The following is a 56,966-nucleotide window of genomic DNA, read 5'->3' as shown; positions in this document are numbered from 1 at the left end:
TCTCCGCTGCCCGGTCTGCCGCTGCGCGGGCGCCGGCGGCGATGATGGAGGGCATGCCCCGCTCATCAAAGGTGGCGATGGCCCGCTCCGTGGTGCCCTTGGGGCTGGTGACCGCTTTGCGCAGGGCGGACGGGTCTGCGCCCGGCTCGGCGAGCATGAGCCCGGCGCCGGCCACAGTTTCGCGGGCCAGGAGCAGTGACAGTTCACGGTCCAGGCCCAGTTCCTCGCCGGCCGCGGCCATCGCCTCGGCGAGGTAGAACGCGTATGCGGGCCCTGAGCCGCTGATGGCCGAGAGGGCATCCACCTGTTCCTCGGGGACCTCGACGACGGTTCCTGTGCCCTGCAGGATGTCCTTGACCTTTTGCAGCTGTTCCGGGCTGCAGTTGGTTCCCGGCGACACGGACACGACGCCGCGGCCCAGTTTGGCCGGGGTGTTGGGCATGGTCCGGATGACCGGCTGGCCTGCCGGAAGGGCGGCCTCGAGCTGGGCGATGGACACGGCCGCCGCCACGCTCACCACCACGGTGTCCGGTGCCAGGGCTCCGCTGATTTCCCGGGCGAGGTCGGTGATGCCTACCGGTTTGACGCCCAGGATGACCACGCCTGACCCCTTGGTGGCCTGCTTGTTGTTGTCCGGCTCCTCCTCGCCGGCGATGGCCGTGATCCCGTGGTACCGTTCGGCCAGTTCCGCGGCATGCTCAGCGCGCCGGACGGTGGCGACGATGTCCGCCGGATCCGTTCCTGCTTCCAGCAAGCCACTCAGGATGGCTTCGTTCATGGACCCACAGCCAAGGAAGGCGATTCGGTTGCTCATGGCTCCATCATTGCAGTTAGGCATGGCCCGTGCCGATTCCTTACGCCACCATCTCCCGAACAGCGCTGCACGTATTCACAGGTTGCTCCCATGTTCAGTGCAGGTAGCTCACATCTGGCGCCCCTACTGTGGTTATTACCTCATTGAGGGTGCGAGTGATGCGGCAGGCATGGGGATGCCTGCCAGGGCACCGGCGGCCGGCAACAGGTTTTCCCCCATTTTCCTGTTGCCGGCCCCGGTGTTTCCGCTTTTAAGCAGCCTTCCGCCCCTTTAGCAGCCTCCGGCCCTGCTCCCCGAGGGCAGGCAACTACACGGCGGCCCGGACAGCCTGCGGCGGCGCAATGTGCGGCGCGGGCTCGAGCGGCCCGTCGAAGACCAGCTGGTCGAGCCGCCGGAGGATGAGGCCCTCACGCAGGGCCCAGGGACAGATCCGCAGCTTCTTGAACTTGAACAACTCCAGTGCGGCCTCGGCAACCAGCGCCCCGGCCAGCAGCTGGTGGGCACGCGCTTCCGAGACACCCGGCAGGTGCAGCCGGTCCTCGGCCTTCATGGCGGAAATACGCTGGGCCCAGATGCCCAGGTCCGTGGCGTTGAGCTCGCGTTTGACGTAGGGACCGGCATCGCTGGGGGCTGCCCCGGCTATCCGGGCAAGGGACCGGAAGGTCTTCGACGTGCCGGCAACAACGTTCGCCCTGCCCAGGCTGTCGAACTCACGGACAGCCGGCTTCAGGGTGGCCCGGATGTAGCGCCGCAGTTCCTTGACGCTCTTGGCAGTGGGCGGATCATCGGCGAGCCAGTCACGGGTCAGCCTGCTGGCGCCGAGCGGCACCGAGGTGGCCAACTCAGGCAGCTCATCCTGTCCGAAGGCCATTTCGAAGGACCCGCCCCCGATGTCCAGGTTCAGGATGGGCCCGGCGCCCCAGCCGTGCCAGCGCCGGACGGCGAAGAACGTCATGGACGCCTCCTCGCTGCCGCTGAGTTCCTGCAGCGTCACCGTGGTTTCATGCTTGACCCGGGCCAGCACCTCCGGCCCGTTGGTTGCTTCACGGATGGCGGAGGTACAGAAAGCCAGCAGGTCTTCGGCCTTGTGCCGGGCCGCGAACTCCCAGGCTTCCAGGACGAACTCCGTAAGCTCGTGCTGCCCGGCATCACTGATGCTGCCGTCCGGTTCCAGGTACTGGACCAGGGACAGGGGGCGCTTGTGCGAGGCAAACGGAACCGGCCGCGCGCCAGGGTGGGCATCCACCAGCAGAAGATGGACAGTGTTGGACCCGATATCGAGGACGCCTAGCCGCATGGTGACATTATTCACCGGCGCGGGCGCCGTATTCCAACTGGGCACCGCGGTGCGCAGCCCGTTGACGTGCTCAGATGCCGGCAGGGTCCTCCGGGGCGGTGTGCGGAAGCTCGTCCGCGCGCTTGAAGTCGCGCTTGATGTTGGCCACGCCCTCCGGGTTGATTTCGAAGCCGTAGGCAGCGCCTGGGTTGATCACCATGCCCAGCTCCTCACCTATGTTGGCGATGATCGCTGCGCCCTGGGTGCCCAGTACGTTCGGTGCGGCATCCAGGTACTGCCGGTCCACCCGGCTCGGGTGTGAGAAGACGGCCAGGACGGGGTCACCCTCGGCATTGGCCAGGACCAGCGGCTCCACCTGGGAGTCCTCGCCCTCCACCGTATCAGAGCTGATGATGTAGACCTCGCTGTTGAGGAAGGACAGGATGACGTCCACGGGACTCGCGTCCGGCTGTCCGCCCTTGGCGAGCTGCTCCTCGAGGTCGTTCAGCGGAGTGGGGTCGGCAATTGCAGGCTGTTCAGTCATCCCCCTACCCGATCACGTTCGGGTGCCCTGTGCAATTCCCCGCCGGTGGCCGGGCCGCTGCCCGGCCACCAGCCTACTTCTTCGCCGTGGCCTTCTTCTTGGCCGGCGCCTTCCGGGTGGCGGTGCGCTTGACCGGCCCCTTGGCACGCTTCTCGGCGAGGAGCTCCACAGCCTGTTCCCGCGTCAGTTCCTCCAGGGAGGTGGCGCGGGGAACAGTGATGTTGGTGATGCCGTCGGTGATGTAGGGCCCGAAGCGGCCCTCCTTCACCACGATGTTCTTCTCCGACACCGGGTCCGGGCCGAACTCCGCCAGCGGCGGTACGGCTGCACGGGCACCACGTTGCTTCGGCTGGGAGTAGATCTCCAGCGCCTGCTCCAGCGTGATGGTGAAGATTTCCTCTTCCGAGCCGATGGACCGGGAGTCTGTCCCCTTCTTCAGGTACGGGCCGAAGCGGCCGTTCTGCACCGTGATGGCGTTGCCCTCGGCGTCCTCGCCCAGGACCCGCGGCAGGCTCATGAGCTGCAGTGCCTCGTCCAGGGTCACCGACTCAACCGTCATGGACTTGAAGAGCGAGCCGGTGCGCGGCTTGGCCTTGACCGGTTTCTTGGGCGGCTTGGGCTTGCCGTTCTTGTAGTACTCGACGGGCTGGGCGGCGATCTGTTCCTCGGTCATCTCGGGGATGATCTCGGTGACATACGCGCCGTAGCGGCCGTTCTTGGCCACGATGGTGTGGCCGGTGTGCGGGTCGGTGCCCAGCACGCGTTCCTCGGGGGCGGCGGTCTCCATCAGCTCGATGGCCTTGGCAGCCGTCAGTTCGTCCGGGGCAAGGTCCTCCGGGACGTTCGCGCGCGCCGATTCCACGATCTCCCCCGTCTTGGGGTCGACAGTGGCCGCGGAGCTCTCCAGGTACGGGCCGAACTTGCCCACCCGCAGGGTGATCTCGTCGGTGATTGGAATAGAGTTGATTTCCCGCGCGTCGATCTCGCCGAGGTTGTTGACGATGCTCAGCAGGCCGGGATCGGAATCCTCTCCAAAGTAGAAGTGGCGAAGCCAGGAAGCACCCACGGCCTGGCCGTTGGCGATCTTGTCCAGGTCGCCTTCCATGTCGGCCGTGAATTCGTAGTCCACGTAGTCGCTGAAGTGCTGCTCCAGCAGGCGGATCACGGAGAACGCGATCCAGCTGGGTACCAGGGCGGAGCCCTGTTTCCGGACGTAGCCGCGGTCTTGGATGGTGGAGATGGTGGACGCGTAGGTGGACGGCCGGCCGATGCCCTTCTTTTCCAGCTCGGCGGTCAGCGACGCTTCGGTGTACCGCGGCGGCGGTGAGGTCTCGTGGCCCACGGCCACGATCTCCGACGCCGTGAGGGCGTCGTCCTTGGCCACGTTGGGCAGGCGGCGGCCTTCGTCGGAGTCGTCGTCCCCGCGGGTCTCGTCCTTGCCCTCCTCATAGGCGGCGAGGAATCCGGGGAAGGTGATGACGGTGCCGGAAGCGGAGAACTCTGCGTCCCGGCCGTCCGATGCCACCGCACCGAGCCGGATGGTGGCCGTCGAACCCTTGGCGTCGGCCATCTGGGAGGCGACGGTCCGCTTCCAGATCAGCTCGTAGAGCCGGAACTCGTCGCCGGAGAGCTGCGAGGCAACCTGCGCCGGGGTCCGGAACGAGTCGCCAGCGGGACGGATGGCCTCGTGGGCTTCCTGCGCGTTCGCGGCCTTGTTGGAGTAGACCCGGGGCGAGCCCGGAATGTACTCGGGGCCGTACAGCTCCGACGCCTGCCGGCGGGCGGCGGTGATGGCCTCGTCGCTCAGCGCCGAGGAGTCCGTACGCATATAGGTGATGTAGCCGTTTTCATACAGCCGCTGTGCGATCTGCATGGTGCTCTTGGAGGAGAACCGCAGCTTGCGGCCTGCTTCCTGCTGCAGCGTCGAGGTGGTGAACGGCGCGGCGGGGCGCCGCGTGTACGGCTTGGTGTCCACCGAGCGGACGCGGAAGTCCGCGTCCTGGAGCCCGGCGGCAAGCGACGAGGCAAGTTCCTCGTTGAGGTGGGCGACGTTCTTGGAGACCAGGACGCCGTCGTCGTTGAAGTCACGGCCGGTGGCGACCTTTGCACCGTCAACGGCGGCGAGCTTGGCCTTGAAGGAGCCGGCGTCGGCGCCGAACTGGCCGGTGAGGTCCCAGTAGGACGCCGCCTTGAATGCCATGCGTTCGCGTTCGCGGTCCACCACCATACGGGTGACAACGGACTGGACGCGGCCGGCGGACAGGCCGCGGGCCACCTTGCGCCACAGGACGGGAGAGATCTCGTAGCCGTAGAGGCGGTCCAGGATGCGGCGGGTTTCCTGTGCGTCCACCAGTGCGGAGTCGACGTCGCGCAGGTTGCCCATGGCGCGCTGGATCGCTTCCTTGGTGATTTCGCCGAACGTCATCCGGTATACCGGGACCTTGGGCTTGAGCACTTCCAGCAGGTGCCACGCGATGGCTTCGCCCTCGCGGTCCCCATCGGTTGCGAGGTAGAGTTCGTCGGCGTCTTTGAGCGCCGCCTTGAGTTCAGTGACCTTTTTCTTCTTGTCCGCGGACACCACGTAGTAGGGCTTGAAGTCGTGCTCGATATCGACGGCGAACTTGCCTACCGAGGTTTTCTTCAGTTCTGCGGGAAGCTCAGACGGCTGCGGCAGGTCGCGGATGTGACCGATGGAGGCCTCGACAATGAAGCCCTCGCCCAGGTACTTGGCGATGGTCTTGCTCTTGGCCGGAGACTCCACAATCACGAGTTTCTTGCCGGTTTTGGCCTTGCTTGGCACGGTGCTCCTACAGAAAAAGGTTGCTGGGGCAGATGAGCCCATATTGGCCTAGTTCACCATATTTTGGACAATTGTGCGCATTCGGTGTGGAAAACCCTGCGGTGCGCAAAGGCTCCGAATGGCTCAGCCGTGGGCCGGAACCAGGAAGCCGTCGCGGACCAGGTTTTCCACGTCGGCCAGCAGCGCGCTGCGGAAGCTGCCGGCATCGAATTCCGTGCCGGCGCGGTCAATGCCGCCGCCCAGGAGCGCCTCCAGGGCGCCCGCGATCTGGCCGGCGGTCAGGTCGCCGTCGCAGGCCGACACGAACCCGGCGAGTTCGGTGCTGAGCAGGTTGGTCCGCCGCAGCCCGGCCCCCTGGCGGAGCAGGATCACGCCCGGATGCTCCGCGCCGGGCCGCTGGTGCCGTTCCTCGGTGACGTCCTCCGCCACCAGCAGGTGAGTGTCCTCGAGCCTGTTGGCAGCGAGCCAGTCGCAGCGTTCGACGGCGGCGCCCAGGTGGGGACCGATGGGCTGCTCGATGGGGTAGGTGATTTCCTCGAAGCGACTGACGGTGGCCTGCCCGCCAGGCAGGGGACGGCGGAGCCAGACCATGCCGAAGCCGATCCCTTCCACGTTCCGGGACTCGAAGTCGCTAAGGTAGGCGGCGTAAGCATCCCGGTAATGCTGCCGGTCACGGCCTTCGGACGCGTCCTGCAGCCAGGTCTCGGCGTACTGCTCCGGGCTGACCTGCTCGCGCTGGATGAACCATGCGTCCGTGCCGGGCCGGACCCAGTTCCTGGGCCGTTCGTGCCACTCCGCGTCGGCTGTCACCTCCCAGTTGCCGAGCATCTGCGCCGTGCCGCCCGGCGCCAGCACGCCGGGCAGGTCCGCCACCAGCGAGGAAACGATGTCATCGCCCGGCAGCCCGCCGTCGCGGTAGGTGAACTGTCCCGCGGCGTCCTCTCCGGCGCGGCGGGGCGTGATGACGAAGGGCGGGTTTGACACCACCAGGTCAAATTCCTCGCCGGCTACCGGTTCCAGGAGCGACCCCAGGCGGAGGCTCACGCGGTCCTCGAACCGGGCCGGGTCCACGGAAAGGGGCTCGGCGTTGAGCAGGATGTTAAAACGGGTGAAGGCGAGCGCACGTTCTGAAATGTCCGTGGCCGTCACGTGCTCGCAGTGGTGCAGCAGGTGGAACGTCTGGATCCCGCACCCCGTGCCAAGGTCCAGAGCCCGCCTGGTGTGGCGGCGGATGGTGGTCTGCACCAGGGTGGTGGAGGCCTGCCCGATGCCCAGGACGTGGTCATGCCGGAGGACCCCCTCCTGCTGGTGGGCCGCGAGGTCGCTGGCCACCCACAGCTCGGCCCCGCCGCTTCCATCCTCATTCGCGTCCCAGCCGTAGGGGCGCAGGTCAGCCTTGGCTGCCAGCAGGGTGCTGCCGGACACCGGCTGCACCAGCCCCAGTTCCAGGAGGCCCCCGCTGCGGATGCCCGGGAGGGCGGCGTCCAGCACGTCCCGTTCCTGCGGTTCGGCCAGGAGCCAAAGACGGACGACGGCGGCAAGCGGCCGGGCACTTTCGTCCCGCCGGGCCGCGCGTTCGGTGGCCAGCAGGGCCGGGATGATCTGGTCCCTGTTGAGTGCCGCCGAGGCCGCGGGCCCAAGGAGCTGCGCGACGCCATCGAGGGTGTATCCGGTCCGGCGCAGGTCCGCTGCGAGGGCCGACAGCAGTTGGGGAAGGTCGCTGCGCGGGGCGTCGGGGATGCTGCCGGCGGAAAACTCGTATGGGGATCTAGGCACCGGTCAAGTTTAGTCCGGCGGTCCGGGCAGGGGCGGACGGGGTCTCGTACAAGGGGTGTCCTGTCCGCGGGGTAGCGTTGAAGCATGCCTTCTCCGCTGCCCCTCCTTCCGCGCGCCCGCCGCCGGGCTGCCGTCCCCTGCCGCCCGCTGAAGTCCGGAGGGCTGCTGCTGGCTGCCGTCATGCCCGCCGCGGCGCTTGCCCTGGCTGCTTGTTCCCCCGTGGTGTCGATAGAGAACGCGGACGTGCCGCAGTGGCAGGCCACTGCCCTGCCTTCCGCCGCGGGAGCCGTGCTGTCGGACGCCGGGAAGATTCTGAACCGGGACCACATCGTGCAGGAAGCGTCCAGCGTTCCGGCCGGACGCTACACTCTGACGGCCACCTGCGAAGGCGGCGGAAAAGCCTTCTTCGCGCTATCACTTAACGGCACCCAGGTGGTGGACGCCGGGGCGGCCTGCAACGGCAGCCGGGAAGTCACCAGGATCACGTTGCCCGAGCCCGGCACGGTGGAGGTCAGCACCTCCAGCGTCGATGCCCCGCTCATCTACGCCTACCATTTGGTGCCCGCCCGATAGCGGTCCTTCCGCTCTGGCCCGCCGGGCCTTGCAGGCTTAGAGTCGGACTATGCCCACCGTGCGGAGGCTCTCCGCGCCCCTTTCCGGAGGGACAGCACGGGCACCGCTGGCGCGGAGGCCGGCGGCCGCCGTCGTCCTGGGCCTTGTGCTGGCAGCCGGGATGGCGTTGGGCGGCTGTGAATACACGTACGACGACGGCCGGGACTGGTCGGGCGTCCCGGCGGAACCTTCCGTTACTCCTGCTCCGGCCTTCACCCGCGATGCACTGCGGCGCGACCCCGTGCCGGAAGGGGAACTGGAGGCGTGGGTGGAGCGGACCCTGCCCGACCCCCCGCAGCCGGTGGTCCATGCAGGGGCCGGGCTCCTTGCCGCCGCGGAAGTGCGGACGGAAACCACTCCGGTGCTGGAAACCGGCACCTACGCTCTGGCCCTGGCCTGCCGGAGCCAGCGGCGGGTCGATTTCGTTGTCCGCAGTGATGCGCTGACCCTGGTGGACCTGGGGCTGAGATGCGGGGTCAACCGGGAGAACGTCATCTACCTCTCCGCCGAGACTTCCTTGAGCATCACGGTGGAGGCCAGGACCGGCGCCAACTTTGCCTACCGGGTGCGGCGGCTGTGAGGGCGGCTTGTACGTGGCCGCGCTGCAGCCGACCGGCTGAAGCTGTGGCTCAGGCGGCGCAACCCTCGGGGCAGCGCAGCGTTTCGGGGCTTGCGGCGCATTCGGCGCAGTACAGCGTGAGGGTGCGGCAGCTGGGGTTGGAGCAGTTCTCGAACTTGCTGGTGGGCGCGGAGCAGCGCGTGCATTGGCCGATGGTCTTGGCGTCTTCGCTGAACTCGAGGTGCATGCGCTTGTCGAAGACGTACAGGGAGCCTTCCCAGAGGCCCTGGTCCTTGAAGGTTTCGCCGTAGCGGACGATGCCGCCGTCCAGCTGGTAGACCTCTTTGAAGCCGCGGTTCACCATCAGGCTCGAAAGCACCTCGCAGCGGATGCCGCCGGTGCAGTAGGTCACCACCGGCTTGTCCTTCAGGGCGTCGTACTTACCGGAGTCCAGTTCCTTGATGAAGTCATGGGTGGTGGCGACGTCCGGGACCACGGCATCCTTGAACCGGCCGATCTGGGCCTCAAAGGCGTTCCGGCCGTCGAAGAAGACCACCTCTTCGCCGTCCTGTTTCCGGGCGTCCACCAGCTGGTGCAGCTCTTCGGGCTTAAGGTGCTTGCCGCCGCCCACCACACCGTTCTCATCCACCTTGAGCTCGCCGGGTGCGCCGAAGGAGACGATCTCGTCGCGCACCTTGACGCTGAGCCTTGGAAAGTCCTCCGCGCCGCCGTCGGACCATTTGACGTCGATGCCGCGGAAGCCCTTGTATTCCCGTGTGGTTTTGACATATTGCTTCACCGCGCCGATCTCGCCGCCCACGGTGGCGTTGATGCCGTCCTTGGAGATGATGATGCGCCCGGTCAGGCCCAGCTTCTCGCAGAGGGCACGCTGCCAGAGACGCACTGCGTCCGGGTCAACGATGGGGGTAAAGCCGTAGAAGAGCACGATTCGGTTCAAAGCCACGTGTTTAAGGGTACCGGCTGGGGTCCGTGCACCTGCGCCGTTGGGCTGGCCCCGAGCACCCGTACCGGCGTCCGGAACCTCCTCCATCACAATTGCGTAAGCACCCTGTTGCTGGCGTTCAGGCTGGAATAGTGTTCATGCCATGAGTCCGGAAACCATGATTGAAGACATCACTGGCCTTCTTGAAGTGTGGGTGGCTGGCTGGGCCGGCTGCCGCGGGTACCAGACATCCACAGAGGGCCGTTTCCCCGCTGCACTCCGGGCGGACACGAGCGGCGAATGGGAATACTTCGCGTCCGACCCCACTGACGACGAATTCGCCGCCCTGGCTGCCAAAACCGCAGAGGTTCCGCCCCGCGTCCTGACGATCCTCACCAACGACATCCCCCGCTATGCAGCCATGGCCGGCAGGCACGGGCTAAACGTCACCTCGGATAGCCAGACCATGATGATCGTTGACATGGAGACGCAGGATGCCGAGGACCCCTGGCTTTCCGACGACGACCTGACCTTCTCCGCAACCGAGCAGAACGGAGTCCACTACGCGGAGGTGCGATCCGGCGATGCCCTGGCCGCGAGCGGCCGGGTGTTTGTGGTGGGGGACACCGCCGTGTTCGACAAGATCATTACCGAGCCGGGGTTCCAGCGCCGCGGACTGGGCAGTTTCATCATGCGGGCCCTTGCCGCGCAGGCGTTCGAGCACGATGTCACCACAGGGCTGCTGCTGGCATCCGTTGACGGCCAGAAGCTCTACTCGCATCTGGGCTGGAGCACGGTCTCGCGCGTGCTGATGCTGTCCGCATCCCACGACGGTTCGGATCTGTCCCTGAGCTGACCGTTCCCTCCTCTTTGTCCCGCAGCCCCGGTTCGCCCTTGGGGGAACCGGGGCTGCGGTTTCCCCGCGGGTGAAACAATGTTGGGGTGAACCCCCATGACTCCCTGATTCCCATGCTGGGCCGCGGCCCGGATCCGGAACAGCTCCGTCATGTCCGCACCCTGCCGGCGCGCGCGGCGGTCCACGCACCATGGCCGGACTGGGTCCATCCGGACCTGGTGGACGCCTACACTTCCCTGGGCATCCGGGAGCCCTACCGGCACCAGGTGGAAGCCGCCGGGATCGCGCACGGCGGCGGCCATGTGGTGGTGGCCACCGGCACCGCTTCGGGGAAGTCGCTGGCTTACCAGCTGCCAGCGCTGGATGCCATCCACCGGTCTGAACTGCGTGTCCTCGCAGATCCGGGAAAGATCCACGACGACGGTGCCGTCACCCTGTACCTCTCCCCCACCAAGGCGCTGGCCGCCGACCAGCTGAACGCCATCCGCGCCCTGAAGCTTCCCACCGTCCGGGCAGAGACGTACGACGGCGACACCGACCCCGCCTCCCGGCGCTGGATCCGCGACCATGCGAACTTCATCCTGGCCAACCCGGACATGCTTCATTTCGGCATCCTTCCCAACCATGCCTGGTGGGCGGGGTTCTTCCGCCGGCTGCGCTATGTGATCGTCGACGAAGCCCACAGCTACCGGGGCGTGTTCGGGTCCCATGTGGCCAACCTGATGCGGCGGCTGCGTCGCATCTGCGCTTATTACGGAGCCGGCACCTCCTTCCCCGAACCCGTGTTCATAGCTGCCTCGGCAACGGCTTCCGACCCCGATGCCTCCTTCTCCCGGCTGATCGGCGCCCCGGTACAGGCCGTTTCCCGCGACTGTTCACCCCACGGCGCCACCACGGTGGCCTTCTGGGAACCGGCCCTGAGCGAAGTCAGGGGCGAGAACGGTGCGAAGGAACGGCGGACAGCCGTGGCCGAAACAGCCGACCTGCTCGCCAATCTGGTGTCCGCACAGGTGCGGACCATCGCCTTCATCAAATCGCGCCGCGGCGCGGAGACCATCTCCACCATCACCAAGCGCCTCCTGGACGAGGTGGACCCCAGCCTCCCGCAGCGGGTGGCCGCCTACCGCTCGGGGTACCTCCCGGAGGAACGCCGCGCCGTGGAAAGAGCCCTCCGCTCCGGCCAGCTCCTGGGCGTGTCCAGCACCTCGGCTCTGGAGCTGGGCATCGACATTTCCGGCCTGGACGCGGTCCTGGTGGCGGGCTGGCCCGGAACCAGGGCCTCCCTGTTCCAGCAGATCGGGCGTGCCGGCAGGGCCGGCCAGGAGGCGATCGCCGCCTTCGTGGCCAGCGACGACCCCCTGGACACCTTCCTTGTGAACCACCCGGAAGCGATTTTCGACGTGTCCGTGGAGGCCACGGTCTTTGACCCATCCAATCCCTATGTGCTCGGCCCGCACCTGTGCGCTGCGGCCGCCGAACTCCCCCTGGGTCCTGGGGAACTGGACCTGTTCGGCGGAACGGCAGGGGCACTCCTGGACAAGCTCGTGGCGCAGGGCTACCTCCGCCGCAGGCCCGCGGGCTGGTTCTGGACCCATGCCCAGAGCGCTGCGGCGATGGTCAACCTCCGGGCGGACGGCGGCGGGCCGGTAAGCATCGTGGACGCGGACACTGGTTCCCTGCTGGGCACCATGGATTCGCCACAGACTCATTACCAGGCGCACAACGGCGCGGTGTACATCCACCAGGGCGACAGCTACGTGGTGGAGGACCTGAACGAGGAGGACCACTGCGTGGTGGTGCGCCGGGCCAACCCGGACTACTACACCACCGCCCGGGACGTCACCCAGATTGAGGTGCTGGAGACCCATCGCACCATGCAGTGGGGCGACATCACCGTCCACTTCGGCGACGTCAAGGTCACCACGCAGGTGGTTTCCTTCCAGCGCAAGGCCCTGATTTCCAACGAGATCCTGGGTGAGGAACCGCTGGACCTCGGAGCCCGGGACCTCTTTACCAAAGCCGTGTGGTTCGTGGTGGACAACAGGTCGCTCACGGCCGCCGGCCTCATCGAAGCCCAGTTCCCGGGTGCGCTGCACGCGGCCGAGCACGCCGCGATCGGGCTCCTGCCGCTGGTGGCGTCGAGCGACCGGTGGGACATCGGAGGCGTCTCTACGGCCCTGCATGCCGACACCGGGGTGCCCACCATTTTTGTCTATGACGGTCACCCCGGCGGGGCCGGCTTTGCCGAGCGGGGTTTCGACAAGGCAAAGGTGTGGCTGGCCGCCACCCGGGATGCAATCAAGGCCTGCGAGTGCGACTCCGGCTGTCCGTCCTGCGTGCAGTCGCCCAAGTGCGGAAACAAGAACAACCCGCTGGACAAGGACGCCGCCGTCACACTGTTGGACGTTCTGCTGAGGGAGGCCACGGAGCAGCCGGAGACCACCGGGCAGCCGGACGCCGCAGGGCCACAGGAGGCGACCGGGCAGCAGGGCATCGGCGAACCAAGCGCCGGCTCACGGCGCGCCTAGGGAATCCCACCGGGTGGAGGTCCTGCCCGGGAATGGCCGCTGGCCGGACCCAGAATGGACCCGGCCAGCTGCGTCCGGACCTCTAGTGTCTGGCCCGGGCCCGCCACGCAGCTGACGACCACCGCTGCGTGGCGGGCGGCCACCGCCGCCGCTACTGCACAGGGTTGGCCGTCGGCCAGGCCGCGGAGCGCATCGGCACCGGCAAGGGCAGCGAGGTCCGCGGCAGATGCCGCCCTGCTGGCCAGCACCGCCGATTGGGCCAGCAGCATCACCATGGCCGCGACGAGCAGGACCACCAGCGCCAGGCCGGCGGCAAGGACCGTCCCGGAGCCCCGCTCGGCCTGGTCGTCAGGGGGCGCAACGAGCGGCGCAATGAGGCCGCTGCCGCGCCGCCTGGAAGTACTCCGGCGGCCAGGCGCCGGCCCGTTGCGCGCGTGAGCCTCCGTCACCTGGTCCCCCTCCAGTCAGTCAGTCCACCGGCTGAGGATGCTGGGGGCGCTTCGCTGCGCGTGGAGGCGCGGGCGGTCAGGATCCAAGGAATCCAGGAGCCCAGCGGCCCGGCCACACGGTCCGTGACAGTGATGCTGTACCAGCCGCCCTCCGCTGCGACCGCGGCTGCTGCCGTGCTGCCGGCCAGTGTCCTGACGGTTCTCTCGACCCTGGCGGGATCATCGCCCCTCGCCAACGCCCGCGCACCGGCCCGCGCCCCTTCCTCGATCCGCAGCTGGGTTGCCCCTGCCGCAGCCCCCGCCAGGAGCATGGCCAGCAGGGCCAGCACCGCGGGAAGCGCCACGGCGAACTCGGCAGTGACCGCGCCGCGTCCCGCGTTCGACATGCTGCTTCCGTGTCCGGGCCCGCGCTTGCAGTGTCCCCCGGTGCCGGCTTCCCGGCCTTCCGGGCAGCAGGGAACGGTCCGGGTTGTCCGGTGCTGGAGCGCGGCCGGCGCAGCGGTCACGGCAGTGCCAGCGCGGTGCGGATCAGGGTCAGCAGGAAGCCGCGGACCTCGTCGCTGCGGAGGATGAAGACAAGGAGGCCCGCCAAGCCAACCGCAGCAAGTGTGGCGATGGCGTATTCGGCGGTGGCCATGCCCGCCTCCGAACCCATCAGCCTGATGGTTCCGCTGTGCTTCCGGGGCAGGCGTGCGCCTGGGTGGAGCTCCACAACGTTGGCTGGCAGGATGCTGCCGGTGTTCATCCGTGCCCTGCGGGACCTGTTGCCTTCCCGGTCCGGAGCGGCCGGACGGAACGCGGCAGGTCCGGCATGTCCGGCGTAGTACCGGCGGTGGTGGTTCATGGACATGTGGTGTTTCCTTTCCTGGGGCCGGTGATGTTGCCGGCTGTCTTGACTCTTCCGCTCCCGGGCAGGACCGGTAAGTGCGCGGGTGGCCTAAGTGGATAAGGCCGGGCTCCCGGCCGGTGTGGAGGGAAAGACGTGGCTAACTGCCGGAGGGCACCAGGGCCAGCAGGACAGGAACCACGCCCAGGCAGATGAAGGCCGGGAGCGAGCAGAGTCCCAGCGGGACGACGAGTTTCACGCCGAGCGAGGCTGCGCGCTTCTCTGCCGCCCGGAATCTCTCCCGGCGCAGCCTTGCTGCCTGGGCATAGAGGATGGCCGATGACGGGGCGCCGGTGAGGGCGGCGAAGCCAAGGGCGTCACGCAGTTCCAGGATCTCGGGGAGCCGGACGGCTGAGCTGCGCCAGGCGGTCTCCCAGTCGGCGCCGATGGACAGGGCGGACACTACCGGCCGGAGCGCCCCGCGGTACCGGGTTGAGGCCGACGCTGCCACAAGTTCCAGTGACCGTCCGATGCTGGAACCTGCGTCCAGCATCGCCGCCACCAGTTCGAGCATCATGGCGGTATCTCGCAGGCCAGGCCCGCCCCGGTTGTGTGTGGTTCCTGCCTCGCCGGCGGACGGAACAGCCGGGGCCAGTTTGTTGATGCGCAGGAGACGAAGGCGTTTCCTCGCCGTCCATTTGTCCGAACAGATGAGGCAGGCGGCAGCTGCAAGTGACAGGAAGACGGCGGCGGCCAGCGGGACGTTCCCGCTCATGGCACTCCTGCCCCGGCGGCGGCCGACACCAGTCGCGCGGACCACACCCGGCCGGCAGCAGTGAGCGCTATCCCGGCCGCCAGCGCTGCCAGGCCCAGGGGTGTTCCCAGCAGAATGGCAAGAGGATCCACCCCCAGCGCCGCTCCCAGGCCCAACCCCATCAGCGGCAGCCAGGTCAGCAGGGTTACGGTGGCCTTTGGGCCTGCCAGGGCCGTCTGCCGGGCAGCGTCGGCGTCGTCCTCCACTTCGAGCTGGGCCGCGAATCGTGTAAGCACATCGGCGAGGGGACATCCGCTGGCTTCCGCGATGTCGAGGCAGGCCGCCAGCTCGGACCAGATCCGTGCTTCACGGTCCCGGACCGTGGACGTCGAATCCAAGGTCCTGCGGATGGCCTCGGACACGGGCCGGCCGCCTGCTGCTGCAGCCCTGGCAGCGGCAAGCACGGCCACGGAACCTGCCGACAGTCCGGCGCCGGGCCGCCGCTCCTTCTGGCTGGCGGCACGGTTCCGGTCCGGGGACTGCACAGGATGCGGTCGGAAGAGTTTGGCCGGAGGGTGCGCCGGCGGCGCACCGCTGCCCGCCGTCCCGTAGACCACCCACAGTTCCTCCCAGAGCCGGCCGGGCGTCCGTCCGCCTTTCAGCAGGGCTGCTAGTTGCTGGACCACCAGGGTCAGGGCCGAGGCTGCCGGCTTACTGCCCCGCCCCGCCGAACGCTCCCGCTTCCGCAAAGCCCAGGGCATGGTGAACCGCCCGGCACCGGCAAAGGACACAGCCCGGTAGTGTCCTGCCGCGCGGCGCAGCCTGGCCGGGGCCCCATGTGGCGGCCTCAGCAGCAGGACGGCCGCCAGGACGAGGGTGGCGGCCAGCAGCAGGATCACAACAGATCCCCCGCCCGGATCCCCAGCCGGGCCGCGAGCGCCGGCCACGCCGGGCCGGGCACGCCCGCAGCGGCTTCCAGTGCGGGAACGACCGCCAGCCCGTCCGGGCCATCACCAATGACGCCGATACAGGACACTTCCCGTCCCCGGGAAGTCCGCTCAACGTGGATGACGATGTCAAGGGCGCTTGCTGCCTGGAGCCTCACGGCGTCCGGGCCCAGCCCGGCCAGGGCGCCCAGCGCGGTCAACCTGGCGGGCACCGCGGCGGCAGTGTTCGCATGGATGGTGCCGCCCCCGCCGCTGTGGCCGGTGTTCATGGCCGTGAGGAGCTCGCGTACCTCCGCTCCGCGGCACTCACCCACCACCAGCCGGTCCGGGCGCATGCGCAGCGCCTGCCGGACCAGTTCGCCGAGGTCCACCTCGCCGCCGCCTTCCAGGTTCCCGTGCCGGGACTCGAGCGACACCACGTGCGGATGGAGGGGATTCAGTTCTGCCGCATCCTCGATCAGGACAAGCCGCTCCTCCGGCGAGCACAGCCCCAGCAGGGTTGACAGCAGGGTGGTCTTGCCTGACCCAGTGGCACCGCTGACCAGGAAACTCAACCTGCGCTCCACCACTTTTCTAAGGACATCCTGCAGCCGTGGACTGAACATTCCGGCCGCGCCAAGTTCGGCCATGGAGAAGACCCGTTCCCGGCGGATACGGACGCTCAGCAGGGTACCTGCCGTGGAGACCGGAGGGAGGACGGCGTGGACACGGTAACCCCCGGCCAGGCGCACATCCACGCAGGGTGAACCGTCGTCCAGCCGCCGGCCGCCGGCTGCCACCAGCCTGCAGGCCAGCACCCGCAGCTGGGATTCGTTGTCGAAAACGATGGCCGTGCGTTCGATGCCGCGGCCCCGGTCCACCCACACAGAATCCGGTGCGTTCACGAAGATGTCCGTGGCGGCCGGATCGCGCGTGAGTTCCTGGAGCGGACCCAGGCCGTTCAGCTCCGCGCTGATCCGTTCCGCGGCGGCCAGGGCACCCGCTGTGCCCAGGAGCTTTCCCGTGGCCTGCACGGCGGCTGCCACCCGCGACGGCGTAACCGCACCTGCCTCGGCCATCATTGATTCCCGCACGGATTCCAGCAGCCCGGCGTCAACCCGGCGCCGGCTGTCCTGTCCACGGTTGTCGCGCCGCCGGACAGGGCCCGGGCCCGGCACCAGCGGCCCGGGGTGTTGCCTCATGCCAGTTCCTCCACAAACATGTCGTCGCCCAATGCGTCAAGGACGGATGCGGCGAAGTGCCGGATACTTCGCCGCTTGCCCAGGTCAAGGAGCCGTCCGGCCTCCACCGCGGCGGCCACCCCGCGCAATTCCGGCACCCGGCCCTGGATGGGCAGCCCAATGGCGTCGGAGAGCAGAGGCCCGTCCAGCGCGGAACCCGGCTTTCCGCGGACCAGGAGGGCAGCCTCAACCGGAGGGAACTCCTGGAGCAGCCGCGCCGCCGCCACGGCAGCTTTGAGCTGTGCGGGAACCACCACCAGAATCCGGTCGCAATCCCACGTGAAGGCCTGGAGCGGCTCTGTCCGCCGGCCTATATCCACCACCACCAGTTCGTAGCTCCGCCGGGCAGCGTCCAGTACACCCACGGTGGTGGAGGCAGCCACCGGAACCGGCTGGTCCCTGCTGGCGGGCCATGACAGGAAGGAGAACCCGCCTGCAACGGGCAGGGAGTCCGAAAGCTGCACGGGATCGATGCTGCCCCGGGCATCGGACAGGTCCGGCCAGCGCAGGCCCGGGTGTTCCTCGGCGGCGATGGCAAGCTCCACTCCTCCGCCCCAGGGGTCGCCGTCCACCAGCAGCACACGGACCCCCAGGCCGGCGGCAGCCTGCGCGATCCAGACGGCCGCAGTGGTGGCCCCGGCGCCACCGCACCCGCCGGTCACGCCCAGCACCAGTCCGCCGGGTGCAGGCGATCGCGACCGGCTGAGATGGTCGGCCAGCCATGCTGCGGCGTCCGGGAGCACCGCCACCCGTTCAGCCCCCAGGGCAGCGGCCAGGTGCCACAGGCTATCGCCTTCCCCGTCCAGCCCCACCAGCACCGCGGGTGCCCGGCGCCGCGGCGGCAGTTCCCGGATATCACTGCCCACCAGGACCGCGCCCGCCCCTTCCCAGTGCCGGCCGCTTTCGGCAGCGTCAGCAACGACACGCAGATGCGCGCCGGCGGCCGCCACAATCCGCTCCACCTCGGACCGGAGGAGGGCGGACGCCGTCACCAGCAGCACCTCGTCAGCACCGGCCGGAAGCCATGCCCCGGCGGCGTCGTCCCCCGGGCCGGCTCCGGTATCCGCCGTCCCGGCCGGCACCGGGCCGGAGGACCGCGCGGAACTGCCAGCACTGCCTGGATCTGTGTGGGACGGGGTCAACTGGTGCCTGCTCATGGAGCCACTCTCCACGGGCGGGCGGAAGCAGGTAAGGCACCGCGGCCGCTATGTGGAAAAGCCGGGCCGGACGCTGCCCGCGCCAGGACAGCCCCGTGATCAGGGCACAATTGGAGCATGTACCTGCTGCTCGCCGCCCACCCCCACGGCGCGGCCCTTCAGGAACTGACCCAGGCGGGCGAGCCCCAGCCGGCCAACCCCGAACCGCACATTATCGCCCGCGAAGACCTCCCCGCCGTCGTGCATCGGCTTGAAACAGACCGGAAGGGCGGGCAGCCGCCGCGCTGGATCTGGCACCGCACGCAGGACTGGTACCCCGGCCTGCTGGCGTCCGGCGTGGAACTGGAGCGGTCCTACGACCTCACCCTCTGCGGAAACATCCTCGCCTTCTCCCAGTTCACCGCCCACACGGAGTACGCCCGCACCGCGGACAGGACCCCGGTGGAGGACCCGGTCCTCCCGTCCAAAACACTCCTGCCGCCCCGCCCGCCGGCGGACCAGGGTGCCCTGTTCGATGAGCCGGACACGGCGCCCCTACCCCGGCAAACGCCCGGTGAGCTCCGCAGCGAGTACGCTGCGCAGCAGGCCGCCCTTGCCGCGGTGGACCCGGAGGGGAACCGGCGCAACCAGCTTCAGCTGCTGCTCGCCGCAGAGTCCGCCGCCGCGATGATCGCCGCCGAAATGCAGCACGCCGGCGTTCCCTGGCGCGAAGACCTGCATGAAAAGATCCTTGCCGACCATCTCGGGCCCCGCCCGCCCTTGGGGCACCGCCCGGCCAGGCTGGAGGCCCTGGCCGCGGAACTGCGGAACCTGCTGAACGCGCCCGCCCTGAACCCGGACTCCCCGCAGGACCTGATCCGGACCTTGCACCGCAACGGCATCGAGGTGAAAAGCACCCGCAAGTGGGAGCTGCGGGAGTCGGGCCATCCGGCCATAGAGCCGCTGCTGGAGTACAAGAAGCTGTCCCGGCTCCACACGGCCAACGGCTGGGCCTGGCTCGATGCCTGGGTGGCGGGAGGCAGGTTCCGGCCGGAGTACGTGGTGGGCGGCGTGGTGTCCGGGCGCTGGGCGTCCCGTGGCGGCGGTGCCCTGCAGATTCCGCGCCAGGTCCGCGGCGCCGTGCATGCCGATCCCGGCCACAAACTGATCGTGGCGGACGCGTCCCAGCTGGAGCCCCGCGTCCTGGTTGCGCTGGCGCAGGACTCTGTGATGGCCGAGGCCGCGCGCGACCAGGACCTGTACGCGGCCATCGCCGCCAAGGGCTTCGGCGGGGACCGGGCGAAGGCGAAGATTGCCCTGCTCGGCGCCATGTACGGGGCCACGTCGGGGGAAGCGGGGCGGCTTATGCCCCAGCTGGCACGGACATACCCGCGGGCCGTGGACTTTGTGGAGCGTGCGGCGCGGACCGGTGAGACCGGCGGAACGGTCACCACCAGGCTGGGCCGCAGCAGCCCGCCGCCGTCGGAGCGCTGGTTCCACAGCCAACGGTCCGCCACTGCCGAGGAGCAGCGGCGCGCGGAATCCTTTGCCAGGTCCCGCGGCCGCTTCACGCGGAACTTCGTGGTCCAGGGCTCAGCCGCTGACTGGGCGGCCTGCTGGCTCGCGGAATTACGACGGCGGCTGCGCGGCTTGCGCGCGGATGGTGCCGCGGGTGCCGAACTTGTTTTCTTCCTCCATGACGAAGTAATGGTCCATGCTCCGGCGGACCAGGTGGCTGCCTGCACCAGGGCCATCGAGGACGCTGCCAATGCGGCCAAGGAACTGCTGTTCGGCCCCGTTCCGGTGGAGTTTCCCGTCAGTATGGCCGTGGTGGACTCCTATGACCACGCCAAGTGACGGCAAATAAGTCAGCACACGTACCCACAAGTCGGGGAATGTAACCTACCCGGCAGTAGCTCGACTGGCAGCGTGACGGGCGTTACAGTTCATAGCGGCGACTGAGGCAGACCGGTCGGGACGGCTCATGCAACGACGCATACCAGGGGAGGTCCGACATATGGCGGGCAGGTTCGAAATTCACCGCGTAGGAGACGAGTCATACCGGCTGCGGCTCACAGATGCGGAAGGCAACATCGTTGCCGTTTCACCCAACTTCAAGTCGCTCAACACGCTGCTTGAAGGCATCAAGGCGATGCGGGAAAACGCGGCGACAGGCATCGTGGTGGACCTGAGGCAGCAGCAGGCCTGAAGCACCACGCACCGGGCTCCCCGGCTTTTGCCGGGGACCCGCCCCAAGACCGGGCAGCCGCGCTCAAAGGCGCGCGTGGCTTCCCTATTCTTTTGGAATCAGACGCCCAGCCTGTGAAGGCGGGTGCGGTCCCACGGGACGGACCAGCCCAGCTGGTCGAAGAGTCCGCTCAGGACAATTCCGGTAAAGCCCCACACCAGGACACCGTTCACGGTGAATCCGGGGCTTTCGAACGTGCGCCCTGCCCGGTGCACGGTAGCCATCACCCGGTTGTCGGGATCCAGCAGGTCCCGCACCGGCACCCGGAAGACCTGGGCTGATTCGGCGTAATCCACCACCCGGACCGGCGAGGGTGAGCGCCACCAGCCGAGCACCGGGGTCACCAGGAAGTTGCTGTGGGCCAGGCCGAGCTGCTGGAGCGTGCCCAGGACTTCGACGCCGCCCGCGTCGAGCCCGGTTTCCTCCTCGGCTTCGCGGAGGGCGGCCTCCACTGCTGACTCGTCGGCGTCGATGCTGCCGCCGGGAAAAGCGACCTGCCCCGGGTGCGAGCCCAGCGTGTGGGCGCGTTCAAGGAGCAGCACGTCGAGGTCGGCGGGGGCAAGGGGCTTGCCCGAGGCGGCGGGGACGTCATCCAGCGCGCCGAAAAGCATCAGCACGGCGGCTTTTCGTGCCAGCTCCTCGTCCACGGTAAGTGCCGCCCAACGCGGATCCGGTGTGGCGTCGACTCCCGATTCGGACCGGCGGACCAAGCCGATCAGGTCATCCCGGGCACTCACGGCGTCTTCTTCCGGGATGCCATCCTGATCTCCGCCGCCCGCTCCGTGTTGGCCAGCAGCTCTGCCAGCAGGTCCTCGCTGCCCGGCGCCAGTTCGTATTTCAGGAGCTTGGCCGCTTTGGCCGGGTCCGTTTCACCCAGGCCGTAGCTGGGACACCAGTTGGCCACCGGGCACGCCCCGCAGGCGGGTTTCCGGGAATGGCAGACCCGTCGGCCATGGAACACCACCCGGTGCGAGAGCATGGTCCAATCCTTCGGTTCGAACAGCTCGGCCACGTCGGACTCGATCTGCACGGGATCCTCCGACTGCGTCCAGCCGAACCTGCGGGCCAGCCGGCCGAAGTGGGTGTCCACCGTGATACCCGGGATGCCGAAGGCGTTTCCGAGCACCACGTTGGCGGTCTTGCGGCCCACGCCGGGCAGGGTGACCAGGTCCTCGATCCGGCCGGGCACAACGCCGTCGTACTCATCCACCAGCCTGGTGGCCAGCGCCAGGAGGTTGCGTGACTTCGCCCGGAAGAAACCGGTTGGCTTGATGATTTCCTCGAGCGTGGCCGGGTCCGCCTCCGCCATGGCCCGCGCGTCCGGGTAGCGGGCGAAGAGCAGCGGCGTGATTTGGTTAACCGTGACGTCGGTGGTCTGGGCCGAAAGGACGGTGGCCACCAGCAGTTCAAACGGGTTGGTGAAATCGAGCTCCGCGTGCGCGTAGGGGTACTTCTCCGCCAGTGCCCTGTTGATGCGCCGTGCCCGCCGCTTCAGCGCGAGCATCGACTCGGAGGAAACCACCGGCATCCCGGCGGTTTGGCCGGCGGGGGCCGTCTTTCCGCCGGCCTTTGCGGCGCGGGGCGCGGCCACGGGACCTAGCCGCGCTCGATGTTGCTGAGGTCCCGCAGGACGCCCAGCCGCCCGTCAGTGTGCTGGACCAGGAACTCATGGCCGCGGTCTTCGAGGGCAAGGACCCAGCCACCCGGTTCAATGATGAAGGCCGGCGCCCCCGTGCGCGGATCGTAGGCGGTGCGGTGCTGGGCAACAGCAAACCAGAACGCCTCGTGGATGGGCTGCTCGTCCACTTGCTCGTGCCGGCTCGACGGGTCAACTGTTGCCCCGATCGGTTCCTCGGGGCGGATCTGCTGGTGCACCGCAGTTGCTGCAGGCGGCTCCCACGTCCTCCGGGCTGCGGAGGCAGCCGCACCGGAGGCAACCGGCTGCGCACCGGCGTCGTGATGTCCGCCAGGCGCACCGTTTGTGACGGACGAACCGGATCCGGCCGGCACCTCCCCGAAATGCGTGTCCTCGCCGGATGCTGCAGCGGGACGCACGACGTCGGCCGCCTGGGTGGGCGGACCAGCGTCGATTTCAGGAGCGTGGTCGGCTACTTCGGGAGCGGTGGACACGGGAGTGCCTGCCGCGGAGGTCCCTGCGGATGCAGGACCGGTGGCGGGCACGGCCGCGGTGGCCGGGGAATGGTGCGCGGAAACGGACGGGACGGCGGCGGTGGCCGGCGCATGGTTGGTGGCGGACGCATGGTCGTTTGACCGCGGCGGGACGGCCGAGGATCCGGCACCCGCGCCGCCGAAGAGCTTGCCGCCGGCGGAACTGAGCAGCTTCCCCGCGCCCGGCTTGGACGCAGATTTCGGCTTGGGTTCTTTGGGGGCACGCGGCTTCTGGACCGGGACAGCTGCTTCACGGGCCACCACGTGGGCCGGCGTTTCGGCGCGGCCCTGGAAGTCACCTTTGAGGTACGGCAGGAAGCGGCCCAGCACCGTTGCCGCGAAAAGGACCAGGGAGCCGATCAGGCCCACCAGCAGGCTGGGCACGTAAGCGCCTGCCACGGACAGGAAGAAGAAGGCAACGGCGAAGCAGGCCACCACGGAGGCGAACTGGTCCACGGACAGGGAACCGATGCGGATCCTGGTGGTGGGCGCGAGCCTGCGCGCTGCGAAGAGGGCACTGGTGATCAGGGGAAGGATGATTCCCAATCCCAGGAAGAACAGGTTGTTCAGGTTCCACAGGTTGTACCGCCCGCCGAAGATGGGCAGTAGTGAGGCGATGAACAGGATGAGGGTGCCGGCGAAGACAGCCAGGTCCCGCACGGTGAACGGCCCGAGCACCGCCTGGTTGGCATCCTTGGAAAGGCCTGTGCGGCTGCCTTTTCCAGCGGCCGCCGCCTGCGGACCGTCCCCGGAGGCGGGCCCTTCGGCGCCTGCGCCTGCCGCGGTGTCGGGGCCTGTTTTCTGGCCGTAGCTCTGCTGGTTCATTCTGTTCTCCTTAGCGTGGCGGTACCGGGGCCTGGCCCCGGTACCGTCCCGTCGTAACACCGGATCCGCTGCTGCCCGGCACTGGTAGCGCCCGGCTCCAGCGGCCCGAGGTGAAGTCACAATTCCATTTCAGCCTAGTCAACAGCCGGGCTGATCACTAGCTGACAAGGGACCGCCGGGACCACCGAAAGGACGCGCGGCAGACCATTCACCGCTTAATAAGCGCCGCTCGCGGGCCGGCTTGTGACACGGCACACACACCTGCGCGGCCAAGCATTAGTCTTGATTCCGGAACAGCTCTTTGCGGTATGACCGTGACGGACCGGTGCCCGACGTCGTGCATGCGGCGGAGCCCGGCCGGCGACCATGCCGCCAGCGAAGATCGATGAATGATGAGGTTCACATGTCCCAGGACACTCCAAGCTCCACGGCCACCGTTCCTGCCGGCTCCGAACAGCACGGTGACGCGTTCGAAAACCTGCTCCATGAGACGCGGACGTTCCCGCCGTCGCCGGAGTTCGCGGCCAACGCGGTTGTCACCGCGGAGGAGTACCGGGAGGCCGACGCCGACCGGCCGGGTTTCTGGGCGAAGCAGGCCCGGGAACTGCTGACCTGGAGCAAGGATTTCGACGAGGCTCTGGACTGGTCCAACCCGCCGTTCGCGAAGTGGTTCGTGGGCGGGGAGGTCAACGCCGCGTACAACGCACTGGACCGGCATGTGGAAAACGGCCGCGGCGACCGGGTGGCAATCCATTTCGAAGGCGAACCGGGCGACACCCGCTCATACACCTACGCCGAGCTGACCGAAGAGGTCAAGAAGGCCGCGAACGCGTTCGAGTCCCTCGGTGTGGCCAAGGGTGACCGGGTTGCCGTCTACCTGCCGATGATCCCCGAGGCCGTCATCACGCTGCTGGCCTGCGCCCGGATCGGGGCCGTGCATTCGGTGGTGTTCGGCGGGTTCTCCGCCGACGCGCTGCGCTCCCGGATCGATGACGCCGAAGCCAAGCTGGCGGTCACCGCCGACGGAACTTACCGGCGGGGCAAGCCCAGCGCGCTGAAGCCGGCGGTGGACGAGGCGCTGTCCCGGCCCGGGCACACCGTGCAGAACGTGGTGGTGGTCAGGCGCAACGGCCAGGACGTGGACTGGACCGAGGGCCGGGACCACTGGTGGGCGGACACCGTGGACGCCGCCTCGAACCAGCACACCGCCGTCGGGCACGACTCCGAGCACCCGTTGTTCATCCTGTACACCTCCGGGACCACCGGCAAGCCCAAGGGCATCCTGCACACCACCGGCGGGTACCTCACCCAGACCGCCTACACCCACAAGGCCGTGTTCGACCTGCACCCGGACACCGACGTGTACTGGTGCACCGCCGACGTCGGCTGGGTCACCGGCCACTCCTACGTCACCTACGCCCCGCTCATCAACGGCGCCACCCAGGTCATGTACGAGGGCACCCCGGACTCCCCGCACCAGGGCCGGTGGTGGGAGATCGTGGAAAAGTACAAGGTCTCCATCCTCTACACCGCCCCCACCGCGATCCGCACCTTCATGAAGTGGGGCCGGGAAATCCCCGACAAGTACGACCTAACCTCCCTGCGTGTCCTTGGCTCCGTGGGCGAACCCATCAACCCCGAGGCCTGGATGTGGTACCGGGACGTCATCGGCGGCGGCAAGGCACCGATCGTGGACACCTGGTGGCAGACCGAAACCGGTGCGCAGATGATCGCCCCGCTGCCCGGCGTGACCGCCGCCAAACCCGGCTCCGCGCAGGTCCCGCTGCCCGGCATCGCCGTGGACGTCGTGGACGAAAACGGCGCCTCCGTGCCCAACGGCCACGGCGGCTTCCTGGTGATCCGCGAACCCTGGCCCGCGATGCTCCGCGGCATCTGGGGCGACCCCGAACGGTTCAAGGACACCTACTGGTCCCGGTTCGAGAACATGTACTTCGCCGGCGACGGGGCCAAAAAGGACGAAGACGGCGACGTCTGGCTCCTGGGCCGCGTGGACGACGTCATGAACGTCTCCGGGCACCGGCTCTCCACCACCGAGATCGAGTCCGCCCTGGTCTCCCACCCCGCCGTGGCCGAGGCCGCCGTCGTGGGCGCCGCCGACGAAACCACCGGCCAGGCCGTGGTCGCGTTCGTCATCCTCCGCGGCGACGCCATGGACACCGGCGAAGACACCATCACCGAACTCCGCAACCACGTCGGCAAGGAAATCGGCCCCATCGCCAAACCCAAGAACATCCTCGTGGTCCCCGAACTGCCCAAAACCCGCTCCGGCAAAATCATGCGCCGCCTCCTCAAGGACGTCGCCGAAGGCCGCGACCCCGGCGACGCCACCACCCTTTCGGATCCCACGATCATGCAGCAGATCGCGGCGAGCCTCCGGAAGTAGGACGACGGCGGCGGCGCTTCCCCGGCGGTGGGGAGGCGCCGCCGCCGTATGCTGGGAGCAGACCTGTCCCCTGCCCCGAAGGATGCGCCCTGATGCTTCCCGCTGCACGTCACCAGGCCATTGTGGACGCCGTCCAGCGCGAACGGGTGGTGCGGGTTTCGGACCTTGCCCAGCAGCTTGGCGTGTCCCTCATGACCGTGCGGCGCGATATCGAGCAGCTGGAGGAGGGCGGCAAGCTGGAGCGCATCCACGGCGGAGCCAAGCTCCCGGGCGATGCCAGCACGTACGAGCCCGGCTTTGAACAGAAATCCACGCAGCTGACCGCGGAGAAGCGGGCCATCGCCGTGGAGGCCGCGGCGCTGGTGCAGGAAGGCATGGCGGTGGGCCTGAGCGCCGGTACCACCACCTGGGCGCTGGCCAAGGAACTTGCCGGCGGTCCCCGGATCACGGTGGTGACCAACTCCGTGCGGATTGCCGACCAGTTCCACCACGCATCGTCGTCCGGTTCGGCGCGCTACGCGTCCACAGTGATCCTGATCGGCGGCGAGCGCACGCCCTCGGATGCCCTGGTGGGTCCCATCGCCACCGGCGCGCTGAAACAGCTGCACCTGGACATCCTTTTCCTCGGCGTCCACGGCATGGACGCCGACGCCGGATTCACCACGCCCAACCTTCTGGAAGCGGAGACAGACCGCGCCTTCGTGGCGGCAGCCCGCAAGACGGTTGTCCTGGCCGACCACACCAAGTGGGGCATGCTGGGTATCAGCTCCATCGCCGCCCTCGACGACGTGGATGAGGTCATCAGCGATGCTGGCCTTGGTGCCGACGCCCAACGCATACTCGGTGAAAAGACCAAGCTTCGGGTTGCACCCGCCTGGCGGGAACCGTGACAGGTGCGGAGCATGCACAGCACCCCCGTCACCTAGGGATAGATTGGCACCCATGACCGAACCTTCCTCCGCCACCGATATCAGCCGCGGCACCATCCTGGTAATCAACGGCCCCAACCTGAACCTGCTGGGCACCCGTGAGCCGGAAAAGTACGGCACCTCCACCCTTGCCGACGTGGAGGACCTGGCCGCGGCGGCCGCGAAAACCCACGGCTTTGTGGTGGAGTGCGTCCAGTCCAACCATGAAGGCGTTCTGCTGGACACCATCCACGCCGCCCGCGAAAACGCCGCCGGCATCGTCATCAATGCCGGCGCCTTCACGCACACGTCCGTGGCGCTACGCGACGCCCTCGCCGCCGTACAGCTTCCCGCCGTCGAGGTGCACATCACCAACGTTCACCAGCGCGAGGAATTCCGGCACCACTCCTACCTGTCCCCCGTGTGCTCGGCAGTGATTGTCGGAGCAGGCGTTACCGGGTACCGGCTGGCCATCGACTACCTGGCTGAGGTCCTCTAGGCGGACAGCTCCGGCGGACCGTCACTTCTGGATGCACTGGCCCGACGACACAGTTGCGGTCAGCGCGGGGGCCTGCGCGGCCACCGGGTTGAGGTCGTCCATGGTGATGGCGAAACCCATGTCCGTATCCGACGTTGCCTTGGCGAAGATCACGCCGGCCACCGCACCGTCGGTAGTAAGCAGCGGTCCACCGGAGTTGCCCGGCTGCACGTCGCCCGCCAGCCGGTAGATCTCCTCAGGCGTGGGGTTGCTGCCGTAGATATCCGGAACCAGCACCGTGGTGATGTCCTGCACCGTGGCCGGCTTGGACTGGAACGGGCCGCCGTGCGGGTACCCAGCGAACGCGGCCGGGCTGCCGCCAGGGAGATCGGCACTCAGCGGCAGCGGCTGCGCGGGCAGGTCCTCCACGGCCAGCACGGCGATGTCATGCTTGGTGTCGAAGTAGACCACCCGCCCCGGCATCGCGCCGCCGTCGGACATTTCCACCACGGGCTGCGACACTCCCGCCACGACATGCGCGTTGGTGACAACGCGGTCCTCGGAGACTACGAAGCCCGTGCCGGTCTGGTTTTGGCCGCATTCGTAGGCGGTCCCGGCGATCCGAAGGACGGATTCTGCCGCCCGGTTGAGGGCAGGCGTGTCAGTGCTCGCGTTGGGCACGGGGACGGCGGGGCCCTGTTCCAGCCCCTCGATGAGGGTGGGGATCCCGTTGCCGATCACCGCGGAGCGGAGCTCAGCCATGGTGGCCTTGACGGGCGTGGGGGTCAGACCGTCGATGAAGCGGATGACCTTGGACTCGGCCAGCTGCTGGGACACCAGCGGGACACCCAGCGAACTGATGCTGAACGCCAGCATGGACATGACCAGCGCCGACACCACGACATTCACGGCGCCGCCCACAGCCCGGTCCACCGCACGCAGCGGCCGGATCCGCACGGCACCCCGGATCTGCCGTCCCACCATGGTTCCCAGACCGTGTCCCAGGACCACAAGGACGACGGCGGCCGCCACAATGGCGGTGAGCCGCCAGCCGGAGTCCTCAACAAAGCCGCTGACCAGGGGAACGGCGAAGAATGCGGCTACCGCACCGGCGGCGAAACCGGCGATGCCGCCTGCCGTAACGAGGAAGCCGTTGCGCAGGCCGTAGACCAGGTAGGACAGCAGCGCCAGGATCAGGATCAGGTCCAGGACAGTCAAGCCGACCACGAAAGGCTCCTTATTAACAGTTGAAACCTCATTCTAATGGCGCTCCCTGACAATCTTCCGGGGTTGCCTGCAGAGTCAGTGAGCCCGTCATCACGGCGGATCGGGTGCCAAGTTCGTCACAGAACCTTGAAAATTCTGAAACAATGGCAAAAGCGCCACAGCCGATACTTTTACTCAGGAGATTTTATGGACATCGAGGTACTGCGCCGAGCACCACTTTTCGCCACGCTTGACGACGACGCATTCCGGCTGCTGACGGACGAGCTCACCGAGGTGGACCTCTCCCGCGGTGCCTCGGTCTTCCGTGAAGGCGACCAGGGTGACCAGCTCTACTTCATCGTCTCCGGCAAGGTAAAGCTCGGCCGCACCTCCCCCGACGGCCGCGAATCCCTCCTCGCGATCCTGGGCCCGGGCGAACTGTTCGGCGAAATGGCCCTGTTCGACCCCTCCCCGCGCACCGCCACGGCCACCGCCGTCTCCGAAACGCGGCTGGCAGGCCTGAAGAACGAGAGCCTGAACAACCTCCTGCGCACCCGCCCCGAGGTTTCGGCCCAGCTGCTGCAGGCCCTGGCCCGCCGCCTGCGCCGCACCAACGACTCCCTCTCCGACCTCGTCTTCTCGGATGTTCCGGGCCGCGTTGCCAAGGCCCTGCTGGACCTGGCCGACCGCTTTGGCCGCCCGGCCACCGACGGCGTCCTGGTAGCCCACGAACTCACGCAGGAAGAGCTGGCCCAGCTGGTGGGCGCCTCCCGCGAAACCGTCAACAAGGCCCTCGCCGAATTCGTCCAGCGTGGCTGGCTCCGGCTGGAAGCCCGCGCCGTCGTCATCCTGGATATGCAGCGCCTCCGCCAGCGCTCCCGCTAGGCAAAAGCCAAGCAAAAGGCCGCCCCACGGGGCGGCCTTTTCGCTGCGCCCTGACTGCGCACACTCCATCCCACCCGGAACTACGGGCGGTAAAATGGAAGCCAGAGGTGCATGGCAATGTCCGTGGCTATGTTTGTCCTGTTGATCCTGCTGGGCGTGGCCGCCGTGGCCGCCATCGCCGGGACGATAGTCCTCGTCATCCGCGACGGCCGGGGTGAAATTCCGCCAGAACTCTCCATCCGGCCTTGGACAGCCGGGACGCTGCCCAGCCGCCCCTATTCCACGCTGCCCAGGATCTAGCGTTCCGCGGCACTCAGCGTTCGCGCTGGGGATCGCCAGGCATGGTCTTCGCGGCTTCCACTTCGAGCAGCATCCTGCCGTCCTCCACCACCAGCGTGGGCTGGTACACGTGGGCCTTGCGCTTGTAGCTGAGGTAGGCGATGCAGCCGTTGGCCGCGGCCATCTTCTCGAGCATGATCTCGGACCCCGGCACCATCAGTTCGCCGAGGGTGCGGCCCACCGTGTTTTCCTGGCCCACCTCCTCCCCGAGGATGGTGCTGTTCCGCTCCTCGATGACTTTGGCGGCGTTCACCCACCGGCCCCAGACTCCCTTGCCTTCCAGCAGCGTGGGCTCCTGGCCAAGCGGCACCGTGGCGGCGAAGTAGCGGGTGTCGAACCTGCGGTGGGCGAAGTCGGGGCTGCGCCAGTTGACGAGGGATTTCAGCAGGTCGGTCCGGAGCGAGAGCCCGCGCTTCTCCAGGACCTGGGCGAGCGTCTTTTCCTGCTCGGCTACCGCAAGCCTGGCGCGCATCCACTCCGGCGTGGAGGTGGCTTCGACAGTGCCCGCATTGTCCGGGCCGGCCAGCAGCACGCCCGTCTCCTCGAAGAGTTCGCGGATGGCGCCCACCACGTGCCGTCGCGCAAGCCCGACGTCGTCCGTCCCCATCTGCTCGGCCCAATACTGCGGTGACGGGCCCAGCCAGCCGATCGGATCGTCGTCGGCGGCGTCCAGGGAACCGCCGGGGAACGCAAGGACCCCCAGCGGCGAGGAACCTGGCCGGTAGGCCAGCCAGGTTTCCAGGCCGGTGGGGGAATCCCGCAGCAGGACCACGGAGGAGGCAAAGCGCGCGGCGCGCGGGGTGCGTTCGCCGTGTTCGAGCCAGCTCTGCGCTGCCCCTTCAAGATCCTGGGGAAGTGCAAAAAGGCGTCGGGCGAGCTGTGGCAAGGGAAGCGACCGGTCCTAGCTGAATTCGGCGATCAGTTCGACTTCAACCGGCGAGTCGAGCGGCAGGACGGCAACGCCGACGGCGGAACGGGCGTGCTGGCCGGCGTCACCGAGGACGCGGCCCAGCAATTCCGACGCGCCATTGATGACAGCCGGCTGCCCGGTGAAGGACGGGTCCGAGGAGACGAAGCCCACGACTTTAACAATGCGGGTGATCCGGTCCAAGTCGCCGATCACGCTCTTGACCGCGGCCAGTGCATTCACGGCGCACACGGCGGCGTAGCGCTGGGCTTCCTCGGGGGACACTGTGGGCTCGTCCGCGGCACCCTCGGCGCCTGCCGACACCTTGCCGGTAGCTTCGAGTTTGCCGTTAATAAAGGGCAGCTGCCCGGAGGTGTAGACGTGGTTGCCGGAGATGATGGCCGGGACGTAGGCGGCCACGGGGGCAGCCACCTGGGGAAGGGTCAATCCGAGTTCTGCGAGGCGCTGCTCGACGGCGGAAACGGGCTGTGTAGCCGCGCCGGACCGGGCTTCTGCGGGGGTGCTCATGCTACTGCTTCTCCCTCTTCAGGTAGGCAACAAGGCCGTTGCCGTCGGGGCCGGGGACAACCTGGACGAGCTCCCAGCCGTCCTCTCCCCACTGGTCCAGGATCTGCTTTGTGGCGTGAATAATGAGCGGAATCGTCGCGTACTCCCATTTGGTCATGAGAGAAAGACTAGTCCTTGCCGGTAAAGTGGAAAACATGGCGACTCGTAAGAACCCCTTATTCGATACTGCCACCACCCTCGGAAAGATCCTAGTTTTCCTTGGCGTGAGTGCGATTTGCGGTGTCCTGGTAGCTGGCCTGTTGGTCCCCGCGGCCGCAGTTTCGGGCAGTGCTGCAAGCGGTTCCATCGAGTTCTTCGACACACTACCGGCGGAACTCAAGGTTGACCCGCCGAACCAGACCACCAGGATCCTGGCGGCGGACGGCAGCGAGATTGCCAACGTCTACACGGAGAACCGCACCAAGGTCGCCTTGGACCAGATCTCACCGTTCGTGAAGGAAGCCGTCATCGCCGTCGAGGACAGCCGTTTTTATGATCACGGCGGCGTGGACACCACCGGCATCCTCCGTGCGCTGGTCAGCACCGCGCGCGGCAACCGCCAGGGTGCCTCCACTATCACGCAGCAGTACGTGAACAACGTCCTGAACGCCAACCTCGCGGCCGAGGGCAACGAGGACCAGATCAAGCTCAACGGCGTGAACAAGGGCGTGGGCGACAAGCTCCGCGAAATGAAGCTCGCCATCGCCCTGGAAAAGGAATTCAGCAAGGAGCAGATCCTTGAGGGCTACCTGAACATCGTGTTCTTCAACCGGGATGCCTACGGCATCGAGGCTGCTTCCAGGTTCTTCTTCAGCACCTCCGCCAAGGACCTCACGCTCCCCCAGTCCGCACTGCTGGCCGGGCTCGTGAACAGCCCGTCCGCGTTCGATCCCATCAACAACCCGGAGAGCTCCAAGCAGCGCCGCGACCTGGTGCTGGGACTCATGCTTGACCAGGGCAGGATCACCCAGGCCGATTACGACGCCGCGGTGGCCACTCCCGTGGAAACCAAAGTGACCCCTGCCCGCCAGGGCTGCGCTTACGCTTCCACGGCACCGTACTTCTGTGACTACGTCCTGCACCTGCTGGAAAACAACCCCGCCTACGGCGCGGACCCCAAGGAGCGCCAGCGCCTCATCTATGGCGGCGGCCTGACCATCACCACCACATTGGACCCCACCGCCCAGGCCGCGGCCCAGGAGCAGGTCAATGCCTCCGCCGGCGCCAACCCGGACAAGTGGGGTGCTGCCATGGTTTCCGTGCAGCCGAACTCCGGCAAGATCATTTCGATGGCGCAGAACACCACCTTCCTGCCTGCCGAGGGCTCTTTCGACTCCCAGGTGAACTTCAACGTGGACAAGCTGGACAAGGACGGCAACGACCTTAACGGCCTGGGGGGCGCGCAGCCCGGCTCCACGATGAAGCCCTTCACGTTCGCCGAATGGCTCAACGAGGGCAAGTCCATGAACACCGTGGTGAATTCGGCCCAGCGCGTCTACCCCCTGAGCTTCCCCTGGCGCCACACCTGCGGCAAGGTAACCGGTGGTTACAGCACCGCCCAGAAGAACCAGGGCCTCGGCACGGCTGATGACCTGCAGAACGCCGAGCCGCAGTGGTACCGCCCGCTGTCCGTCCTTGAGGGCCTCTACAACTCCATTAACACCGTGACCTTCGCCTCGGCGGCCCAGCTGGACTTCTGCGGAATCCAGAAGATTGTGGACGCCACCGGCCTGCACGGCGGCCTGCCCGCTGAGGGGGAACCGAACCCGAAGATCAACATGTCCCTCCTGGGCAACCTGCTGGGCTCCACGCAGACCTCCCCGCTGACCATGGCCAGCGCCTTCGCCACCTTCGCGAACGACGGCAAGTTCTGCGAGGCCATCGCCATCACCTCCGTCACTGACGCAACGGGCAAGCAGCTGCCGGCACAGTCCACCAGCTGCCGGGACGCCGTCAAGCCTGAGGTTGCGCGCGGCGTGAACTACGCGCTCCAGGAAGTCCTCAACCGTGGTTCCGGCTCACTGATCCAGCCCCGGATCTCCACCCGGACCAACTTCCCCATCGGCGCCAAGACCGGTACGTCAAACATGAATGAATCGACGTGGGTTGTTGGCCACACCACCGGCCTGGCCACCGCGGCCTGGTTTGGTGATCCGCTGGGCGCCCAGAACCGGCCGGGCCAGAACATCACCGTAAACGGGAAGTTCTACAAGGGCATTGACGGCTACATGATCGCCGGCCCGATGTTCTCCAACTTCATGTCCCGCATCGCTCCCGCCTATGGCACAGAGCCGTTCCCGGCACCGCCCGGCAACCTGCTCAACGGTTCCAGCCGCAACACCACGCCCGCCACCACCGCCCCCCAGGCGAGCCAGGCGCCGGCTCCGGCACCGGCACCCGCCCAGCAGCCCACCCAACAGCCAGCGCCCCAGCCGACCGGCAACGGAAACGGGAACGGCGATGACAACGACAACGGCAACGGAAACGGCTAGTCGTGGCCCTGAATGAGCTGGCCGGCCGCGTCCGTACCATCGGGCGCGGCTTTGCCGTCACCGCAGGAGCCGGGGCGGCTGTCGGACTGGCCGCCGCCGGGTACGGGCTGTGGGAAAAGAACCAGTTCGTGCTGCGTGAAGAGACGCTGGAGATCCTGCCTCCGGGCCGGGACCCGTTCCGCATCCTCCACCTCAGCGATATCCACTTTGTCCCCGGGCAGCAAAAGAAGGCAGCCTGGTTGGAGTCCCTGGCCGGACTCCAGCCAGACCTGGTGGTGAACACCGGCGACAACCTGAGCCACGCCAAGGCGGTGGATCCGCTCCTTGCCGCCCTGCGCCCGCTGCTTGAGTTTCCCGGCGTTTTCGTCCCCGGCTCCAACGACTACTTCGCCCCCAGCCCTAAAAACCCGGCCTCGTATCTGATGGGACCGTCAAAGGTCAAGCCCAAGACCGTCCCCCTGGACTGGCCGCGGCTGCGGTCGGGCTTCGGGATGGCCGGCTGGATCGACCTGACCAACCGCCACCAGTCAGTGGTCCTTAATGGCATGCGCTTCGATTTCTCCGGCGTGGACGATCCCCACCTGAACCGCGAACGCTATGCGGGCTGGCCCAAGGGAACCATCAACCAGGATGCCAACGACCACCTCAAGATCGCCGTGATCCATGCCCCTTACCAGCGCGTGCTTGACCACTTCACCGAAAGCGGCGCGGACCTCCTGCTCGCCGGCCACACGCACGGCGGCCAGCTCTGCATCCCCGGCTACGGGGCGCTGGTGTCCAACTGCGACCTCCCCGCCTGGCGTGCGAAGGGCCTGAATGACTGGTCCAGCAATGGAAGCACGACGCCTGTCAACGTCTCGGGCGGCATCGGCACCTCCCGCTTCTCCCCGGTCCGGATCGCCTGCAAACCTGAGGCAGTCCTGCTGACGCTTACCTCGCCTGCCTGAGCCGCACCAGCCGCAAGCCATCACGGACTGCAATAAGTAAGCAAGCGTGCCGACCGGGCTGTAAACCCTGTGAATCGTCCAAGGCCATGGCATAGGGTAGTTGCTAAGGGAAACTACCTTCGATTCAGAGCTTGAGAAGCGGGCATGGCCGAGCAAACTCCATTTTTTCGATCCATCAGCCGTCTCTATCCCCATGTCCGCGCCATCATTCCCCGGCTGCTGCTGGGCCTTCTCTGCGCCCTCCTTGCCAGTGTGGTTGCCCTGGCCATTCCGCAGGTCCTGAGGGTCCTCATCAACGAATCCCTGAAGCCCGGCGGCGCCACGCAAGCGGTCTGGACTTCCGCCGGCCTCATCCTGGTCCTCGGCGTGGCGGAAGCAGGCCTGGTGGCGCTCCGCCGCCAATTCGTCATCAACCCGGCCACCACAGTGGAAACCCGGATGCGGGTGTCCCTGTATGGCCATCTGCAGGATCTCACCGTGTCCTTCCACGACCGCTGGGGCTCAGGCCAGCTGCTGTCCCGGGCCATGACGGACCTGAACTTCCTGCGCCGGTGGATGGCCTTCGGCGCCATCATGCTGGTGGTCACTACCCTGACCGTCATCATCGGCATTGCCATCATGTTCGCCATGAGTTGGCAGCTGGCGCTGATCTTCCTGGCGGCCGCGGCGCCCATCATGGCCTACAGCTTCCGGTTCCGGACACGCTTCAGCAAAGTTACCCGCCGCAGCCAAGACCAGGCCGGTGACCTCGCCACCACGGTGGAGGAATCGGTTCACGGCATCCGCGTGCTGAAGGCCTTCGGCCGGAGCCGCGAAGCACTGGAAAGCTTCAACGAGCAGGCCGAGGAGCTCCGCCAGACCGAGATCCAGAAGGCCCGGCACCAGGCAACCTTCACCATGGTGGTCACGCTCCTGCCGGAGCTCGCCCTCGGTGCCGGGCTGGTGGTGGGCGTGATGCTCTGCGCCACCGGCCAGCTGGACATCGGTGCGCTGGTGGCATTCTTCGCAACCGCAGCCGTCATCGCCTCCCCCGTGGAGTTCTCGGGCATGCTGCTGGCCATGGCACTCACGGCCAAGACCGCCGTCGACCGCCATTACGAGGTGATGGACACGGAGAACACCATCACCAGTCCACCCGAACCGTGCATGCCGGAGAGGCTGGACGGTGCGCTGCGCTTCAACAACGCGTCCTTCGCTTTCGACGACGCTCCGGACAAGCCCATCCTCAAGGACATCGACCTCGAGGTCCGGCCCGGCGAAACCATGGCCCTGGTGGGCATCACGGGCAGCGGCAAGAGCGCCCTGATCCAACTGGTGCCCAGGCTGTATGACGTTACCGCCGGCGCCATCATCATCGACGGCGTGGACCTGCGCGCGTTCGACGTCGCGGAACTCCGGCGCATTGTGGGTGTGGCCTTCGAGGACACCACCCTGTTCTCCAGCTCCGTCAGGGACAACGTGCTGCTGGGCGCCCTGGAGCGGACCGACCACGTCCTCGAGGAAGCACTGGATGTGGCACAGGCGCACTTCGCCTACTCCCTCCCGGAGGGCGTGGACACCCTGATCGGCGAGGAGGGCCTCAGCCTCTCCGGCGGCCAGCGGCAGCGGATAGCACTGGCCCGCGCCATTGCAGCGCGCCCACGCATCCTGGTCCTGGATGATCCCCTGTCCGCCTTGGATGTGCACACCGAGGAACTGGTGGAGATGCGCCTGCGGGAGGTCCTCAAGGACACCACAACACTGATCGTGGCCCACCGGCCGTCCACCGTGGCCCTCGCTGACCGCGTGGCGCTGCTGGAGGAAGGCCGCATCACCGCCGTCGGAACCCATACGGAACTGCTGGCAGGCAACCACCACTACCGGTATGTCATCGCCAGCCTGGACCAGGAACCCCGGGATCTGGACTCGGAGCTCTCGGACCTCGAGGACCATGCAGAGGAAGCCATCCGATGAGCACCGCCACGTTCGGCACCGCCAATGAGGACAACGCCCACCTGAGCAAGAGTGACAGCAGGGCGGTACGGCGCCGGTCGCTCGCCCTGCTGCGGTCCCTGATCCGTCCGGTGCGGGTACGGTTCTGGCTGACTATCGCCACTGTGGTCCTTTCGCAGGCGGCCCGAGTGGCGGGCCCGGCGCTCATCGCGTTCGGCATCGACCACGCCCTGCCCGCGCTGCGCGCCGGGGACAACCTTCCCCTGGTGCTCACCGGCGTCGCGTATCTCCTGGCAGCCATCGCGACGGCGGGACTCACCGCCCTGTACGTCACCTCCACGGCGAAGCTCAGCCAGTCGATGCTGCTGGACCTGCGCGTCAGGGTCTTCCGCCACACGCAACGCCTGAGCCTGGAATTCCACGAGAAGTACACCTCCGGCCGGATCATCGCCCGGCAGACCTCCGACCTTGAGGCCCTCCGCGAACTCCTCGATTCCGGGGTGAGCTCGCTGGCCTCGGGCCTGCTGTTCATGGTGTTCACCGCCGTCACCGTTTTCGCCCTGGACTGGCGCAGCGGCCTGCTGGTGCTGGCCGCCGGCGTGCCCATGTTCCTCCTGGCCCGCTGGTACCAGAAGCACTCGCAGATCGCGTTCCGGCAGTCCCGGGTGGTGTCCGCCCGGCTGATCGTGCACTTCGTGGAAACCATGACCGGCATCCGCGCCGTCAAGGCGTTCCGGAAGGAACGGGAGAACGCCGAACAGTACGGGCAGCTCGCCGAGGACTACCGGCAGGCCACCGTCCGCTCCATCAACCTCAACGGCATCTTCCAGCCCGGGCTGGTGCTGATCGGCAACGTCTGCGTGGCCGTCGTCTTGCTCTTCGGCGGCTTCCGGGTCCTCGGCGGCGACCTTGCCGTGGGCGTGCTGCTGGCCCTGATCCTGTCCACCAAGCGCTTCTTCCAGCCGGTGGACCAGATGGCCATGTTCTACAACTCGTTCCAGAGCGCCCAGGCTGCCCTCGAGAAAGTCTCGGGACTGCTCGAAGAGGTGCCAACGGTCCGGCCGCCCCGGAACCCCGTGGCGCTCAAGGACGCCGCCGGCGAGATCGACTTCAAGGACGTGGAGTTCCGGTACGGCGACGGCCCTGTCATTGTTCCGACGATGAACCTGCATATTCCTGCCGGGCAGACCGTCGCCCTGGTGGGCCAGACCGGGGCCGGGAAGTCCACCCTGGCCAAGCTGATTGCCCGCTTCTACGACGTCACGTCCGGCTCGTTGACCCTCGACGGCGTGGATCTGCGGAACCTCAGCACCACTGACCTGCGGCGGAACATCGTGATGGTCACCCAGGAGGCCTTCCTCTTCAGCGGCTCCGTGGCGGACAACATTGCCCTGGGCCGGCCGGAGGCCTCCCGGGCGGAGATCGAGGAAGCGGCCAAGGCGGTGGGCGCCCACGGCTTCATCATGGCCCTGCCGGAGGGCTACGACACCGATGTTAACAAGCGCGGCGGGCGCGTGTCCTCCGGGCAGCGGCAGCTCATCAGCTTCGCCAGGGCCTTCCTGGCAAAGCCGGCCGTGCTGATCCTGGATGAGGCCACCTCGTCACTGGACATCCCCTCCGAGCGGCTGGTGCAGAACGGGCTGGCCCGGCTGCTCGCCGGCACCGGATCCGCGGGAAGGACTGCCCTGATCATCGCCCACCGTCTGTCCACTGTCGAGACGGCGGACCGAGTCCTGGTGGTGCACGACGGCCGCGTCGTGGAGGATGGCAGCCCCACCGAGCTGACCCGCGGCGGGGGCAGGTTCGCCGAACTTCACGGAGCCTGGAAGGACTCACTGGTCTAGCCCCGGGTACCGGGGTCCGGATTTCACATCGAGGCCGGGCATCAGCTATCCTTGTAAAGTTGCTTTTGCAGCGGATCGGGATGTAGCGCAGCTTGGTAGCGCGCTTCGTTCGGGACGAAGAGGTCGCAGGTTCAAATCCTGTCATCCCGACCAAAGGGAAAAAAGAGGGTCTTCTGAGAAGGCCCTCTTTTTTGTTTCGTTACCTAGCGCAATATTCCCGGTATGCAAGTCAAAAGGGCCCCACGCGGATCCATCACCAAACCTTTACACCTGGACCAAAAGAAAAGCCCCGGAGCAGGGCTCCGGGGCTTTTCCTCGCCTCCTTGGTGAGGAGGTTCCTACATGGGGTTGGGCCAGTTTCCTGTGTACGTGGTGTACGAGGTGTCGCTGGTCTCAGTGCTGGTGTCGGTGCTCTTGTCCTTCTTCTTGTCCTTGGTGGACATGGGGTTCGGCCAGTTGCCGGTGGCAACAACATTACCGGAATTATCCGCCAGAGAACCCGCAGACAGTACGGCCGGAGCCGCGGCAGAAAATGCTAGGGCGCCAGCCAGGACCGTGGCCGTGACCAATTTCTTGAACATGTTGGTTCCTCAATACGAGTCGGATTCGTTACAAAGTCAGCACTGCCCTTGTTGACATACATTGTAAAATGTTTTCCACAGGCGCTGTCAAGCGCTATTTCTGAGCTGTCCGGAACAAGGAGGAAGTCCCGTGGGCAACGGATTCGGGGAGAAGCTCCGGGCGGAGCGCTTGGAGCGAGGCCTCACGCAGGCCGAACTGGGTAAGGACCTGTACTCCCCCAGCTACATTTCACTGCTCGAAACCGGCCGCAGGGAGCCCACCGCTGAGGTCATTGAGGAACTGGCCCGCCGGCTGGAGCTGGCTCCCAAGGCGTTGGAGGCGTGGAGCCAGCCGATCTCCGCCAGCGACGCCGAATACGTCCTTGCCGGCCTCTACGCCAGGCAGGCCTGGGACCTTCGGGACTATGCCCTGGCGGCCAGCCACGCCGCCACGGCCGCGCAGCTCGCGCTCGAAGGCCGGAACACGAGCGCCTGGTGGAACATGACGTACATGCAGGCCGAGTGCCTGATGAGGCAAGACGACCTCACGGAGTGCCAGCGGATCGTGGAAAGGCTCATCGAGCACCCCATGGCCCGGGAATCGGTAGGGCTGGGCGTCCGCGCCCACCAGATGCTCGCGGCAGTCCTGCAGCGCCGCGGGCAGTTGCCGGCTGCCGTGGAGGAGGCAATGGAAGCGGTCAGGCTGTCCGAGCAGCTGCCGAAGAGTTCCACCATCATCACCGGCGCCCTGCGGGTCCTGATCGGGGCACTGGCGGAGAGCGGCCGGCTTGAAGAGGCCTGGAAGTACTGCCAGAAGCTGCACGAGCAGGTGGATGAAGAGGCCATGACGCAGCTTGCCGGCGAAGTGGCGTGGGTCATCGGCAACGTGGCGTTCATGCGCCACGACTACGTGGAAGGCGTCCGGCACCATGAGCGGGCGGCAAAACTGCTGTCCCCCGCCAATGACATCGAGATGTGGGCCCGCTTCAACAAGGCATCCGCCGCCGTCAGGCTGCAGGCCGGCATTGTTGAGCCGGAAACCCTCTCATCCATCGAACGCGCGGAGCTTGCCTTCTCGATCGTCAGCGGGACCAAGAGTGATGCGCTGGAGGTCGCCTTCATCCGCGCCCGGTGGCTGTACCTCACCGGAGACATCGTTGCCGCCGTCGAAAAACTCCGCGAGATCCATGCCGACCGCACTGCCCTGGCCAAGCACACCGCGGGCGAGGTTTCGCTTCTGCTCGGCAAGTCCCTTAAGGCTGCCGGCGAACCCGACGAAGCCCTGGTGCACCTCGAAGAGGCGCAAAAGGCCTTCAGCGCCGCGGGCGCCGGGGACCGCGTCCAGCAGGCGCTGGACGCGATCCTGGAAATCCGGCTGGCACAAAAGCGCGCCGGATCAACCCCCAAACCCGCCAAGCAGGCCGGTTAGCCAGGCCGTCCGCCGGAGCAGCCGGGGCTCCGGTCAGACGAAGGTTTTGCCGGTGATTTTCTCGTAGGCCTCGACGTAACGGCTGTGGGTGCGTTCAACAACCTCGGCCGGAAGCGCCGGCGGAGGCGTGTCCGAGGACTTGTCCCATCCGGATTCGGCAGATGTCAGCCAGTCCCGGACGTACTGCTTGTCGTAGGACGGCTGAGCCTGCCCCGGCTTGTAGGTGGCGGCATCCCAGAACCGGGAGGAATCCGGTGTCAGCACCTCGTCGCCCAGGGTGATGGACCCGGAGACGGCGTCGTACCCGAACTCCACCTTGGTATCGGCGAGGATGATGCCCCGTTCGCGCGCGATGCGCTCCGCCGTCGTGTAGATCTTCAGGGTCAGTTCGCTGAGCCGGCCCGCGATGTCATCACCCACGAGGGCCACAACGGCGTCATACGTGATGTTCTCGTCATGCTCGCCCACTTCGGCCTTGGCCGAGGGCGTGAAGATGGCATGCTCCAGCCTGGAACCGTCCACCAGCCCCTCCGGCAGCGGGATGCCGCAGACGGTGCCGGACGCCCGGTATTCCTGCAGCCCGGACCCGGTGAGGTAGCCGCGCGCGATGCATTCCACCGGGAACATGTCCAGCTTCTTGCAGATCATGGCGCGGCCCTCGACCTCTGCGGGCACGCCGCCCTCAACCGTCGAGGCCAGCACATGGTGCTCCACGCCCAGCTGGTCGAACCACCACAGGCTCAGCTGGGTGAGGATGCGGCCCTTGTCCGGAATCTCGCTGGACAGCACATGGTCGTAGGCGCTGATGCGGTCGCTGGCAACCACCAGCACGCATTCCTGGCCCACCTGCTGGACGATGGACTCGTCAGCGGGCTCGTACAGGTCCCTCACCTTGCCGGAGTAGACGTGCTTCCAGCCCGGGAGGTCCAGGGTGCTGGTGTTGAAGCCGCGCGGTGCGGGGGTGTCCGTCATGTCAGGCCTTCGCTTTCGTCACGGGCAGGGAACCGGTGGCTCCGTACGGAACCGTGATTTCCCCGCGGGCTGCTTTCCCTGCAATGTCAGTGCGGTACTGCGAGCCTTCCAGCTGCACCAGCTCCACGCCGTCGTAAGCCCGTTCGCGCGCCTCCACCAGGTCGCTGCCCAGTGCGACGACGGCGAGCACCCGGCCGCCGGCGGAAATGACCTTGCCCTGGTCGTCAAGGGCGGTTCCGGCATGGATGACGTGCACGCCCTCCAACTCCTCCACCTTCTTCAGCCCCCGGATACGGTCGCCGGTGCGCGGCGTGTCCGGATAGTTTTCCGAGGCCACGACGACGGCGACGGCGGTTTCCTTCGCCCAGCGCAGCTCCTCCGCCTTGTCCAGTTCGCCCTTCGCGGCCGCCAGGAGCAGGGAACCGAGCGGCGTCTTCAGGCGGGCGAGGACGGCCTGGGTCTCCGGGTCGCCGAAGCGGACGTTGAACTCGATGACGCGGGTGCCGCGTGACGTCAGGGCGAGTCCCACGAACAGGACGCCCACGAAGGGGGTGCCGCGGCGGGCCATCTCGTTGACCGTGGGCTGGGCAACCCGCTCAAGGACTTCCTCCACCAGGCCGTCCGGAGCCCATTCCAGGGGCGTGTATGCTCCCATGCCGCCGGTGTTGGGGCCTTCGTCGTTGTCGAAAATGCGCTTGAAGTCCTGGGCCGGAGAGAGCGCCACGGTGTTGTGGCCGTCGCAGAGCACGAAAAGGGAGACCTCGGGCCCGTCCAGGAACTCCTCGATGACCACCGAACCGCCGGCGTCGAAGCAGGACTGCGCGTGGGCGAGGGCCTCGTCGCGGTTCCTGGTGACCACCACGCCCTTGCCGGCGGCAAGCCCGTCATCCTTGACCACGTACGGGGCGCCGAAGGTATCAAGCGCCGAGGCCGCTTCCTCAGCATTGGAGGCCACCATGGCCATGGCTGTTGGAACACCGGCTTCAGCCATGACCTCTTTGGCGAACGCCTTGGAGGCCTCCAGCTGTGCAGCCGCCTTGCCGGGCCCGAACACGGGGATCCCGGCGTCGCGCACGGCATCCGCAACGCCCGCGGCGAGCGGGGCCTCGGGGCCAACCACCACCAGGTCAACTGCGAGCTTGGTTGCGAGCGCCGCCACGGCGTCGGGATCGTTGCCGTTGATGTTGTGCGTGGGGACCAGCTTGCTGATGCCTGCGTTGCCGGGCGCTGCGTGGACCTCGGACACGTTGGGGTCTGCGAGCAGGGAGCGGACAATGGCGTGTTCGCGGCCTCCGGGGCCGATGACGAGTACCTTCACAGTCACCAAGGGTACTTTGTGCACCCTGCCCGCTCCTAAGCTGTGACCGCTTCCGGATCCCGCGACAAGTCCGCCGCCTGTGCCGCTCCGAACAACTGCCATGACGAAGCTTCGGAACTGGCTCAAAGGCCCACCCGCACTGTCTGCGCTGGCAGGGGTGGTGGCGGCCGCCGTCGTCCTTGCCGTTGCGGAGCTGGCTGGCGCATTCTTCACCGCCCGGGCAGCACCGCTGCTCGCCCTGGGCTCAACATTCATCGACTTCACGCCGCCCTGGCTCAAGGATTTCGCCATTGCCACGTTCGGCACCAACGACAAGGCCGCCCTGTTTGTGGGCATGGGGCTGACCATCGCCGCGCTCGCCTGCGTCCTGGGCGTGGTGGCCTACCGGCGGTGGGCCCTGGGCGTCCTGGGCGTCCTGTTCATGGGCGCGGTGATTGTGGCCAGCGTGGTGACCCGCGCCGGCGTCGAACCGGTGGATGCGGTGCCCAGCGTGCTCGGAACGCTCGCTGGCCTGGTGGTGCTGCGGCGGCTGCTGGCCCCGCTGCATGGCATGAAACAGTGGCCGGAGGCACCGGCCGATGCTGCCCCAGGCAATCCGGCAACCAGCCGCCGCCGATTCTTCGCTGCGGCGGGCATCACCGCGGCGGCCGCCGGAATCGCCGCAACGGGAGGACGCCTTCTCGGTGCCGCCCGCAGCAACATCGCCAAGGCCCGGGAGGCCCTCCAGCTGCCGTCCCCGGCCAAGGCCGGGCCCCCCGTTCCCGCCGGCGTACAGTCCGACGTGGCCGGCGTGCCGCCCTGGGTGACCCCCAACAACGAGTTTTACCGCATCGATACCGCCCTTAGCGTGCCGGAGATAAACGCCGAGGAATGGGAGCTCCGCGTCCACGGACTGGTGGAGGAGGAGGTCCGCCTCACCTTCCAGGATCTGCTCGACGCCGACCTGATCGAGTCCCACGTGACCCTCACCTGCGTGTCCAATCCGGTGGGCGGCAACCTGGCGGGCAATGCGAAGTGGCTGGGCCTGCCCATCCGGGAGGTGCTGCGCCGGGCCCGGCCCAGGGACGGCGCAGACATGGTACTTTCCACCTCCATCGACGGCTTCAGTGCCTCCACCCCGCTGGAGGTCCTGCAGGATGACCGTGACGCCATGCTGGCAATCGGAATGAACGGCGAACCGCTGCCGCTGGAGCACGGCTACCCCGTGCGGATGGTGGTCCCGGGCCTGTACGGCTTCGTGTCCGCCACCAAATGGGTGGTTGACCTGGAAGTGACCCGCTTCGCGGACAGCAAGGCGTACTGGACCGAGCGTGGCTGGTCCGAGCGCGGTCCCATCAAGACGATGGCACGCGTGGACGTGCCGAAATCGTTCGCCAAGGTTCCGGCCGGAAAGGTCGCGGTGGGCGGCACAGCCTGGGCCCAGACCCGCGGCATCACCAAGGTGGAGATCCAGATCGACAATGCGGACTGGGTGGAGGCGGAGCTGTCCACCGAGGCATCACTGGTGACCTGGCGCCAATGGTCCTACGAGTGGGATGCCGCCCCGGGCGCCCACTACATTAAGGTCCGGGCCACGGACGGCACCGGCGAGGTGCAGACGGACCAGCGGGCCGACCCCGTGCCCGACGGCGCATCCGGCTGGCAGTCCGTGATGGTCACGGTGGAGTAGCACCTTCCGCGATATTCCTGCGGACGGCCCCTAGACTGGCACCATGCCGCACAATCCGCACGCCACGTTCACCGTGGACTCCGCCGTCGAACTGGCCGTGATCGAGCGCAGCGGTTTCGTGGAGTCGCGGCACATCGGCTCAGCCGTCCTCCTGTCCGCCGACGGATCGGTGGTCACCGAGCTTGGCGACATCAACACGCCCATCTACGCCAGGTCCGCCCTGAAGCCGTTCCAGGCGCTGGCGGCCATGCAGTCCGGCGTCCCGCTGCGCGGAGCCCAGGTGGCGATTGCCTGCGGCAGCCACACCGGATCGCTGGACCACATGGACGTGGTAGCCGGAATGCTGAAGGCTGCAGGTGTCCGGGAGGACCAGCTCCAGTGCCCGGAGGCGTGGCCGCAGGACGAGACGGCCAGGAACTGGCTGGTCCGCTCGGAAAAGGGCAAGTCACGGCTGGCGTACAACTGTTCCGGCAAACATGCGGCCTTCCTCTGGGCCTGCACTGAAAACGGCTGGGACACCCACAGCTACCTCGAGCCCAACCATCCGCTGCAGCAGCGGGTCCGCACCGTGATCGAGGAATACACGGGCGAGAAGATCGCCCACCTGGGCATCGACGGCTGCGGCGCCCCGGTGGCGGCAGTTTCCCTGACGGGCGTGGCCCGGGGCTACTCGCAGCTGGCCAAGGCTCCAGGCGACCAGGCATACAGCGCCCGCGCAGCCACCATTGCAACCTCCATGCTGGATTACCCGTGGGCAGTCCAGGGCGTGGGTGAGGCCAACACGATGGTGATGGACGAGCTGGGAATCATTGCCAAGATCGGGGCGGAAGGGGTCCTGGCCATGGCCACCGCGCAGGGCGTGTCCGTGGCGGTCAAGATCCTGGACGGCAACGTCAGGGCCACCTCGCTGGTGGCCCTGACGCTCCTTGCCGCGGCCGGCGCCGTCGACATTCCGGGCGTCGCCAGTGTCCTGGAACGGGTGGTGGAACCGGTTCTCGGCGGCGGACGGCCGGTGGGCAGGATCCGGCTCGGACCCGCCCTATCAGCCCTGCTGGACTGACCCCTCCGCTTCCTGCCGTGCCAGTGCGGCCTGGTACGGCCGGCCCAGGGCACGGTATTCCCAGCCGCAGGCACGGTACCGGCCTGCATCAAGGGCGTGCCGGCCGTCAACCATCCGGCGGTGCCGGACCAGGCTGCCCAGGTAGTCCGGTTCGGCGGACCGGAACTCGTCCCACTCCGTCAGGAGCGCCACCACGTCGGCGTCCCCGACGGCGGAGGCCAGTGAAGCCGCGTAGTTCAGGTCCGGATACAGCCGGTGTGCATTGGCATTTGCCTCAGGGTCGTACACCGTGACCAACGCCCCTTCCAGGTAGAGCATCCGGGCTACGTCCAGGGCGGGTGCGTCGCGGACGTCGTCGGAGTTCGGTTTGAAGGCGGCACCCAGCGCAGCCACCCGGACCCCGGCCAGGTTTCCCCCTGCAAGTTCCCGTACCAGGTCCACGGTGCGGACGCGACGTCGGTTGTTGATCGAGTCCACTTCGCCCAGGAAGCTGACAGCCTGACCCACCCCCAGCTGTTCGGCCCGGTGCTTGAAGGCGCGGATGTCCTTGGGCAGGCAACCGCCGCCGAAGCCGAGCCCGGGCTTGAGGAACCTGCCGCCGATCCGGTCGTCCAGGCTGAGGGCTTGGGCCAGCATGCTGACGTCCGCGGAGGTTGCCTCGCAGACTTCGGCCATGGCGTTGATGAAGGAGATTTTGGTGGCCAGGAAGGAGTTTGCTGCCACCTTAACGAGTTCCGCCGTCGGCATGTCCGCCACGATCAGCGGGGTGCCTGCCGCCAGCAGCGGTTCGAAGGCCTGCCGCAGGATGGATTCAGACCATTCCGATGCCACCCCGAACACCAGCCGGTCCGGGTGCAGGGTGTCCTGCACGGCGAACCCCTCACGCAGGAACTCCGGATTCCAGGCCACCTCCAGCTCCGGCCCCAGGGGCGAGATGTCCGCAACCATCCCCGCGAGCCGGGCGGCTGTACCAATGGGCACCGTGGATTTCCCCACCAGCAGGGCCTTGCGGTTGATCCGCGCCGCGAGGCCGGCAAAGGCGGCGTCCACATAGGTCAGGTCCGCGGCCGACGAGTTGGGCGCCTGGGGTGTTCCCACACAGATGAAGTGCACGTCGCCGAACTGCGCCACCTCGTCCAGGTCGGTGGTGAACATCAGCCGCCCGGATGCCAGCGCCTCGTCCAGCTTCTCCGGAAGCCCGGGTTCATAGAAGGGGACTTCGCCGGCGGACAGTTGCGCGATCTTGCGCTGGTCAACATCGAATCCCAGGACGTCAAAGCCCATGACCGCCATACAGATGGCGTGCGTGGCACCGAGGTAGCCGGTCCCGACCACCGTGATTTTGGGCGCACTGAAGGAAGGAAGGGTGTTCATTGGTTTCTCGATTCCGTCTCGGAGGGAGGAGCGGGTGTTGCGCCGGATGGCCGGCAGGTCCCCTAGCTGGTACAGGTGATGTTGGACAGTCCCTGGCCAGCCTGCGAGGCTGTGTTGCTGCAATCGACGATGTTGTCGCGCGCGGGTTTCAATGAGTAGCCGAGTCCGGGCCCGTTGACTTCGGCCACGTTGCCGCGGAAGACGTTGTCCGTGCCCCAGCCGTCAATAATCTCGTGTGTCTGGAATCCGTCCTGCGGCGAGTTCCTGCCGGAATTCGCCTCGATCTTCCAGCCCCTGCCTTTGACGTCCACCCAGGAGTCGGCCTCCGTCATGCCCGTGCCGTCAAAGACGTTCCCGGCCAGGACACCGCCGGATGTGCCTTCCTTGATGTCGACGCTTTCGGCGGTGGTGTTGGAGACCGTGTTGCCCCGGATCTCGTTCCTGTCGCTCTTGTCAGGTTCGCAGGAGGCGACGCCGCACCAGTTGCTTTCCGCGGTGCCGATGTAGATCCCCTCACCGAACTTCGGCTTTCGGAGTCCGGCGCCGCGGATGGTGTTGCCGGTGATTTTGTTGTCGGTGCTGAACTTCCGCAAGTGGATGGCTTCGTCACCGACGTTTTCGATCGTCAGCCCCTGGAAAACCGAGTGGTCTGTTTCATCGGCCATGACACCCTTTTGCCCGTTCCGGACGGTGAAGCCCTGCAGTACCCAGTACGAGGCCTGTTCCACGTGGAGGACGTAGCCGTCCTCCACGCCGCCGCCGTCAAGGACAGCCCCCTGCCCGCCGCAGAGGGTTATCCGCTGCCCTGCGGTTCCTGCCCCGGTTGCCCGGAAGTTGCCCAGGTAGGTGCCGTCAGCCAGATGAATGACGGTGCCGGGCGCCGGGGCGGCCAGGGCGGCGGCGAGCTCCGCCGCCGTCGTCACCGTCACTGTCGTGGGAGGGCATGGCGCGGGGACGGCCGGAACACTGGCGCCGACGGAAGGCGCGGGGCCTTCTAGGCTTCCGTCCGTCCCTGCCGGTGGTGCGCCGCCGCCTTGGGGTCCGGTGTCCTCAATGCTCATGATGGCCAGAGCTCCAATCACCAGGGCGGCCAGGACTGCGGCGAGCGCTGCCCAGGCTCCGGGTGTGATCCGGCGGCTGGTCACGTCGGCTGCCTCACGTCGTCGTATGCCACCACTCCCCTGCCCAGGGAGGTCAGCGGGACGTGGTCCGCGTAGGGGCTGCGGATGACGCGCTCGGCGTTCCTGCCGCGGGCGACGGCGGTGACCAGCAGTAGCGCCGCGAGGACCAACCAGATGAAGGTAAGGGGCTGGAAAACGGATTTGACCGCCCGTTCCACCGTGAACGCAGGAGTCCAGGCCAGAACGTCGTTTTCGCCCAGCGACGCTCCTGCCGACGCTTCCATCCAGATGGCGGTGGACCCGTTGCCGGCGATGGAGTTGCCGGACACCGTGGTCGTGGGCACCTCCCCCAGCAAGCTGATGCCGTGGTTGGAAATGCCGTTCAGATGGTTGCCGCTGATCCTGGCGCCGGCGTCGCGGACATAGATGCCGGTGTCGCCCCCGGTGATGGTATTGCCGCTCACCTCGGCGGTGGAGCCCGCGTCCCGCACGGCAATGGACTGGCGGGCGTTGTCCGCCAGTCTGTTTCCCGTGATGGTGACGCCTTTGGCGCCGTCAGCTGCCACGATGCCCACTTCGCTGCCTGTCACGCGGTTGTCCCTGAGCGCCAGCGCGGTACCGCCGATGACCTCGATCCCATAACGTGCGTTGTCTTCGAAGGTACTGCCAGCAACGGTGTTGCCGCCATAAACGTCGACGGCGGTTCCGACGGCGTTGGGACCGTCCGCCAGGGCGCGCCCGTCCAACGAGATCCCGTTCCGTCCGTTGCCCGCGGCCTGCACCCCGTCCAGCGTGACGCCCCGGGTGGAGCGTCCCACGCTGATGCCGTCCACGGCGTTTCCGGATGAGATGGTGGCGGTGATGGTGGCGTTGGAGACAAACCGGTGGAGCACCAGGCCATCGACGAGGCTTCCGGTGATGGTGGTGTCCCGCACGGCGATGTCCCTGGCGTTGGTAACGAAGAGGCCGAAGGCGTTGTTGCGGAGCCGGACATTGTCGATTCCCGCCGTCACCATGCTGTAGTCCTGTGCTGATTCCTGGGTGAGGGTCGCCAGGTCCGCGTCCGGCAGGAGACGGGCGCCGCCGGTGGCGGCCTCCGTTTCGGCTGGCGTCGGCGGTTCCCCCGTGAAGGTGCCCACAGCGTCGGTGCCGGTGAGGGAAAGCCCACCGGTATTGCCGCTCCAGAAACCCATGTCGGTTACGTCCGCGGAGGCGAAGGAAGCGTGGCCGCCCAGCACCCTGATGTAGGCGCGCCCGTCCACGGTGCTTCTGTCGGGCGCGCCCTTTGTACTGTCCCAGCTGGTGATGTTGACACGGGCCGGTTCGGAGCCGGCGAGCGCGAGGGACCCGCCGAGGGACACGATGGACACGAAAGTCTCCGGCCCGCTCTCCAGCCGCAGGTTCAGGGCCGCAGCAGGGTCCGGCGGGGCAAGGGACAAGGAGGCGCCGGCAAGGACAGCGATACTTTCGGACAGCAGGTACGCACCGTCGGAATGCAGGCGGAAGGCATTGGGGGCAAGGGCGAGCAGGTCGGCCACGGTGTACGGCTCACTCCTGGCGGGCAGGACCAGCGTGTAACTGGATCCTGTCCGGATCCGGTAGGGACCTTCCAGCCCTTCCACCCGCCAGCGTGCTGCCGACGCGATGGTCCGGACGTAGACCAGGCGTTCATCCTCCTGTTCTACGAGCCGGGCTTCACTGGCCGGGTTGCCCGGGTACAGCACGCCCTGCACGTTGCCGTTGGCCGCTATCTCGTTCCGGCCCAGCGCCTCCGCGGCAGGGTCCCCGCCCGGGGTGCCGGCGTAGATGAAGCCCGCTGCCCCCAGCACCGCGGTGAGGCCTGCCGCTGCGATGGCCCGCCGGGCCCTCATGCCGCCACCTCCCCCGTGCTGAGGGTTCGGGCGTCCTGGCCGTCGCCGCCCGTCTGGTGGGCGTGGCGGGTGAGCCAGCCCTGCTTGTTCATGGTTACGAAGGCGTACATCTTGATGGGCAGCGCCACCAGGATCACCGTCAGGGCCAGGACCGGCAGGATCAGGAGGTCCTTGGGGTGCCGGCGAAGGTGGGAGATGCCGCGGATCCCACGGCCGAGGAGTAGCCAGCAGGCGGCGGCGCCGACACCAAAGGGGGTGGGATCCAGTCGGTGGAAGATGAGGTACACCAGGGTGAGGCCCATGGTGACAGGGGTCAGCAGGATCTGCAGGACCGTCACCTTTGTCACGAACGGGACCCGCCACAGCCATCCTTTGGCGATGGCCGTCAGGTAGCAGCGGTAGGAGTTCCGGCTCCAGCGGATACGTTGTTTCATGAACGCCCGGAAGCTGGCGGGGAACATGGACAGGGCCCGGGCCGATGACTGGTGGACTGTCCTGTAGCCGGAGGCCAGGACCAGCCAGGTGAGGCGGCCGTCGTCGCCGGAGATGCAGCGGCGGCCCATGAAGTACTCGTTTTCCAGGTGCTCGATGACGTCCAACACCGCGCTTCGGCGGTAGACGGCCGTGCGGCCGGAAACGCAGGGAACGGCGCCTGCGCGGCCCATGGCCGGGACATAGTCCAGGTACCTGACGTTGACCAGCCAGTCCGCGATGCGGCGCCAGATGCTGGTGTCCCGCTGGTACACGTTCTGGTGGGTGCCCACTGCTCCCACCAACGGGTCCGCAAAGGGCATCTGGACATTGGCGAGCAGGCCGGGCTGCCACCACGTGTCCGAGTCCGTGAGGACCAGGATCTCGTGCCGGGCCATCCGCATGCCCACTCCCAGGGCGGACCTTTTGCCCAGGTGGTGGAACAGGACGGGGCGGATGGTGCTGTCACCGAGGGCGGTGATGCGCTGGTAGGCCTCCAGGTCCTCCACATCAAGGACAATGATGATCTCGTCCGGCTTCTGCTGCCGCCAGGACTCCAGCGCACCCATCAGGATGTCTGGATCCTCATGGAACGAGGGGACAATCACCGACGTCGACGCCCGGAAGTCCGTGACGATGGGGCCTGCCCGGTGGGACAGTACGAAACGGTACAGCCAGAGGCCCCAGACGATGACGCCTGCCACGGCCAGCGGAAAGTAGGGCGAGAATTCTGCGTAGAACTCACTGAAGCTGCTGCCGATGAGTAGCTTGAATGCGTCGTCGATGTAGGGCGGAAGAGTAGGCATGGGCAGTCCTTCGCTGGGGAAAATCAGTGAGGGAATCGCCGGCTGAACGGCCGGCGCTAGGTCTTGCCGCCACGGAAAGATGTGGCGGGCCCTGGATGATGCCCCCGTTTCTTGAGGGTCCGGGCTTCTGCTGCCGGCTCTTCGATGAGCCTTCCTTACGAGCATGCTCGATCGGGTTCGGATCCCACCAGTCACCGCGGTACTCTAATTGCCCTTGCGGCTACCCGTCTTTCCGGTGGACCGCTACTCGCCCATTCAGGGCGCAATACTGAGAATTCCTACCGGATGGGAGCCGGAAACATGGCTGTAGCACGCCGTCGGATCGATGTTGAGGAAGGCGCGGCGGCGCTGGCCGCATGGCGGAAAGCCGCCGAATCGCCGTCGGACGCTCCGCTGCCCCGAACTGTGCTGGCTACGGCTGTGCGCTTTTCACTGGAGGAAGTCACCGCCCGCGCACCCGGCAATTCGGTGGAGGTGCGCGTGCCGCCGTTCGGTGTCACGCAGTGCGTGGAAGGTCCCCGGCATACGCGCGGCACCCCGCCCAACGTCATTGAGTGCGACGCCGCCACCTGGCTTGGCATGGTGACGGGACAGTTGGGCTGGGCGGAGGCCGTCGCTGCCGGCAAGGTGGCAGCGTCCGGGCTGCGCGCGGACCTCTCGGAGCTCCTCCCCCTCTAAGCTCCTTCCCTGCCTTGAAGTTTTTGTCCAGATATGGCGAGTTATGTCCGCCTGAACCCGCCGTATCTGGACAAAAACTCAGCGGTGCCAGCCCTGTTTGCGCAGCGCCTGACGGACCCTGGACACCACCCACTCCGCACCCCGCTCCATGTCGATGCGGTTGATCTTCACCTGCCGCCACCCGGCCTCACCAACGCGCTGGTCCCGGTACGCATCCAGCCCCTGCTGTTCCGGCGTCAGATGGTGCAGGCCCTCATACTCAAGGCAGGTCCGGAACCGGGGACAGCCCAAATCAGTCCAGACGGGTCTGCCCAGCGCATCATCAACCCGGCAGTTGGGCAGGAACTCCGGCAGGCCGGCGTCGTCCAGCTCAGTCGCAGCCTCGTTTCCGGCGGTGAGTCGACCCCCACGCGCAATTGCTCCAGTGCTTCCCTGGCCTTGCGCACGCCATGAATCCCGTTCGCCCCTTCCACGAATTTCCTGAGTTCCCGCAGGGATACCATTGGCAGCCTTGCCTCTCCGAAGCTTCTGCTGTGCTCGCTGACGATGGCGTCCCCGGCAACTATGAGGTCATCCAAAGGCAAGATTGAACCGAGGTCCACCCACGTCCGGGCGACTGACGTAAGCCTCAACCCATCAACATCGATGAGGTCACCGTCCCGGATCTTCAACCGGTGACCCGCAACTCCTTTGCGCCGGGGAAGCGTTCCGCCGCCGCGACGAGACAAGTGCAGGAACCTGCCGGGCTCACGGAAATGCGCGCCTGATTTCTTGCCCCAGGGAACAGGTTCGACGACGGTGGTTACTGGCCCGCCGCCGTCGGGCCGGAACTCGGCCCACGGGGGCAGGGGAAGCCGAAGAATCTCCGCGGCGGTGGTGAGGCTGGCAAAGGTATCCGTGTCGAGACACGTGTGGGAACGGACAAGGGCAGCGATTTCGGGCGAAAAAGACTTCGGTACCCGGATGCCCCGGCTGGGCCGGTAAAGATCGGCCCCCTTCAGCCGGCTCGGCGACATTCCGGCCTGCACCGCGTCCGGAAGGACGAAGGGCCTATCGCTGATTTCCGGAGGCAACGGTGAAAGTCTTCCCATGCATCCATTGAGTCACCAACGGACCACCGGTGATCACTTATCCACAGCAAGATCCCCGGCTCCGGGAATTTTTGTCCAGAAATGGCGGGCTCGCGGCCACGGAAGTCGCCATATGTGGACAAAAACTCTATGGGTGGGAAGGAGAAGGGGTCAGCCGCGGCCGATGAAGGGCATGCCCGCGGCGGTTACCACCACTGAGCCCACGCTGGCTGTTGGCGGCATGTTGGCCATCATCAGTACCGCCCGGGCTGCGTCCGCCACCGGAAACATCGGTTCCACCCGGCGGCTGCCGTCCGCCTGGAGTGCGCCCGAGCCGACGCCGATAGTGTCCATGATCTCCGTGGCCGTGTTGCCGATATCTATCTGGCCGCAGGTAATGCCGAAACCGCGACCGTCCAGTTCAATGCTCTTGGTCAGTCCCGTCATCGCATGCTTGGTGACGGTGTACGCCACAGTGCGGGGCCGGGGCGAGTGCGCGGAGATGGAGCCGTTGTTGATGATCCGCCCGCCCTGCGGCTCCTGGGCCTTCATGATCCTGACGGCGGCCGCCGCGCACAGCATGGACCCGGTGAGGTTCACGGCCACCGTGGCGTTCCAGTCGTCCACGCTGATCTCATCCACGCTGGCCGCCGGGCCGAACACGCCGGCGTTGTTGAACAGCACGTCCACCCGGCCCCATTGCTGCCGGGCGGCCTCGAAAAGGCGCTCGACGTCGTCGGGCCGGGTGACGTCGCACGGCACCACCAGCGCGTCCGGGCTGCCGTCCGCCGTTTCCTTCAACTGCGCCTCGCGGCGCCCGGCGAGGGCCACCCCGTAACCGTCCGCCAGCATCTGCCGGGCCACTTCACGGCCGATGCCGGAGCCGGCCCCCGTGACGACGGCGATGCGGCCGACGGGACGTGCAGTGTTCACGCTGTTCTCCTGGAGTTGCTAGAGCGGGGCGGGTACGGCGGTGCTGTTCAGCGGCCAGCCTATGACGGTCTTGGGCCGCGGCGCAGCGTACGTCCGTACCTTGGAGGTGGACAGGCCCATCCGGACCAGGGATTCGGCGATGGTCACTGCCGAGGCAACGCCGTCCACCACGGGCACGCTGGCGCGCTGCCGGATCTGCTCGTCCAGGCCGGCCATCCCGCCGCAGCCGAGCACGATCACCTCGGCCTTGTCCTGCGTAACCGCCAGGAGGGCCTCGTTGATGATGGCTTCCACCGCCCGCTCCGGTTCCTCCTCAAGCTCCAGGACGGCCATGCCGCTGGCCCGCACTGACGCGCACCGGGCGTCCAGGCCGGCCAGCTTGAGCCGGTCCTCGATCAGGGGAACGGTGCGGTCCAGCGTGGTGACCACGGAGTACTTGTGCCCCAGGAACATGGCGGTGCTGGCGGCTGCTTCGGTGATGTCCACCACCGGGACGTCCAGCAGTTCCTGCAGTCCTTCACGCCCGTGCTCCCCGTAGCCTGCCTGGATGACGGCATCGTACGGTTCAGGGTAGGAGGTGATGGCGTCCATGACGGCGATGGCTGCAAGGTAGCTTTCGAAATTGCCCTCACAGGAATCGGCGCCGAACCGGGGCGTGATCCCCACAATCTCGGTGCCGGTGGCCGCAACACTGCGGGCCGAAGCGGCGATGGAGTCGGTCATGGATGCGGTGGTGTTCACGTTGGCTACGAGGATGCGCATGGGAGTCCTTAGTGGGTGCTGGCGACGGCGATTGCCTCGCCGTCGCGGTCTTCGAGCGGCTGCGAGCGGTCGGCGATGAAGAAGTACACCGCTGCCGCAATGCCGGCGGCAAAGAACCAGGCGAAGGGGGCGGCGGAGGCCAGTGCCGGCACAAAAGCGATAAGGAGGGCGACGGCGGCCGCCGGCACCATGGCGGTGATCGCGCGGGGGTTGACGCCGTTCCGGTAGAAGTAGGCACCCTCCGGGGCGGCCGTGTACAGCTCGGGAACGTTGACCTTGCCGCGGCGGATCAGCCAGTAGTCCGCCATTACGACGCCGAACAGCGGGCCGAGCAGGGCGCCGAGGCCGCCCAGGAAGTACACGATGACCAGCGGGTTGTTGTAGAGGTTCCACGGCAGGATGACCAGGCCGATCACGGCGCTGACGATGGCGGCCTTGCGGAAGTTCAGGTGCTTGGGGAACAGGTTGGTCAGGGCGTAGACGGGTGCCACGAAGTTGGCCATGAGGTTCACGGCGATGGTGAGGATCAGCAGCGCCAGGCAGGCCAGCACCAGGAAGAGGGTATTGGGGATGGTCTGGACGATGTCGGACGGGCTCTCGATGATGGTGCCATTGATCTTGAACTGCCCACCGGCCATGACCACCACGATGGCGCCGAACACCAGCATGTTGATGGGGATGCCCCAGAAGTTGCCGCGCACCACGGCCTTCTTGGAAACGGCGGACCGGGTGAAGTCGCAGAAGTTCAGGACGAACGTGCCGTAGATGGAAACCCAGAGTGAGCCGCCCGCGAAGATGGTGAGCCACATCTCGGGCCCTTCGAGGGCGTTGTTGGAGGACCAGGCGATGGCGCCGCCCGCCTCGACGAAGATCCAGACGGCGATAGCCGCCATGGTGGCCAGGATGACGGGACCGGCGAAGGCCTCGTACTTGCGGATCATCTCCATCCCGAAGCTGACGATCACCAGCTGGACCACCCACAGGACCAGGAAGGCCAGCCAGCCCAGCGTCGAAAGGCCCAGGACCGAGTCCTTGTCCAGTTCCGCCAGGGCGGGGAACATTGCCACGAGCATGACACGGAAGACTACGGAGGCCAGGTAGGTCTGGATGCCGAACCAGGCCACGGCAACCGCGCCGCGCAGGAGGGCGGCGATCTGCGCGCCCCTGATCCCGAAACTGATGCGGCTCATGACGGGGAACGGAACGCCCGTCTTGACCCCCATGAAGCCGGAGAGGTTAAGGAGGCCGAACAACAGGGCCGCCCCGATGCCCAGTGCCAGCAGGATCTGCCATCCGCCGAGGCCGAGTGCGAACAGGCCGATGGCAAAGGCATAGTTGCCGAGGCTGTGCACGTCATTGGCCCAGAGCGTGAAGATGCTGTAGCCGGACCAGCTGCGGCCGGCGCGCTTGGTGGGGGCGAGATCGACGTTGTAAAGCGTTGGGCTGATGGCCTGGCCGGACGCTGCACTGGCCGATTCGCAGAGGGCTTCGACGCTGACGGAAGGGTGGGTGGAGGCAACTGACGGCGCTGTCAGGTCCGGAGCCGCGTCAACGCCCGCCGGTGGAGGGGTCTGCATAGGGTTTCTCAATTCTGAAAGGGTCCGCGGTGGTGAGGCCGGCCCTGGAGCCGTTTCTGTTATTCCACTCTGCGGAATCAAGATATTGAATAGTGAAAGCAAGAGTATGATGTGGGTCACCAGCGGTCAAGCATCGCACCGCCGGCCGCCCGGTCATAATCGGTCGGAAGCTGCTCCCAGGGCCCTTCGGGCCGGTCTGAAGCCCGTCCTTATTGACCCGGTCCCAGGCAACTAGCTAATCTCGTAAAGCAAGAATGTTTTCTCACAATACGAAAACATGAGCCATTCGACGATGAAATGAGGCTCCCGTGGCTGCAGGAGAAGATACCTCCCATATCCTCAGCGGGTTGACTAACCAGCTGCCTGATCGTGATCCGGAAGAGACTGCCGAGTGGGTTGAGTCCCTGGACGCGCTGATCAGGGAACAGGGTACCGAGCGTGCCCAATTCATCATGCGGAGCCTGCTGCAGCGCGCGGGCGCGCAGAGCGTCGGGGTGCCGATGGTGACCACCACCGATTACGTGAACACGATCCCCGTGGACCAGGAAGCACCGTTCCCGGGCAACGAGGAATACGAACGCCGCTACCGGGCATACATGCGCTGGAACGCCGCGGTGATGGTGCACCGGGCGCAGCGGCCGGACATCGCCGTCGGCGGGCACATTTCCACCTACGCCGGCGCGGCCACCCTGTACGAGGTCGGGTTCAACCATTTCTTCCGCGGCAAGGATGCCCCCGGCGGCGGGGACCAGGTGTTCTTCCAGGGCCACGCGTCCCCGGGCATGTACGCCCGCGCGTTCATGGAAGGCCGCCTCTCGGAGGAGGACCTGGACGGGTTCCGGCAGGAAAAGTCCCGCGAGGGCCATGCCCTGTCCTCCTACCCGCACCCGCGGCTGATGCCGCAGTTCTGGGAATTCCCCACCGTTTCCATGGGCATCGGGCCGATGAACGCGATCTACCAGGCCCAGTCCAACCGGTACCTGCACAACCGGGGCCTGAAAGACACTTCTGACCAGCAGGTCTGGGCGTTCCTGGGCGACGGCGAAATGGACGAGCCCGAATCCCGCGGCCTGCTCCAGCTCGCCGCGAACGAGAACCTGGACA

Annotated in this window: 50 protein-coding genes, 1 tRNA gene and 1 pseudogene (1 of these 52 running past the window's edge); 21 read left to right on the top strand and 31 right to left on the bottom strand. The window is 67.2% G+C overall.

Going from position 1 to position 56,966, the window contains the following annotated elements:
• The 5 genes from proC to AC5RT3_RS14255 form a co-directional block, all read right to left on the bottom strand.
• On the bottom strand, positions 1–814 hold the 5' portion of the coding sequence (gene proC, locus AC5RT3_RS14275; protein WP_494124486.1) for a pyrroline-5-carboxylate reductase. It extends 20 nt beyond the left edge of the window; only the first 814 of its 834 coding nucleotides appear in the window; its start codon is at positions 812–814; its stop codon lies beyond the left edge, outside the window.
• Between the two features lie 307 nt (positions 815–1,121).
• Positions 1,122–2,111: a Ppx/GppA phosphatase family protein gene (locus AC5RT3_RS14270; protein ID WP_494009961.1), complete on the bottom strand. Its 990-nt coding sequence runs from the start codon at positions 2,109–2,111 to the stop codon at positions 1,122–1,124.
• A 70-nt stretch (positions 2,112–2,181) separates the two neighbouring features.
• Complete coding sequence (locus AC5RT3_RS14265; protein WP_494102698.1) at positions 2,182–2,634, bottom strand: SseB family protein; 453 nt, start codon at positions 2,632–2,634, stop codon at positions 2,182–2,184.
• A 73-nt stretch (positions 2,635–2,707) separates the two neighbouring features.
• On the bottom strand, positions 2,708–5,434 hold the full coding sequence (topA, locus tag AC5RT3_RS14260; RefSeq protein ID WP_494009959.1) for a type I DNA topoisomerase: 2,727 nt from the start codon (positions 5,432–5,434) through the stop codon (positions 2,708–2,710).
• Between the two features lie 123 nt (positions 5,435–5,557).
• A complete protein-coding gene (locus AC5RT3_RS14255; RefSeq protein ID WP_494124485.1) occupies positions 5,558–7,210 on the bottom strand; it encodes a DUF7059 domain-containing protein in 1,653 nt (550 codons plus the stop codon).
• An 84-nt stretch (positions 7,211–7,294) separates the two neighbouring features.
• Here AC5RT3_RS14255 and AC5RT3_RS14250 point away from each other — a divergent pair, with 84 nt between their 5' ends.
• Together AC5RT3_RS14250 and AC5RT3_RS14245 are read left to right on the top strand one after the other, a co-directional pair.
• Positions 7,295–7,783 carry a DUF6023 family protein gene (locus tag AC5RT3_RS14250; RefSeq protein ID WP_494009957.1) on the top strand — a complete coding sequence of 163 codons (489 nt, stop codon included), beginning with the start codon at positions 7,295–7,297 and terminating at the stop codon, positions 7,781–7,783.
• Positions 7,784–7,832: 49 nt separating this feature from the next.
• On the top strand, positions 7,833–8,402 hold the full coding sequence (locus AC5RT3_RS14245) for a DUF6023 family protein (protein WP_494009956.1): 570 nt from the start codon (positions 7,833–7,835) through the stop codon (positions 8,400–8,402).
• 49 nt (positions 8,403–8,451) lie between these two features.
• Here the strand turns inward: AC5RT3_RS14245 and trhO are convergent, their stop codons facing one another.
• Positions 8,452–9,345: an oxygen-dependent tRNA uridine(34) hydroxylase TrhO gene (gene trhO / locus AC5RT3_RS14240; RefSeq protein ID WP_494009955.1), complete on the bottom strand. Its 894-nt coding sequence runs from the start codon at positions 9,343–9,345 to the stop codon at positions 8,452–8,454.
• A gap of 142 nt (positions 9,346–9,487) precedes the next feature.
• On the opposite strand from trhO, the gene AC5RT3_RS14235 reads away from it, so the two are divergent.
• Together AC5RT3_RS14235 and AC5RT3_RS14230 are read left to right on the top strand one after the other, a co-directional pair.
• Entirely contained in the window at positions 9,488–10,180 is a 693-nt protein-coding gene (locus AC5RT3_RS14235) for a GNAT family N-acetyltransferase (RefSeq protein ID WP_494009954.1), read from the top strand.
• A gap of 86 nt (positions 10,181–10,266) precedes the next feature.
• The gene (locus AC5RT3_RS14230) at positions 10,267–12,708 is read left to right on the top strand and encodes a DEAD/DEAH box helicase (RefSeq protein ID WP_494124484.1); all 2,442 of its coding nucleotides are present in this window, start codon (positions 10,267–10,269) and stop codon (positions 12,706–12,708) included.
• On the opposite strand, the gene AC5RT3_RS14225 is transcribed toward AC5RT3_RS14230, so the two are convergent.
• The 7 genes from AC5RT3_RS14225 to ssd all read right to left on the bottom strand — a co-directional run bounded on the left by AC5RT3_RS14225 (position 12,705) and on the right by ssd (position 18,061).
• Positions 12,705–13,157 (bottom strand): Rv3654c family TadE-like protein, encoded by a 453-nt coding sequence (locus tag AC5RT3_RS14225; RefSeq protein ID WP_494051697.1) that lies wholly within the window; start codon positions 13,155–13,157, stop codon positions 12,705–12,707. The genes AC5RT3_RS14230 and AC5RT3_RS14225 overlap by 4 nt on opposite strands.
• Positions 13,154–13,543, bottom strand: coding sequence for a TadE family type IV pilus minor pilin (locus AC5RT3_RS14220; RefSeq protein ID WP_494051698.1), 390 nt, complete (start codon positions 13,541–13,543; stop codon positions 13,154–13,156). Before AC5RT3_RS14220 ends, AC5RT3_RS14225 begins: the two co-directional genes overlap by 4 nt.
• A gap of 116 nt (positions 13,544–13,659) precedes the next feature.
• On the bottom strand, positions 13,660–14,007 hold the full coding sequence (locus AC5RT3_RS14215; RefSeq protein ID WP_494051699.1) for a DUF4244 domain-containing protein: 348 nt from the start codon (positions 14,005–14,007) through the stop codon (positions 13,660–13,662).
• Positions 14,008–14,143: 136 nt separating this feature from the next.
• Entirely contained in the window at positions 14,144–14,758 is a 615-nt protein-coding gene (locus tag AC5RT3_RS14210; protein ID WP_494051700.1) for a type II secretion system F family protein, read from the bottom strand.
• Positions 14,755–15,636: a hypothetical protein gene (locus AC5RT3_RS14205; protein WP_494124483.1), complete on the bottom strand. Its 882-nt coding sequence runs from the start codon at positions 15,634–15,636 to the stop codon at positions 14,755–14,757. Before AC5RT3_RS14205 ends, AC5RT3_RS14210 begins: the two co-directional genes overlap by 4 nt.
• Positions 15,633–16,865 (bottom strand): TadA family conjugal transfer-associated ATPase, encoded by a 1,233-nt coding sequence (locus AC5RT3_RS14200; RefSeq protein WP_494124482.1) that lies wholly within the window; start codon positions 16,863–16,865, stop codon positions 15,633–15,635. The genes AC5RT3_RS14205 and AC5RT3_RS14200 overlap by 4 nt, the downstream gene beginning before the upstream one ends.
• On the bottom strand, positions 16,862–18,061 hold the full coding sequence (gene ssd / locus AC5RT3_RS14195; protein WP_494124481.1) for a septum site-determining protein Ssd: 1,200 nt from the start codon (positions 18,059–18,061) through the stop codon (positions 16,862–16,864). Before ssd ends, AC5RT3_RS14200 begins: the two co-directional genes overlap by 4 nt.
• A 117-nt stretch (positions 18,062–18,178) precedes the next feature.
• On the opposite strand from ssd, the gene AC5RT3_RS14190 reads away from it, so the two are divergent.
• Together AC5RT3_RS14190 and AC5RT3_RS14185 are read left to right on the top strand one after the other, a co-directional pair.
• Complete coding sequence (locus tag AC5RT3_RS14190) at positions 18,179–19,897, top strand: bifunctional 3'-5' exonuclease/DNA polymerase (RefSeq protein WP_494124480.1); 1,719 nt, start codon at positions 18,179–18,181, stop codon at positions 19,895–19,897.
• Positions 19,898–20,057: 160 nt separating this feature from the next.
• Positions 20,058–20,249 carry a YegP family protein gene (locus AC5RT3_RS14185; protein WP_494009947.1) on the top strand — a complete coding sequence of 64 codons (192 nt, stop codon included), beginning with the start codon at positions 20,058–20,060 and terminating at the stop codon, positions 20,247–20,249.
• A gap of 98 nt (positions 20,250–20,347) precedes the next feature.
• On the opposite strand, the gene AC5RT3_RS14180 is transcribed toward AC5RT3_RS14185, so the two are convergent.
• The 3 genes from AC5RT3_RS14180 to AC5RT3_RS14170 form a co-directional block, all read right to left on the bottom strand.
• On the bottom strand, positions 20,348–21,025 hold the full coding sequence (locus AC5RT3_RS14180) for an NUDIX hydrolase (RefSeq protein ID WP_494124479.1): 678 nt from the start codon (positions 21,023–21,025) through the stop codon (positions 20,348–20,350).
• Positions 21,022–21,816 (bottom strand): endonuclease III, encoded by a 795-nt coding sequence (nth, locus tag AC5RT3_RS14175; protein WP_494051841.1) that lies wholly within the window; start codon positions 21,814–21,816, stop codon positions 21,022–21,024. The genes AC5RT3_RS14180 and nth overlap by 4 nt, the downstream gene beginning before the upstream one ends.
• Positions 21,817–21,884: 68 nt before the next feature.
• A complete protein-coding gene (locus AC5RT3_RS14170; protein ID WP_494051706.1) occupies positions 21,885–23,282 on the bottom strand; it encodes an energy-coupling factor transporter transmembrane component T family protein in 1,398 nt (465 codons plus the stop codon).
• A gap of 403 nt (positions 23,283–23,685) precedes the next feature.
• On the opposite strand from AC5RT3_RS14170, the gene acs reads away from it, so the two are divergent.
• The 3 genes from acs (at position 23,686) to aroQ (ending at position 27,093) form a co-directional block, all read left to right on the top strand.
• A complete protein-coding gene (gene acs / locus AC5RT3_RS14165) occupies positions 23,686–25,686 on the top strand; it encodes an acetate--CoA ligase (RefSeq protein WP_494124535.1) in 2,001 nt (666 codons plus the stop codon).
• 92 nt (positions 25,687–25,778) lie between these two features.
• The gene (locus AC5RT3_RS14160) at positions 25,779–26,576 is read left to right on the top strand and encodes a DeoR/GlpR family DNA-binding transcription regulator (RefSeq protein ID WP_494051707.1); all 798 of its coding nucleotides are present in this window, start codon (positions 25,779–25,781) and stop codon (positions 26,574–26,576) included.
• A 52-nt stretch (positions 26,577–26,628) separates the two neighbouring features.
• Entirely contained in the window at positions 26,629–27,093 is a 465-nt protein-coding gene (gene aroQ, locus AC5RT3_RS14155; protein ID WP_494051708.1) for a type II 3-dehydroquinate dehydratase, read from the top strand.
• Positions 27,094–27,114: 21 nt separating this feature from the next.
• Here aroQ and AC5RT3_RS14150 read toward each other — a convergent pair whose 3' ends face one another.
• Positions 27,115–28,299, bottom strand: coding sequence for a MarP family serine protease (locus AC5RT3_RS14150; protein ID WP_494051709.1), 1,185 nt, complete (start codon positions 28,297–28,299; stop codon positions 27,115–27,117).
• A 186-nt stretch (positions 28,300–28,485) separates the two neighbouring features.
• Here AC5RT3_RS14150 and AC5RT3_RS14145 point away from each other — a divergent pair, with 186 nt between their 5' ends.
• Both AC5RT3_RS14145 and AC5RT3_RS14140 read left to right on the top strand, forming a co-directional pair.
• Positions 28,486–29,163, top strand: coding sequence for a Crp/Fnr family transcriptional regulator (locus tag AC5RT3_RS14145; protein WP_009359192.1), 678 nt, complete (start codon positions 28,486–28,488; stop codon positions 29,161–29,163).
• Between the two features lie 117 nt (positions 29,164–29,280).
• Positions 29,281–29,463: a hypothetical protein gene (locus AC5RT3_RS14140; protein ID WP_494124478.1), complete on the top strand. Its 183-nt coding sequence runs from the start codon at positions 29,281–29,283 to the stop codon at positions 29,461–29,463.
• Positions 29,464–29,476: 13 nt separating this feature from the next.
• Here the strand turns inward: AC5RT3_RS14140 and AC5RT3_RS14135 are convergent, their stop codons facing one another.
• Genes AC5RT3_RS14135 through sp36 form a run of 3 tightly spaced genes read right to left on the bottom strand, consistent with a single transcriptional unit; the run spans position 29,477 to position 31,094 of the window.
• A complete protein-coding gene (locus tag AC5RT3_RS14135; protein WP_494124477.1) occupies positions 29,477–30,388 on the bottom strand; it encodes an NUDIX hydrolase in 912 nt (303 codons plus the stop codon).
• 15 nt (positions 30,389–30,403) lie between these two features.
• Positions 30,404–30,937: a RidA family protein gene (locus tag AC5RT3_RS14130; protein WP_494124476.1), complete on the bottom strand. Its 534-nt coding sequence runs from the start codon at positions 30,935–30,937 to the stop codon at positions 30,404–30,406.
• A gap of 1 nt (position 30,938) precedes the next feature.
• On the bottom strand, positions 30,939–31,094 hold the full coding sequence (gene sp36, locus AC5RT3_RS14125; protein ID WP_009359196.1) for a Sp36 family protein: 156 nt from the start codon (positions 31,092–31,094) through the stop codon (positions 30,939–30,941).
• Positions 31,095–31,131: 37 nt separating this feature from the next.
• Here sp36 and AC5RT3_RS14120 point away from each other — a divergent pair, with 37 nt between their 5' ends.
• The 5 genes from AC5RT3_RS14120 to AC5RT3_RS14100 all read left to right on the top strand — a co-directional run bounded on the left by AC5RT3_RS14120 (position 31,132) and on the right by AC5RT3_RS14100 (position 38,344).
• Positions 31,132–33,468, top strand: a complete 2,337-nt coding sequence (locus AC5RT3_RS14120; protein WP_494124475.1) for a transglycosylase domain-containing protein — start codon at positions 31,132–31,134, stop codon at positions 33,466–33,468.
• Positions 33,469–33,470: 2 nt separating this feature from the next.
• On the top strand, positions 33,471–34,415 hold the full coding sequence (locus AC5RT3_RS14115; RefSeq protein ID WP_494124474.1) for a metallophosphoesterase: 945 nt from the start codon (positions 33,471–33,473) through the stop codon (positions 34,413–34,415).
• A 144-nt stretch (positions 34,416–34,559) separates the two neighbouring features.
• Entirely contained in the window at positions 34,560–36,368 is a 1,809-nt protein-coding gene (locus tag AC5RT3_RS14110) for an ABC transporter ATP-binding protein (protein WP_494124473.1), read from the top strand.
• Positions 36,365–38,191 (top strand): ABC transporter ATP-binding protein, encoded by a 1,827-nt coding sequence (locus tag AC5RT3_RS14105; protein ID WP_494124472.1) that lies wholly within the window; start codon positions 36,365–36,367, stop codon positions 38,189–38,191. Before AC5RT3_RS14110 ends, AC5RT3_RS14105 begins: the two co-directional genes overlap by 4 nt.
• Positions 38,192–38,267: 76 nt before the next feature.
• A tRNA-Pro gene (locus tag AC5RT3_RS14100) sits at positions 38,268–38,344 on the top strand.
• 185 nt (positions 38,345–38,529) lie between these two features.
• On the opposite strand, the gene AC5RT3_RS14095 is transcribed toward AC5RT3_RS14100, so the two are convergent.
• On the bottom strand, positions 38,530–38,772 hold the full coding sequence (locus AC5RT3_RS14095; RefSeq protein WP_494124471.1) for a hypothetical protein: 243 nt from the start codon (positions 38,770–38,772) through the stop codon (positions 38,530–38,532).
• Positions 38,773–38,902: 130 nt separating this feature from the next.
• Here AC5RT3_RS14095 and AC5RT3_RS14090 point away from each other — a divergent pair, with 130 nt between their 5' ends.
• The gene (locus AC5RT3_RS14090) at positions 38,903–40,180 is read left to right on the top strand and encodes a helix-turn-helix domain-containing protein (RefSeq protein WP_494009933.1); all 1,278 of its coding nucleotides are present in this window, start codon (positions 38,903–38,905) and stop codon (positions 40,178–40,180) included.
• A gap of 33 nt (positions 40,181–40,213) precedes the next feature.
• On the opposite strand, the gene AC5RT3_RS14085 is transcribed toward AC5RT3_RS14090, so the two are convergent.
• Positions 40,214–41,152: a phosphoribosylaminoimidazolesuccinocarboxamide synthase gene (locus AC5RT3_RS14085; protein ID WP_494009932.1), complete on the bottom strand. Its 939-nt coding sequence runs from the start codon at positions 41,150–41,152 to the stop codon at positions 40,214–40,216.
• Position 41,153: 1 nt separating this feature from the next.
• Positions 41,154–42,470 carry a phosphoribosylamine--glycine ligase gene (gene purD, locus AC5RT3_RS14080; protein ID WP_494124534.1) on the bottom strand — a complete coding sequence of 439 codons (1,317 nt, stop codon included), beginning with the start codon at positions 42,468–42,470 and terminating at the stop codon, positions 41,154–41,156.
• Between the two features lie 100 nt (positions 42,471–42,570).
• On the opposite strand from purD, the gene AC5RT3_RS14075 reads away from it, so the two are divergent.
• Together AC5RT3_RS14075 and AC5RT3_RS14070 are read left to right on the top strand one after the other, a co-directional pair.
• Positions 42,571–44,139: a molybdopterin-dependent oxidoreductase gene (locus AC5RT3_RS14075; protein ID WP_494124470.1), complete on the top strand. Its 1,569-nt coding sequence runs from the start codon at positions 42,571–42,573 to the stop codon at positions 44,137–44,139.
• Positions 44,140–44,182: 43 nt separating this feature from the next.
• Positions 44,183–45,199, top strand: coding sequence for an asparaginase (locus AC5RT3_RS14070; RefSeq protein ID WP_494124469.1), 1,017 nt, complete (start codon positions 44,183–44,185; stop codon positions 45,197–45,199).
• On the opposite strand, the gene AC5RT3_RS14065 is transcribed toward AC5RT3_RS14070, so the two are convergent.
• From AC5RT3_RS14065 to AC5RT3_RS14050, 4 genes are all read right to left on the bottom strand, one after another.
• Positions 45,182–46,573 carry a UDP-glucose dehydrogenase family protein gene (locus tag AC5RT3_RS14065; RefSeq protein WP_494124468.1) on the bottom strand — a complete coding sequence of 464 codons (1,392 nt, stop codon included), beginning with the start codon at positions 46,571–46,573 and terminating at the stop codon, positions 45,182–45,184. The genes AC5RT3_RS14070 and AC5RT3_RS14065 overlap by 18 nt on opposite strands.
• 62 nt (positions 46,574–46,635) lie before the next feature.
• Entirely contained in the window at positions 46,636–47,718 is a 1,083-nt protein-coding gene (locus tag AC5RT3_RS14060; protein ID WP_494051721.1) for a right-handed parallel beta-helix repeat-containing protein, read from the bottom strand.
• Positions 47,715–49,565 (bottom strand): right-handed parallel beta-helix repeat-containing protein, encoded by a 1,851-nt coding sequence (locus AC5RT3_RS14055; protein ID WP_494124467.1) that lies wholly within the window; start codon positions 49,563–49,565, stop codon positions 47,715–47,717. Before AC5RT3_RS14055 ends, AC5RT3_RS14060 begins: the two co-directional genes overlap by 4 nt.
• The gene (locus AC5RT3_RS14050; protein ID WP_494051723.1) at positions 49,562–50,842 is read right to left on the bottom strand and encodes a glycosyltransferase; all 1,281 of its coding nucleotides are present in this window, start codon (positions 50,840–50,842) and stop codon (positions 49,562–49,564) included. Before AC5RT3_RS14050 ends, AC5RT3_RS14055 begins: the two co-directional genes overlap by 4 nt.
• Before the next feature lie 300 nt (positions 50,843–51,142).
• Between AC5RT3_RS14050 and AC5RT3_RS14045 the strand changes: the two genes are divergently transcribed.
• A complete protein-coding gene (locus AC5RT3_RS14045; protein ID WP_494009925.1) occupies positions 51,143–51,520 on the top strand; it encodes a sterol carrier family protein in 378 nt (125 codons plus the stop codon).
• Positions 51,521–51,598: 78 nt separating this feature from the next.
• On the opposite strand, the gene AC5RT3_RS14040 is transcribed toward AC5RT3_RS14045, so the two are convergent.
• From AC5RT3_RS14040 to AC5RT3_RS14025, 4 genes are all read right to left on the bottom strand, one after another.
• Positions 51,599–51,811: a putative endonuclease domain-containing protein gene (locus tag AC5RT3_RS14040; RefSeq protein WP_494124466.1), complete on the bottom strand. Its 213-nt coding sequence runs from the start codon at positions 51,809–51,811 to the stop codon at positions 51,599–51,601.
• A 950-nt stretch (positions 51,812–52,761) separates the two neighbouring features.
• A complete protein-coding gene (locus AC5RT3_RS14035) occupies positions 52,762–53,523 on the bottom strand; it encodes an SDR family oxidoreductase (protein WP_494124465.1) in 762 nt (253 codons plus the stop codon).
• 18 nt (positions 53,524–53,541) lie between these two features.
• Entirely contained in the window at positions 53,542–54,285 is a 744-nt protein-coding gene (locus AC5RT3_RS14030; RefSeq protein WP_494102677.1) for an aspartate/glutamate racemase family protein, read from the bottom strand.
• Positions 54,286–54,293: 8 nt separating this feature from the next.
• A complete protein-coding gene (locus AC5RT3_RS14025; protein WP_494009921.1) occupies positions 54,294–55,862 on the bottom strand; it encodes an NCS1 family nucleobase:cation symporter-1 in 1,569 nt (522 codons plus the stop codon).
• 308 nt (positions 55,863–56,170) lie between these two features.
• Here AC5RT3_RS14025 and AC5RT3_RS14020 point away from each other — a divergent pair.
• Positions 56,171–56,966 (top strand): annotated as a pseudogene (locus AC5RT3_RS14020) (pyruvate dehydrogenase (acetyl-transferring), homodimeric type); the annotation flags it as partial.

This window comes from Arthrobacter sp. Y3221159 (genome assembly GCF_059089885.1).
Note: the sequence above shows the minus strand (reverse complement) of the source record. Positions and strands in the feature narration are given on the sequence as shown.

Coding starts and splice junctions, on each gene's coding strand:
- AC5RT3_RS14095 (WP_494124471.1), bottom strand. CDS start 38,772: ATGTTCAAGAAATTGGTCACGGCCACGGTCCTGGCTGGCGCCCTAGCA.
- AC5RT3_RS14050 (WP_494051723.1), bottom strand. CDS start 50,842: ATGCCTACTCTTCCGCCCTACATCGACGACGCATTCAAGCTACTCATC.
- AC5RT3_RS14045 (WP_494009925.1), top strand. CDS start 51,143: ATGGCTGTAGCACGCCGTCGGATCGATGTTGAGGAAGGCGCGGCGGCG.
- AC5RT3_RS14120 (WP_494124475.1), top strand. CDS start 31,132: ATGGCGACTCGTAAGAACCCCTTATTCGATACTGCCACCACCCTCGGA.
- nth (WP_494051841.1), bottom strand. CDS start 21,816: ATGCCGGTGGTTTCCTCCGAGTCGATGCTCGCGCTGAAGCGGCGGGCA.
- AC5RT3_RS14070 (WP_494124469.1), top strand. CDS start 44,183: ATGCCGCACAATCCGCACGCCACGTTCACCGTGGACTCCGCCGTCGAA.
- sp36 (WP_009359196.1), bottom strand. CDS start 31,094: ATGACCAAATGGGAGTACGCGACGATTCCGCTCATTATTCACGCCACA.
- AC5RT3_RS14250 (WP_494009957.1), top strand. CDS start 7,295: ATGCCTTCTCCGCTGCCCCTCCTTCCGCGCGCCCGCCGCCGGGCTGCC.
- AC5RT3_RS14265 (WP_494102698.1), bottom strand. CDS start 2,634: ATGACTGAACAGCCTGCAATTGCCGACCCCACTCCGCTGAACGACCTC.
- AC5RT3_RS14065 (WP_494124468.1), bottom strand. CDS start 46,573: ATGAACACCCTTCCTTCCTTCAGTGCGCCCAAAATCACGGTGGTCGGG.
- AC5RT3_RS14160 (WP_494051707.1), top strand. CDS start 25,779: ATGCTTCCCGCTGCACGTCACCAGGCCATTGTGGACGCCGTCCAGCGC.
- AC5RT3_RS14145 (WP_009359192.1), top strand. CDS start 28,486: ATGGACATCGAGGTACTGCGCCGAGCACCACTTTTCGCCACGCTTGAC.
- acs (WP_494124535.1), top strand. CDS start 23,686: ATGTCCCAGGACACTCCAAGCTCCACGGCCACCGTTCCTGCCGGCTCC.
- AC5RT3_RS14105 (WP_494124472.1), top strand. CDS start 36,365: ATGAGCACCGCCACGTTCGGCACCGCCAATGAGGACAACGCCCACCTG.
- aroQ (WP_494051708.1), top strand. CDS start 26,629: ATGACCGAACCTTCCTCCGCCACCGATATCAGCCGCGGCACCATCCTG.
- AC5RT3_RS14110 (WP_494124473.1), top strand. CDS start 34,560: ATGGCCGAGCAAACTCCATTTTTTCGATCCATCAGCCGTCTCTATCCC.
- AC5RT3_RS14185 (WP_494009947.1), top strand. CDS start 20,058: ATGGCGGGCAGGTTCGAAATTCACCGCGTAGGAGACGAGTCATACCGG.
- AC5RT3_RS14190 (WP_494124480.1), top strand. CDS start 18,179: ATGTACCTGCTGCTCGCCGCCCACCCCCACGGCGCGGCCCTTCAGGAA.
- AC5RT3_RS14215 (WP_494051699.1), bottom strand. CDS start 14,007: ATGTCCATGAACCACCACCGCCGGTACTACGCCGGACATGCCGGACCT.
- AC5RT3_RS14210 (WP_494051700.1), bottom strand. CDS start 14,758: ATGAGCGGGAACGTCCCGCTGGCCGCCGCCGTCTTCCTGTCACTTGCA.
- ssd (WP_494124481.1), bottom strand. CDS start 18,061: ATGAGCAGGCACCAGTTGACCCCGTCCCACACAGATCCAGGCAGTGCT.
- AC5RT3_RS14025 (WP_494009921.1), bottom strand. CDS start 55,862: ATGCAGACCCCTCCACCGGCGGGCGTTGACGCGGCTCCGGACCTGACA.
- AC5RT3_RS14170 (WP_494051706.1), bottom strand. CDS start 23,282: ATGAACCAGCAGAGCTACGGCCAGAAAACAGGCCCCGACACCGCGGCA.
- AC5RT3_RS14270 (WP_494009961.1), bottom strand. CDS start 2,111: ATGCGGCTAGGCGTCCTCGATATCGGGTCCAACACTGTCCATCTTCTG.
- AC5RT3_RS14085 (WP_494009932.1), bottom strand. CDS start 41,152: ATGACGGACACCCCCGCACCGCGCGGCTTCAACACCAGCACCCTGGAC.
- AC5RT3_RS14200 (WP_494124482.1), bottom strand. CDS start 16,865: ATGAGGCAACACCCCGGGCCGCTGGTGCCGGGCCCGGGCCCTGTCCGG.
- AC5RT3_RS14140 (WP_494124478.1), top strand. CDS start 29,281: ATGTCCGTGGCTATGTTTGTCCTGTTGATCCTGCTGGGCGTGGCCGCC.
- AC5RT3_RS14220 (WP_494051698.1), bottom strand. CDS start 13,543: ATGTCGAACGCGGGACGCGGCGCGGTCACTGCCGAGTTCGCCGTGGCG.
- AC5RT3_RS14055 (WP_494124467.1), bottom strand. CDS start 49,565: ATGAGGGCCCGGCGGGCCATCGCAGCGGCAGGCCTCACCGCGGTGCTG.
- AC5RT3_RS14075 (WP_494124470.1), top strand. CDS start 42,571: ATGACGAAGCTTCGGAACTGGCTCAAAGGCCCACCCGCACTGTCTGCG.
- AC5RT3_RS14130 (WP_494124476.1), bottom strand. CDS start 30,937: ATGAGCACCCCCGCAGAAGCCCGGTCCGGCGCGGCTACACAGCCCGTT.
- AC5RT3_RS14030 (WP_494102677.1), bottom strand. CDS start 54,285: ATGCGCATCCTCGTAGCCAACGTGAACACCACCGCATCCATGACCGAC.
- AC5RT3_RS14235 (WP_494009954.1), top strand. CDS start 9,488: ATGAGTCCGGAAACCATGATTGAAGACATCACTGGCCTTCTTGAAGTG.
- AC5RT3_RS14245 (WP_494009956.1), top strand. CDS start 7,833: ATGCCCACCGTGCGGAGGCTCTCCGCGCCCCTTTCCGGAGGGACAGCA.